Source organism: Deferrivibrio sp., from assembly GCF_055117995.1.
Genome location: NZ_JBSQOT010000008.1, coordinates 1 through 57,671, shown reverse-complemented (window position 1 = coordinate 57,671; position 57,671 = coordinate 1). Strand labels below are relative to the sequence as shown.

Below are 57,671 nucleotides of genomic sequence, written 5' to 3'. Positions count from 1 at the left end.
AGCATTTTCAGAAGATTTATAATGTTTGCCTGGACGGTAACATCCAGCGCTGTGGTAGGCTCGTCAGCTATCAATATTTCAGGATTGGAAGCAAGAGCAAGGGCAATCATCACCCTCTGATTCATACCTCCACTTAGATTGTGCGGATAATTTTTTAATCTGTGCAAAGGATTGTCAATTTCAACCTTCTTAAGCAAATTGACAGCTCTTTCTTTTGCTTCAGAATATGTTATGCCTCGAGCTGAGTTTTTAATAGTTTCTATCAATTGGTTTTCAATAGTAAAAACCGGATTAAGAGAAGCAGTGGGGTTTTGAAAAATCATTGAAATTTTTTTACCCCGAATATTTTTTATATTTTCTTCATTGATTTTTTCCTCTTTAAAGTAAATTTCTCCTGAAATCTTTCTCAGCGGGCTTTTAATTAGTCCAAGGATTGTCTTACCCAAAATAGTCTTACCACTACCTGACTCACCGACTAAACCCAGGATTTCCTTTTTTTCCAAAGAAAAAGAAATATCCCTTAAGATATAAAATCTTTTGTTGATATTTTCTAAAATTACATTTAAATTTCTAATTTCCAGCATAGTGTAAAAATAATATTTGAAAAAATAAAGAATGTCCATAGATTAGCTTACATGAATAAATTTTTGTTTTTTGAAGACGTTTTTATTAAAAAAAATAAAATCAAGGAAGCGCTTTCCCCCTTTATGGACATTGAATTTCACAAAGATACAAAAATCGAAAATTATGAATGTCTTATAGGATTTGGCAGCGGATGCTTCAAACTTTTTGAATTGATTGAAAATAGTTCTTATTTAAAAGATGTATTTTTAATTTCTTGTTATCTTGATTTTGACAGATTTTTAGCATGGACAGCAAGTGCTTGTTTAAAGGAAATAGCCGAAAAGATTGGGATTGATGTCAAAGATTTAAATGAAAACATAGATTTTAGTAAATTAAAAGGGAAAAAGTACTTCCTGAAAAAAGAAAAATTTAAATGCAAATTTCATCTAATCTATGGAATTGACAACAAACTTTTCAGTACAGATGATGCACTAAAAATAGTAGATCTGCTCGATTTTCCAAGGGTTCACCTCTTTGAAGAGGGTGGATTTGCACCTTTTCTTAAATTCCCTGAATACTTTGCAAATCTGATAACTGAGGAGATTAATAAATGATTCCTGACAGCGTTAGGGAAGAAATTTTAGAGCGTGTTAATATAGTTGAGCTTATATCTCAGTATGTGGACTTAAAGAGAAGCGGAAGAAATCATATGGGGCTTTGCCCTTTTCATCACGAAAAAACACCTTCGTTTAGCGTAAGCGAAGATAAAGGCCTGTTTCACTGCTTCGGATGCGGCGCTTCCGGAAACTCAATAGGTTTTATAATGAAAATACATAACTTTGACTTTGTAGAAGCAGTTGAATTTTTAGGAGAAAAATACGGTATCGAAGTAAAAAAAGAAGAGATTAAAGGGAAAAAAGAGTTTTTGTCCATCAATGAATATATTATAAAAGAAGCAAAAAAGGCCCTTTTTTCATCTGCCAATAAATTTGCAATGGAATACCTTTTAAAAAGGAATTTTAACACGGATACAATTGACGAATTTGATATAGGTTATGTCCCATCGCACTTTGATATCTCCTATCTCCTTAAGAATTTTTCGCTTGGTGAATTATATGACAGTGGGAATTTTTACAAGAAGGAAGGCAGGCTTTTTTTCAGATTTGCAGGAAGACTGATAATCCCTATAAAAAATGAGTCGGGCAAAGTAATAGCCTTTTCAGGAAGAAGCCTTGACGGGTCAATGCCAAAGTACGTAAATTCCCCTGAATCAAAATTTTTTAAAAAAAGAGAAACTTTATATAATCTTAACCTTGCAAAAAAATACATAAAAGAAAACAAGTTTTCCTTTATTGTTGAGGGCTTTTTTGACGCAATAAGACTTTATAGTGAAGGTTATAAAAACGTTGTGTCTCCGATGGGTACTTCATTCACAAAAGAGCAAACTGCAATTTTGAAAAGGTTTTCCGACGAAGGTGTTATAATTTTTGATGGGGACAATGCAGGCTTGAATGCCACTTTCAGGGCTGTAGATAACTGCATAGCATCAAATTTTTTCCCCAATGTGGTGTTTTTGCCAAAAGGTGAAGATCCGGACACATTTGTAAGTAAAAATCCGGAAAATTTCAAAAAACTATTGCAAAAAAAACAAGATATCCTAATTTTTCTCTTTACGCAAATGTATAAGAATTCGGAAAATAACCTGCAAAAAAAACAAAATATAAAAACACTTTTCGGCAAAGTACAAAAAATACAGGACCCTTTTAGCAAGAACTACTACGAAGAACAATTAACGAAAATATTTAATATTGACAAAGAAATACTTTATGCAGAATTTAATTCTCAAAAGACTTATGAAAAAAAGAGAAAAGCAACAGATATTTCCTATTTATGTGAAGAGTTTTTTTTGGTTGCTCTTTTAAATCTCCCGGAAGACATAGCCGACTCGCTACTGGTAGATATTAACGAAAACATGTTTTTGAATGAAAGAAATAAAAATATTTTTAAAAAAATTGTTGAAATTTTAAATAATGATGGTAATATCGTTGCTCTTTTCAATGACACAGATTACGGGGAAGCTATATCCAATATGACAGCTAAGTTTGTTGATATAAAGGACTACTATAAAGTTGCACTCGTAAATAAATATAAAATAGTTGACAATTTTCTTGACCAGGAAAGGAGAAAGCTAATCAACTTTCTGTCAGCCAAGAATTTATCACCATCGCAGTCAATGGAAACATTAAAAAAAATACAAGATATATTAAACAGACAAAAAGAAATCAGTGTCAGGCTTTCGGAGGTTTAATTTATGGCTAAGAAAATTAAAATCCCTGAAGTAAAACAATTAATAGCTTTAGGGAAAGAGAACGGTTTTGTTACTTTCGATGAAATCAATGATATCCTCCCTGAGGATGTGCTAACCTCTGAACTTTTGGATGAAGTGATGATGTTGCTTGCTCAACTCAAAATCGATGTAATTGACAACAAAAACAAAAAAAGCACTATTTTCACACCGCCTGACGAAGATGATATAGAAGATTCTGACTCAGAGCTTGTAAGCGATGATGAAGAGATAGAAAAAGAATCCCTTGCAACGGATGACCCGGTAAGATTGTACTTGCGGGAGATGGGTAATATCCCTCTTTTGAGCCGTGAAGAAGAGGTTGAGGTAGCCAAAGAAATTGAAGAAGGGCAAAGAAAGGTTATAAAAAGTGTCCTCTCCTTTCCCATGACAGCCCAGGAAATTATGGAAATATCTGAAAATATCAAAAATGGTGAATTAAGATTAAAGGATATTATAAATCTTGATGATGATCTCGATCTTGACGATTCAGATATAGATTTTGAAGAGATGGAAGAGGAAGAGATAAAAAACTTTAAGGACGAAAAAGAGGCTCAAATAAGAGAACAATATGCTGCCATTTTTGAAGAGATAGTTGAAAAACTTAAAAACAATATAGCCAAAATCAAAAAGATGAAATCTACCGGCACCAGCATAGACAACATTCTCACTTTAAAACAGGAAGTTCAGGAAACAATTGAGGAAATAGCCAATAAGCTTTTGTCAATAAAAGTTAATTACAATAAGATATGCGAAATTGCAAACCAGATTAAGTTTACCTATGAAGAAATTAAAGATGCTGAAGCATCCGCATTGAGAGTTTTTAATATTTTGAAGATAAACCCTGATACAGATATATTTGAAATTGCCAATAATGAAATTTATGAAAAGGCAAAAAGCGTGCATCTTGGTAAAAAAGATTCAGAGCTTTTAATAAAAAAGCTCGAAGAATCAAAAAATATAATCGAAAAGAAACTTAAAAGTCTTGGTTTTGATAAAACTGAGCTTGAAGTTATCTACGAAAGTCTTATTGAAGGTGAAAGAGAGGCATCAGAAGCAAAATCCAAATTAATAGAAGCAAACTTGAGACTGGTGGTAAGTATTGCCAAAAAATATACAAACAGAGGGTTACAATTCCTGGATCTTATTCAGGAAGGCAATATCGGCCTGATGAAAGCTGTTGAAAAATTTGAATACCAGAGGGGCTACAAGTTTTCAACTTATGCCACATGGTGGATAAGACAGGCCATCACAAGGGCAATTGCCGACCAGGCCAGGACAATACGAATACCTGTCCACATGATTGAAACCATAAATAAAATGCTTAAGATACAAAGACAGCTTCATATCGAAACAGGAAAAGAGCCTACACCGGAAGAGATTGCTGAAAAAATGGAAATACCTGTTGATAAAGTTAAAAAAGTGCTCAAAATAGCCAAGGAGCCCGTTTCCCTTGAAACTCCCATTGGTGAGGATGAGGATAGCAATCTGGGAGATTTTATAGAAGACAAGAAGGCCAAAAACCCACTTGATGAAGTAACCTATTTAAAATTAAAAGAAAATACAAAACACATTCTTGATACTCTATCTCCGAGAGAAGCCAGCGTACTTAGACTAAGGTTTGGAATTGACTGCTCATCTGATCATACGCTTGAGGAGGTAGGTAAAAGGTTCAATGTTACAAGGGAGCGTATCAGACAGATTGAAGCCAAAGCCTTAAGAAAGCTTAGACACCCTACAAGAAGCAGAATTTTAAAAACATTTTTTGAATAAAATTTTGTTGACAAATGGAAAAAAAATATTAATATAACAGTCCGTTTTGGGAATAAGGGCCAATAGCTCAGTTGGCTAGAGCCACCGGCTCATAACCGGTAGGTCCCAGGTTCGACTCCTGGTTGGCCCATTTTTTTAAGGCACTTTGTGCCAACATTGGAATGGTATGTCAGTTGAAATTATAAATATATTAAAATTCTTTGAAAACGAATTCTCGGATCTATCAAGACAATATGAATGGGACAACAGTAACCGACAAATAATAGTTGGTTATGATAAGGTCAGTAAAGTTGCCCTGGCTTTAGATCCTACTAAAAAGGTAATCCAGGAAGCAATCGATAAGGGGTGTGAGTTACTGATAACTCATCACCCCCTTTTTTTTGGAAAGGTAAAAAATATAATAAAAGGGGATTTGCTTTCTGACAAAATTCTTATTGCAATACAAAACAGGCTGAATATCGTTTCATATCATACAAATTTTGACCTGGCTAATTACAGTTTAAACGATTTTCTGGCAGAAAAGCTAAATGCAATCATTGTTGATAATTTTATAGATGAAGGCAAAGAAAAATATTATAAATTTGCAGTTTATGTGCCTGTTGGCTATGAAAATAAAATTATTGAAGCAATAGATATTTCCGGTGCCGGCCAGATTGGAAATTACAAAAAATGCACATTTCGCAGCACAGGGAAAGGCACATTTGAGCCAGGAGAAAACACAAACCCATTTATAGGAAAAATGGGGAAACTTGAAGAAGTTAAAGAATCAAGACTTGAAACGATTGTAAGTGAAAAAAATCTCGAAAAACTGATTAAAAATGTTGTAGATACACACCCTTATGAAGAAGTTGCTTATGATGTTTACCCTCTGGAAATTGGTAAAAATTATGGCCTTGGAAGAATCTGTAAATTAAAAAATCGAACAGACGTAAAAACGTTTATGAAAGAAGTTTCTAAAAAGCTAAATTGTGAAATCAGATATAACTTCATAGACGACACCCTATACTTTGACACATTTGCGGTAGTAACGGGAAGCGGGGCATCTTTGTGGAAAAACTGCAAAAAGAAAAATATAAAAATACTGCTTACCGGCGACATGAAACATCATGACGCAATTGACGCTGAAGAAGCAGGGGTAACTATTATAGATGCAGGGCACTATGCCACTGAAAAAGTTTTTATGGAATACTTGAAGAAAGTCATAGAAAGCAAATTCAACATAGAAGCTATAATAATTAATGAAGAAAATAGTATAAAAAACTGGAGGTAGTTATGCTGCAAGAGCTTGAAAACTTAAGAGTATTACAGAAAATTGACAACCAAATCTTTGATATAGAAAACTTTTTGGCCGTTGTCCCCGGTAATATTTTAAAACTTCAAGAAGAGTTCGACACTAAAAATCAAAAATTTGAAGAATTAAGCACTCTTTTAGTTCAAACTAAAGAAGAGAAGTTAAAATCTGAAAAAGAATATGAAGAAAAGAAAAAACTTCTTACAAATGCCCAGAAGAAGCTTTCCACAGTAAAAAACAATAAGGAATATGAGGCCGTACTTAAAGAGCTTGATACGTTGAAAAAAGAGATTAACACTCTCGAATACAAAGTACTTGAGTTGTCAGACAATCTTGAGAATCTAACCAAACAAACAGAAGATTTAAAAGGGGAGCTTGCAAAAATTGAAGAAGAGCTTAATAAACTCAAACAAGAAAAAAACGAGGCAGACAAAGATAAAATTGAACAACTCACAAAGCTTAAGGAAGAAAGGCAGATTGCTGCTTCCAATATTAAAAGACAGTACCTGTCAAAATATGAAACCATACGAAAAGTGAGAAACAACCTGGCTATCGTAAGAGTTGAACAGGAAACCTGCACAGGATGTTATATGAAAATACCACCGCAACTTTATGTGGAGGTAAAAAAGAATACAAGCATTCAACAATGTCCCAACTGCCAGAGATTTTTATACTTTCTTGAAGAAAGTGAATAACCGTGAAATATAAAATTTTTGCAGACGGGGCATCAAGCGGCAACCCGGGCCCTGCAGGATATGGTTTTGTAATTTTTGATGAAAACGGCAATTTGGTTGCCGAAGCATCAAAATCAATCGGAGTTGCAACAAACAATGTAGCCGAATACTCAGGTGTTTTATTTGCTTTGAAAAAAATTCAAACATTAAAACCTGAATTTGTAGAAATACTTCTTGACTCTGAACTTATTGTAAAACAGATAAAAGGAGAATACAAGGTAAGAAATGAGGCTTTGAAAAAGATTTATGATGAAGTAATCTTAATTTTAAAGGATTTAAAATATGAAATCAAACATATCCCGAGAAATTTGAATACACATGCCGACAAACTTGCCAAAAAAGCATCAGAGGGTAGCAAAGTCAAATGATTCCGGTATTATTATTATCTGATGAAATAAGTGAAATAAAGGTTGTTTCTGAAATATGCAAAAAAAACAACCTGATGTTTATATTTGTAAGTGATCTAATTCAGTTTAAGAATATATTAATTAAAGAAAAGATAGTTGTGGCAATATTAAATTCCAAACTGTTAAACAGCCCAATTGAGACAATAGACGACTTAAGAAGCAAAGGTTGCAATACTTCATTTATCTACATAGGCGACAAAGAATTTGACAGGGCAAGAGCTCTTCTAAGGTCAGGTTTTTATGATTATCTCCCCATAGGATATTTAGAAAGCGAATTTGAAGAATCAATAATGGGCGCAATAGATAATGTATATACCTTTGAAAAGATTAAAGGCTTAAGTGAAGATCTGGAAAAAACCAATAAAAGTCTCTTAAGAAAAACAGAAGAGCTGGAAAAAGAAAAGAAAAACCTTAATGAGCATATCAGGACGCTTAAAACAATTCAAAAATTTGTAAAAGAGATAAGCCTCAGGCGAAATCTTGATGAAATAGTTGATATTACATTGAAATATCTGAGTGAAAAATTTCATGACAGAATAATAGTATTGACACTCATTGATGATTTTAAGGAAACCGTATTCGGAACATACAACATCAGCTATGACACATTAAAAAATTTGACTTTCGATTTAAAAGACTTAAAAGATGCTCCCTGGGCCAACACTCTTCTTGAACAAAAGGTTCCAGTATATGTTGAAAACCCTCTTGAAGATGACTGGTATAGAGATTCAAAAGTAACTCCTTATTTTCCTTACGGCTTTGCAAAATTCCCATTAATATCAAGGAATAAGGTCTCTGGCACTATCACGATATCCCTTAAGACAGGTGATAAGAGTGAAATTGCCCAACACGAATCATATATCTTTTTCATCTCTGAACACACTGCTATTGCTATAGATAATCTCAAGCTTCATGAAGAGCTTCTAAAATCCATTGAAAACCTGAAAAAAACTCAACAGCAGCTTATTGAACATGAAAAGGTTTCTACTCTTGCAAAACTTGCCGTAAGTGTGAATCACGAAATAAATAATCCGCTTTGTTCAATCTCCCTTAATGTCGAGCTACTTAAAAGAAATTTTTTAAAAGACAATAATGAACAATTAAAAAAAATATTTGAAGCATTGGAGAAAAATATAGAAAAGATAAGTGAGATAACAAACAAGATAAACAATATGAAAAAAATTGTCACAAAAGAGTATCTCCCCGGAATCGAAATGATTGACCTTGAAAATAATTAACTAAATTTTTTGGTTTTTTTGCCGATAAAACTTACATGAAAAAAACTATAATTATAGCTTTGTCAATTTTGGTGCTTTCTGTTGCCTGCTCTGATAAAAAAAAGGAAATTTCAAAAGACAATATCTCTGAACAAAAGCCAATAGAATCGGTTGTTGTCGCAAAAACACCTGAGTTATCAAAGGGTAACTCTCTTTTTTTGAACGGAAAATTTGATGAAGCAATAAGTTACTACGAAAAAGGGCTTAATGAAAACAAGGCCGCGGCATTTTATAACATCGGCGTAAGCTATTTTTTACTGGAAAATTATGAAGAAAGTAAAAAATATTTCCAGATGGCCTATGAGCTTGATAACACATTCACTGAGGCGTACGTAAATCTTGCAGCATCACTTATCCAGCTTAATGAGCTTGATAAGGCTGAGAAAATAATACACGAGATAGAAGATAAATATAACTCTTCAAAGCTTTTGATAAATGCTGCCAATATTTATCTAAAAAAAGGGAATACAGCAAAAGCGTTTTATTATCTGGAAAGGTCAAAAGATAAAGCACAAGACACAGATTTTTATAAAAGTTCATTTGGAACATACCTTTTAAGCATTGGTGAGTATGACAAAGCAATAGATACGCTCGAATCAGTAAAAAACAAAGGCTACAATGAGTATTACAACCTGTCATTGAGCTACTACAACACAAGAGATTATAAAAAGTCTATTTTTTATGCAAAAAACGCCCTTAATGAAAAAAATACTGTTGAAGCATATGAGATTCTTGCAAAAAACTTTGAATCAATGAATGATTTTATTCTTGCCGCAGAAACTTACAGAAACCTTCTCAAAATTGAGGATACTGAATTTTACAAATTGAAATATGCCAGTGCTTTATACAAAAGCGGTGATTACGACAGAGCAATCAGTGTACTTGCAGCCCTGATAAAAGGGAATCCTTTGTTAAAAGAAGCATATCTACTTAAATATAAAATACATGATGAACTAAATGATATAGAAGAAGGAACGAAAACAATTAATGATGCATACAAAAATATTTATGATAATGAAATTATATATAAGTATGTCTGGCATTATCTTGTTAGACTAAATAAAGTTAATTTTGCAAAAAATGTGATATTTGGTGGGAATTTTAATGCTGACCTGTCAAATCTCTTAAAAAGTCTTTACTATCTAAAAAACAAAAACTATCAGGAAGCAAAGAATTATCTTGATAAAGTTAAAGAACTTAAAAACAGTGATTATTATCTGCTTGTATCCTATTACTTTATAAAAATGAAAAAATACAAAAATGCCCTTGAATACACAAAATATATAGACAATGATGCTCCTGAAAAGCTCTGGTATGAATTTGTAGCTTACTGGAATTTAAAAGAACAAAACAAGATAATTGAGATTGCAGATGCATTTCAGGCAAATATAAAAATTTTCAAGAAAAAGCCTGAGATAAGTATAAACATAAAGCCCGTCCTGAATGATTTTGACCTATCATTTCCATTTTATGGAAATTTTGAAGATACCTTAAGACTTTCTCTTACACCCATAATTATTAATCCCGATGAAATGCTTGATTTTTTGGCTCTTGGCTACAAGCTACTACAGGAAAAAGAAAGCAGAAAAGCCCTTGAAGAACTAAAAAAATCAGTTCAATTTGCAACAGCAATAGATGAAAATAACAAAGGGGTTATGGCCTTTATTGATTACGACTATGTCAAAGCTTTACAACATTTCAAAAATGCAGACGAAAATCTGAAAAACAACTCAATAATTCTTTATAATATCGGTCTTTCATACTTGAATCTTGGGGAAAAAAATTTAGCATATGAATATTTTGACAGAGCAACAATATTTAACAGGTTTACACTTCAGGCCTATCTTGGCAAAGCAATCATCCTCAAAATAAACGGTGACACTACAAGAAGCTTGAATCAATATGGTCTTGCCATCTCAAACTATGAAATAATGCTCGCAAACAACGAAAAATTTCTCCCATATTTTGAAGTTGCAAAATATTATGCTGAAATTGGGCTTGGCAGATACTCAAAAGTGCTTGACGAGTTGATAACTAAAGCTGATGAGACCGAGTTTTACAGGTATATTGTAAACCTTGCATATTATCTTAAAGATAATGACAAAAAATACCTCAGCGAAATTCAAAATCTCAATATTTTCAGAAACAAAGAAATTTATAACCTTATAACGATAATTCAAAAAGATGAAACAAAAATTATCGACTCAAAAGATTTAAGCTACAACACTATGATAGCCAATATTATGGCTTCAAACGGCCTGAAATATCCCTTTAATTATCTTGAAAATGCACCTTCGCTGAAAGAAGATATTTATAGAAATATCTTGTCAGGAAATTATGACAATGCCTTTAGGTTGCTTCAAACATTCTCGAGAAAGTATTTTAAAAGCGGTGACTTATACAAGACCTCAATGTATTATTTTATGGTGGTAAATGACAAAATCAATGCGGAAGCATCAATGACTGCACTTGAAAAGGTTAAAACAAAAGACATTTACACGGAGTACTACAAAATTCTTTACTTTCTTAAATATTTTAATGAAAAAAGGTTAATACGACAGGTAAACAGTTTTATCGAAAGCTATCCTTATGATTTTAGAGGGATTGCGGCCAATGCAATTTTGTCATTTAAAAATTCAAACTTTAAAAATCTTAAAAATGATATTATAAATATGCTTACGATGGATAAAGATTTTTTAAATAAATTATCACTGGAGATAATCATTGAAGATTTATAAAATTGAAAAAGTGTATATCTCACTGCTTGTTATTCTCCTGGCAGCCTCATTTATTTTTGCTTTTTCCCATGTATTAATCGGCGGCAATAATATAAAGTTTATAATCATAGGTTTTCTCATACTTTTTATAATTTTTAATATAGTTAATTTGCTGGGGAAAAAAGTTGAAATTGATGAAAACAGCATCACAATCAAATCGTTAACCGGTAAAAGGAAAATTGAGTTTGATAAGATTGAAGATATTACTCCGCTAAAATTAAAAGGGAGATACATATTTATAATCTCAGATAATGAAAAGTATGGATTTTTATCATCAATGTTTGAAAAATTTGACGAAATTTTGGAAGCTTTGAAGAAAAATGCACCTGATAGCAACAATGAAAAAATATCAGAAATTACAATAAAGGATATCAACTCCAGAAAAAAAATATTTATTGCTTTCTTGATTGCTGCCACTATTTTTCTTATTGCGGCATCTGTTTTAAATTTTGCTACTCTTTAAAGTCAGTTAATAAGGGATATATTTCATTTCTTTTAAAACCAAGCACCTTCATCAATGACAAAATATCTTTATTGGAAAATTTTTCCTGTTTTAATTTTTCTATCAATTTTAGTGGATTATATTTGGTGGTTTCTGTTTCCTCTTTATAATTGTTGTCAATGACTATTACAAACTCCCCCTTTAAAATAATATTTTCAATATCTTCTTCACTATTTATGTAAATTTTTTCTTCATAAATCTTTGTAAGCTCTCTTAAAACACATATTTTGTCAAAATTCTTAAACAGAAGAAAAAGGGTTTCTTTTATCCTGTGTGGCGATTCATAAACAATAATTGTGGAATTGATACTTTTCAAATACTCAATCTCATTTAATTTATCGTTTTTTTTATGGCTTAAAAAGCCTTTAAAATAAAAGTTGTTTGTAGGAAAACCTGATTTTAGCAGTGCTACTGTCAAAGCTGTCGCACCTGGCAACACCTGAAAATCAATTTTTTCTTCACTGAGCCTATTTGTAAGTACACTGCCAGGGTCTGAAATACAGGGCATACCAGCCTCACTTACAATGGCCACACTTTTGCCATCTTTAATGTACTGCAAAACAGTATCAATGGTTTTTAGCTCATTGTCTTTGTGGAAAGATTTGATCGGCTTTTTGATGTTGTAATGGTTGAAAAGTTTTAAAGTAGACCTCGTGTCTTCAGAAAAAACTATATCCACATTTTTAAGTACTTCAAGGGCCCTTAATGTTATATCACCAAGATTGCCGATGGGTGTCGGCACAAAAAATATTTTTTCTCTATATTCCAAGCTGTTACTTTACCGTAAAACTTTTTGAGCCAATAAGTTTGCCATCTTCAGCATAAACTTCTACTTTCCATTCACCTTCCCAGTTAGGCAAAATCCTTTTGGAGCTATATGTCCTCCACTTATTGCTGTTAACCTGGAGAGGGACTTCAGCAATTATATTATTGTCATAAAGCCATATGTGCACAACCTTTGTAGGATATTTATCTGTAACAATTTCAGTAAAGCAATAAATTTTCCCCACATTTGCAGAAAATGTTTCTGAAACCCCTGCAGGTTCCCTGTCAACTATGTCGGTAGCAATAGCAATTCTGTTTACAGAAGTATCCGCAAATACCCCCGAAACAAAAACAAAGGTTGTAATAAGTATAAAAAATAACAGTTTTTTCATAACCACTCTCCCTCTTTTAAAAATTCTCTTCAATATATTTTTCAGCTGATTTTGCAGCAATAGCACCATCTGCAACAGCAGTCACAACCTGTCTTAGCTCTTTCAGCCTGTTATCACCGGCAGCAAAAATTCCAGGTATTTTTGTTGCCATATGCTCGTCAGTTTTTATAAACCCCGAATCATCCATATCCACCATACCTTTAAGAAGCTCAGTATCAGCTGTCCATCCTATAAAAACAAACACTCCGTCCACTGGCAAATCAAAATCTTTTTCCTCAACTCGATTGTGCAATGTAATAGCATTAATTTTCTCTTCCCCTTTTACTTCTTTGACTACACAATTGTAAATAAATTCTATTTTAGGATTTTTAAATGCCCTATCCTGTAATATTTTTGCAGCCCTCAGCTTATCTCTTCTGTGAACAATATATACTTTTTTTGCAAACTTTGTAAGATAATTACCTTCCTCAACAGCCGAGTCACCACCGCCAATAACTGCCACAACTTTATCCTTATAAAATGCCCCGTCGCAGGTGGCACAAAAAGAGATACCTCTTCCAAGAAATTTATTTTCTCCGGGCACTTCAAGGTGCAAAGGTTTGGCACCTGTTGCGAAAATTATACTTTTGGCTTTTATCTTATGTACACTGTGTTCAAGATGAATAATTTTATATTTTCCGTCAATTTCTATTTTCCCGCATATCCCGTTTTTAACCTGTACACCAAATTTTCTCGCATGTAAAAACATCTTTTCAGCCAGGTCCCCACCCATTATTCCATCAGGAAACCCCGGATAATTTTCAATAATCTCTGTAATTCCAACCTGTCCACCAGGGAAATTTTTCTCCAGAATAATCGTATCCAGATTATCTCTTGCGGCATAAATCCCTGCAGTAAGACCAGCAGGGCCTCCACCGATAATAGCTATATCGTACAAATCTTTTAAATCATCGTAGTTAAAAAACTGCTCCATCAATATCTCCTTAAAATATCATTAATTGCTCTGACCGATGGAAGCTTAGCCTGGTAAACAACCTTGTTATCAGAGTTAATCATATAAAAATGAGGCCAGCTCCTTATTCCATAATCATCAGCAAGTTTACTTATATTAGCACTATAAGTTATATTTTCAAGCAGTTTGTATTTATTTTTCTGCAAAATTTTTTTCAGTAATTCAACATCAACAGGTTTCTTAAAAATAAGGAAAATGTCAATATTAAAGCTTTCAGCAATCAGTTTTAAATCAGGAATAACCTTTAAGTAATAAGGGGAATAGACACTTGCTTTATCAAAAAATATAAGAAACTTGTTACTCCTGTAGTCATTAAGCAAAAATTTCTCGCCGTTGAGCGTATACAAAATGGTATCAGGTATCCTGGAAGAAACCGGCAGCGGTGAGTTTAAACGATATGAATACAAAAAATAAAAAAGATAGGCTACAATTAAATATACCAGTAAGTTTTTCGGGCCAAAAAGCTTCGGTTTTGACATCTTACCAGATATCTGACCGAATATCCTTGCTGTATTTTGCTACAATAATATCATTGATAGTCATGTCAAAAATTTTTTCTTTAATAACGGAAGTATCTACCTTTTCAAGAAAAAGCTTTCTACCTTCTTTTATCTCCTCATCAATCACTTCAAAAAGGTTATCATTCTTTATCCCTTCTTCAACCTTATCCTTGTTGTAGAGAAAAATATCAGTTGCAATGGTACGGGCCAATCTCTTCGCTCTTTCAATGTCATTAATTTTCATATTTACCCCCGTATTTTAGGCTTATATCTACACTTTTAATACCGTGAGTAAGACTGCCTACAGAAATATAATCAATATCAAACTCCTTATAAGTCTCAATATTTTTCAAGTTGACTCCGCCTGATACTTCCAATTTTATCTTTTTACCTGCTATTTCCCTTGCTTTAGGAATATCCTTGATTTCAAAGTTATCCAGCATAATAATATCCGCCTCTGCAGCAGCAGCTTCGGCTACTTCTTTAAGGTTTCTTGTTTCAACTTCAATTTTTATAGTGGAAGCTATATTTTCTCTTACAGTTGCTACTGCATTTTTAATACCACCGGCTGCATCAATATGGTTATCCTTTAACATTACTCCGTCAAAAAGGCCAAACCTGTGATTATTGCCTCCACCAACCTTTACAGCGTATTTTTCAAGCATTCTGTGCCCCGGCGTGGTTTTTCTCGTGTCAAGAATTTTGATGTTTGTCCCTTCAAGCTTTTTTACATATCTGTTGGTCTCAGTAGCTATTGCTGAAAGTCTTTGAAGAAAATTTAAGGATACCCTTTCAGCAGAAAGAATATACTTAGAATCACCCCTTACAAACCCAAATTTCTCCCCTTTTTTGACCATTTCTCCATCTTTCTTTTTAAACTCCACCTCAATATTCTGATTCATATGCCAGAAAACCCGCTTTACAATATCAATCCCACAAAGAATAAAATTTTCCTTGGCAAGAAAATAGTATTCACCCCCTTTCAAAAAAGGTGAAATTGCCTCAGTGGTAATATCCCCATGCCCTATATCTTCTTTCAGAGCAAGTTTTATCAGGTCATCCAGTATCAGAAAATTCAGCATATCTTTTTAAGCCTCTCGATGCTATTTTCAATCTCTTTTAATTTTACCACAATTTCCTCAAATTTCAGCTTATCTTTTTCCACTACTTCTTTTGGCGCCTTATTGAGATAATTTTCATTCTGCAATTTGCCCCCGTAAACTTTGTAATCCTTCTCAAGGGATATTTTCTCTTTTTCAAGTCTCTTAATCTCAGATTCTATATCGATAAGACCACCAAGAGGGACAAAAACAGAATAATCTTTGGCAACATTAACTGCAGCATTATCCACATCGACTGCTGTAAAATCTACTCTGTCGACTCTTGCAATTCTCTTAATCAGGTTTTCTTTTTCACTAAAAGTCGACTTCACATTTTCATCATCAGTTTTGATTGTAATGTTCAAAACCTTTGAAGGGGAAACATTATATTCACCCCTTATATTTCTGACTTTCGATATCAATTTAATTACTTTTTCTATATTTTCATACTCTTTTTCATATCCCAAAATAGGCTCAGGATATGCCTCAAGCATAATACTTTCCAGGTCACCAACAAATTTGTAAATATATTCAGTGATGAATGGCATAAAAGGATGAAGAATAATAAGAGATTTTTTCAATACAAATCTTGCAACAGCGATTGCACACTCTTTGTTGTTATCGTTAAAAATCCTGTCTTTTATAAATTCAATATACCAGTCACAAAATTTGTTCCAGAAGAAATGGTATATACTGGTTGCAGCTTCATTGAAATCATATGATTTTATGTATTTTTCTACACTGGCAGTAACATTTCCAAGCTGTTGCAATATCCATTTATCTTCGTCTTCAAGTGTGTACTCTGAAATATCCCTATAAGTCTCTTTTTCCGAATTAATCAGAATAAATCTCGATGCATTCCATATTTTATTTATAAAGTTGTAATACCCTTCTATCCTGTCTTCAGAAAGTTTTATATCCCTCCCCTGTGCAGCAAATGCAGCCAGAGTAAATCTGAAGGCGTCCGCACCATACTTGTCAATTATAACAAGAGGGTCAATAACATTACCTTTTGATTTGCTCATTTTTTGACCATACTGGTCCCTTACAAGGGCATGAATATAAACATGTTCAAAAGGTACTTCATCCATAAATTTCATCCCCATCATAATCATCCTTGCTACCCAGAAAAAGAGAATATCAAATCCCGTCACAAGGCAAGATGTGGGATAAAATTTTTCAAGAGTTTTGGTTTTTTCAGGCCAACCCATCGTAGAAAAAGGCCATAGTGCCGATGAAAACCAAGTATCAAGAACATCCGTCTCCTGTGTAAGAGACATAGAGCCACAGCTTGAACATTCTGAAGGCTCTTCCATAGACACAGTAATATGCTCACAATCATTGCAATACCAGGCAGGAATACGATGCCCCCACCATATCTGTCTTGAAATACACCAATCACGGATATTGTACATCCATTCGAAATATGTTTTTTCCCAGCTTTCAGGAAAAATTTTTATCTTTTTATCCTTTACAACATCAATAGCTCTTTCTGCCAAAGGCTTTATTTTAACAAACCACTGCATGGAAATTCTCGGCTCAACCACGGATTTGCATCTGTAACAGCTTCCAACACTATGCTTCAAAGGCTCCTGCTTATTAAAAAGCCCAAGTTTTTCAAGCTCTTCAATTATCTGCTTTCTTGCCTCAAATCTGTCAAGCCCCTTAAACTTGCCGCCATTTTCATTGATTATCCCCAAATCAGTCATTACATTTATCTCTTCAAGACCATGCTTTTTGCCGAGCTCAAAGTCGTTAGGGTCATGGGCAGGTGTAACCTTTAATGCACCAGTGCCAAAATCTTTTTCGACATATTCATCCGCTATGATCGGTATCTCTCTGTTAAGAATAGGCAATATTACCTTTTTGCCTATCAGATGCCTATATCTTTCATCTTCAGGGTGAACGGCAACAGCAGTGTCCCCCAGCATGGTTTCAGGCCTTGTAGTTGCAATACAAATTTTTTCATTTAAACCCTTTACAGGATAATAAATATAATACAAAAAGCTGTCTTTTTCTTCGTGCTCTACTTCAAGGTCGCTTAAAGCAGTCAAACATCTTGGGCACCAGTTTACAATGTAATTTGACCTGTATATAAGTCCCTCTTCATAAAGCTGGACAAACACCTTTCTCACTGCACGGGAAAGCCCTTCATCCATGGTAAATCTTTCTCTGTCCCAGTCACAGCTTGCCCCAAGTCTTTTTAACTGATTGATAATCTGACCACCAGACTCTTCTCTCCACTTCCATACCCTTTCAATAAATTTTTCTCTGCCAAGGTCATGTCTGCTTAAGCCCTCCTTTGCAAGCATCTTTTCTACAACGTTCTGCGTTGCAATACCGGCATGGTCAGTACCCGGAAGCCACAATACTTCAAAGCCCTTAAGTCTGTGGAATCTTGCAAGTATGTCCTGCAACGTGTTATTTAAAGCATGCCCCATATGAAGGGAGCCTGTAACATTTGGCGGAGGTATAACAATAGAATATTTTTGTTTTTTTGAATTTTCATCTGCATGAAAATACTTTTTCTCAAGCCAGGTTTCATAAATCTCTTTTTCAAAAACCTTTGTATCAATTCGTGTTGGAATCTCTTTAGTGCACATCAAAACTCACCTCATTTTAAGAAATTGAATTTTTATTAATATCTTCAATATTTAAAGTTGCATTTAAAATTCTGTTTATGTCTGCCATCTTATACTCCAGAACCTGAAGTTTATACTGAAGCATAAAATATGTTTCATCATCAACATCTTCTGTCAACTTTTCTATGGTATGCTCAAGCTCAGCAAGAAATAGATTGATATCCTCAAGGCTTTCCTTGACAATAACTGCTTTGAACTTCTCGCTGTTATCTATATTCATACTAACTCCAGAGACCTTCTTCATTATCTTCAAAATCATTTACATCTACATCTTTTAAAAGTACCCTGTCAAACATTTCCGAGCATTCTTTGCATTCATAGTGTAAAATGTACCAAACGTCATTATCCACCATAAGCTCAGTAGGCTCAAGCTCTTCAAGACTCTTTTTGCCGCAATAAGGGCAGAAAATAGGCTCCATATGTTTCACCATCATCCTTTTATATTAAAAATTCTTTCAGTATTGCTCTTGACAATTTCTATCTCTATAACTTCGTCGAAATACTCTTTTAAGTCAAGTTTATTCGACCATTCAATGATAACAAATGCTTCGTCTTCAATATATTCAAAAAAACCTGTTTGCTCCAGCTCCTGCAAACTATCAATTCTGTAAAGGTCAAAATGCAAAAGTTTTATATTTTCTGACTCATAGGTATTTAAAATGGTGAATGTCGGGCTTGCGGATTGATCTTTTAAGCCTATTGCAGCTGCGAAATATTTTGTAAAAGTTGTTTTGCCTGCACCCATTTCCCCATTCAATAAAATTACCCTTTTATCATTTTTTATACAATAATCGGCTACCTTATTTGCGATGCTTTTTGTATCGGCAAGGGTTGATGACTTTTTAGAGCAATTCATTCATCACCACCCACAAGTTATCACAAATATCTGATGCTTTTGGATAAAATTCATTATATCTACTATGGAGAAAAGCTCCTGTACGGCCATGAATATACACTCCCAGCTTACAAGCATCTTCAATCTGATATCCCTGAGATATAAAAGATGCTATCATGCCGGTCAAGACATCGCCGCTTCCCCCCTTTGCAAGGGAAGGGCTTCCTTCATTAAATACAAAAGCTCTACCATCAGGTAAACTTATTATTGTATCGGCACTTTTTAACACAAGGGATACCGAATGTTTTAGTGCAAAATTTTTGCATATATTTAGTCTGTCCTTAGCCAAATCATCCTTTGTAATTTTGCACAATCTGCAAAATTCACCCACATGTGGGGTTAAAACAGTCCGAAAAGCAAGTTTTTCAAAGGTAGATTCATCAAGCAAATTTATACCATCCGCATCTATCACAAGTTTGTTTGAACTGTTTTCAATTATCCCCTTCACAAGCTCCTTAGTACTTTCAGCTGTACCAAGACCTGGTCCTATTGCAACACACCCCTTGTCCTTAACAAAATCCACAACTCTCTGCAGGTCTTTAACTTCAAGAACATCTTCTGAGTCCACATCAAGGCACATGCTTTCAGAAACCGCGGAATGAAAAGAGTTAATAAAATTTTTTGGAGTCACCACTGTGGTAAGACCGCTACCTGTGGAAATACAGGCCCTTGCGGTAAGGATACCGGCACCAACTTTACCTTTTGAACCAGCAATTATTGCTGTATGTCCGAAATGACCTTTGTGAGTATTTACACCCCTTCTTATGATACGTGGTACATTATGCCCTGAAAGTAGAAAATTATCCGGTCTGGTTGAATTAACAGCACTGTCCGGGATAGATATATTTTTCACAACTATATCTCCGCAGGCAGCCTTTGCAGGGTAAAGCACATGCACAATTTTTGGTCTGCAAAAGGTAACAGTTTTTTGTGCTCTAATATGCTCACCAAAAATCTCCCCCGTGCTTCCGCTTAACCCACTTGGAATATCAATACTGTATACTTTTATTGCTTCGGTGTTTATCTTCAAGATGAGCTTTTCAAGGTCACCTTCTACTTTTCTGTTTAAGCCGGTACCAAATATTGCATCTACTACCAGGTCATAATTGCCATAGTTTACATGTAAAAAATCATCTATGATTCTGACCGGCAAATTTTTCAAGATCTCAAAATTAACTTTTGCGTCACCCTTTAATTTCTCAGGATTAATTGATACAACATCTACAAAATAACCTCTATTTACAAGATGTCTTGCAACGGCATACCCATCTCCTCCATTGTTTCCAGCTCCACAAACAATACAAACTTTGGACAGAGCATTTAAATCCTTTTCAATCTCATCTGCAAAGGCGATTGCAGCATTTTCCATCAACAAAATGGAAGGAATCTTTAATTCATTAATGGCATAACTGTCAGCTTGCTCCATTTGACTTGAAGTTAAAATCTCCACTTAACTCTCCATTTTAAGAACAAGATTTAGATTATTTATTAACTCTTCCGGGCTGACTGTAGCTGTGCCCATCTTCCCTACAACAATCGAACCTGCAAGATTGGATAATTTCACTGCATCAATATAAGAAGCTTTTGCGGCAATACATGAGGTAAAAACCGATATTACAGTATCTCCGGCACCGGTAACATCAAAAACCTCTTTTGCAAGTGCAGGTACTTTTATAATTTCACCCTTAGAATCAAAAAGGGCCATACCCTTGCTGCCCCTTGTAATCAGAAGTGTTTCGGGATTTAACATTTTAATTATTTTCCTGGCAGCTTTAACAACCGCTTCATAATCTTTGATTTTTATTCCAGAGCCCTCAGAGGCTTCTTTAGTGTTGGGCGTAATGCACGTTACCCCTTTATAAAACCTGAAATTCTCTATTTTCGGATCAACTGTAAGCGGTATTTTACGATGCCTTGTTATTTCACTGACCTTTTCAATAAGTTTTTTAGTTATAACCCCTTTTCCATAGTCTGATATAATAACAGCATCAAACCCATTAATTTTATCCTCTAAAAATTTTTCAATATATCCAACATATTTTGACGAAAGCTTTTTATTTTCTTCAACATCAAACCTCACAACCTGCTGATTTGAAGCAACCACTCTTGTTTTTATACTTGTCTTTCTCCCATCATCGATAAAAAATGTATTAATCCCCTGATTATCAATAATCTGCCTAAACTTTCTGCCGGTTTCATCTCCCCCTACAACACCGCAAAGTGTAACATCTACACCCAATGATTTGAGGTTTGAAGAAACATTAGCTGCTCCTCCGGGAAGATGCATAATATTTAAAACCCTGACAACAGGGACAGGGGCTTCAGGAGATATTCTCTCAACATCACCATAGAGAAAAACATCCAGCATCAAATCGCCAATTACAAGTATTTTGAGATTTTTAAAACTTTCAATGATTTTAATATAATTGTCCATGCTAATACTCAAGGCTGTTTTCTACCTCTTTTGCTTCGTCGATAAGCATAACCGGGATATCTTCCTTTATCTCATAAAGCAACTTGCATGAATCACAGACAATATTTTTCTCGTCTTTTGAAAGCCTGACATCCCCTTTACACTTTGGGCAAGCCAAAATATCAAGCAACTCTTTATTTACAGACATAATACACCCCTTTTGATTAATGAGCCTAAAATATATATTTTTTTATTATAAGTCAAATGTATACTTGAAATTTAATACATACGATTTTCAGCTTGACTTTTTGTGCACGTTTTTATATGTAAGTGCTTACTTACACTATGGAGGTATATTTGAGCACAAAGGAAAAAATAGTCGATGCGGCATTTGGTCTTTTTTCACAAAAAGGCTACCTCGGCACAACAACAAAAAAGATTGCCCTTCACGCAGGTGTCTCTGAAGTCACACTTTTCAGGCATTTTGGTTCAAAGGAGAGCATTTTTGAAGAGGTTATACAGAGTAAATCCTTTTTGCCGGATTTAAAAAACTTGATTCCAAAACTCGAGAATCTCAGTTTAAAAGATACCCTTCTTGAGATAGCAACTGAAAATATAAAAAAACTCATTATGAAAAAAGGTGCAATAAAAATTTTCTTCTCGGAAGTAGACAGATATCCGCAGAAAGTTAAAGAAAGTCACAACAATATGTGCAACGCCCTTGATAATACACTAATTACGTTTCTTAAATCCAAGAAAGAGTTATCAAACTTTTCCGAAGAGGATTTGATCATCATTACAAAAACAATCTGGTATCTGATTTTCGGTTATTTTCTTGATACTGTCATTATAAAGAATGATGATATAAATTTAAGCAATTTCAGAAAAATGTTTTCAAAAAAAATAGATTTTTTAATCAACGGAATTAAATAACCCGGAGGATATATGTTAAAAAAATTATTCATCACAAGCTTTTTACTACTTTTTTTAGTGGCTGCAAACGCACAAGAGATGCCAGCACCACACGTGGATGTCTTTGAAATCAGCGGGTTTAAGCCATATGTTTTTGAGGCTACTTACCCCGCAAAAGTCAAAGCATATAATGTGGCAACAGTCGTTGCAAAAGTATCAGGCACTATTTTAAATCAATCCTTCAAAGAGGGTGAATTTGTTGAAAAGGGTGCACCCCTTTTTAAAATCGACGATGAAATTTACAAAAGTGATGTGGAAATTATCAAATCACAACTTGATGTTGCAAAAGTTCAGCTTGAAAAAGCAAAAGCAGATTTTGAAAGGGTAAGTCAATCTTTCAAAGAAAACGTTGTAAGTAAACAAGATTTTGACAATGCCAAATTTGCTCTTGAGCAGGCAAAATCAAATATAGCACTAATAAACAGCCAGCTTAAAAAAGCTCAAATTAACCTTGATTATACCAACATATTGGCTACCGAAAAAGGATATTTGGGGCTGAAAATGGTAAATATAGGCGACTTTGTCACACCGGGGACACCTGTAGTAACCATTACGGACAGCACAAAGGTATATGTGGAATTTTCATTACCCGACAAAGATTTTTCCAACCTTAAAAATGACCTTGGGGATTTTTCTAATGTTAATCTAACATTATCCGGGTTTGAAAACTTAAACGGTAAAATTACCTTTGTGGATTCAAAAGTCGATGAAGCTACATCTACGGTAAAATTCAGAGGTTTGATTGACAACAAAGACAAATTATTAACTCCGGGTATATTTGTAAGGGTAAACTTTAAAAGTGTCACTTCCAAAAATCTTGTCAAAATCCCTCAAAAAGCAGTTTTGCAAAATCCTATGGGGACAATCTGCTTTGTGGTTGAAAATGATGTCGTAGGGGTAAGGCCGCTTCAAATTATAGAAAGTAAAGATGATTTTTATTTCGTGCAAGGTCCTTTCAAACCGAATGACAAGGTAATTACAAATAACTTTTTCAAGGTAAAACCCGGAACAAAAGTCGTAATTGACAAAGTAATTAAAGAGGTTAACTAACTATGTTTTCTAAATTTTTTATAGAAAGGCCAAGGTTTTCAACTGTTATTGCAATAACAATAATTTTGTTAGGGCTTATAGCTTTGAAAAATCTACCGGTTAAAGAATATCCCACCCTAACCCCGCCACTGATAGATATTTCAGCAATTTACCCGGGAGCAGATGCCGATACTATTTCAAAAACAGTTGCTGCCCCCCTTGAAGAGGCTATAAACGGTGTTAATGATTTAATTTATATGACAAGTACGGCTTCTTCAGGTATTTTAAGCATCAGTGCTTATTTTGAAATAGGGACTGACCCTGAAATTGCAAAGGTAGATATAAATAACAGAATCCAGACTGCACTCAACCTGCTTCCTGAAGCGGTCAGAAGACAGGGGATTCAGGTTAGAGAAAGGACGCCTGACCTTTTGAAAGCATATGCTTTTGTGTCAGAAGGGGGAAAAAGGTCAGATACAGAAATCAGCAATTATATCCAGATGAATGTTCTTGATGATATCAAAAGGATTAAAGGTGTCGGCGATGCGGTAATATTTGGTGAAAAAAAATATGCCGTAAGGGTTTGGATAAAGCCTGATAAACTTGCATCTTATAACCTGACACCATTAGAAGTATATCAAGCAATTTCATCCCAAAATGAAGAAAATCCAGGAGGAGGTATATCTCAAGAGCCTTTATCCAAAGAATCATCATTTAGCTACACAGTAAAAGGGGAAGGCAGACTTAAAACAATAAAAGATTTTGAAAATATCATCATCCGCTCAAACCCTGACGGCTCATCTATCAGGTTAAAAGATTTGGCAGATATAAAGCTTGAGTCTGAAAACTATTATGTAAATGCATACTACAACAATCAGCCAGCTATCCCGATGGGGATATTTCTTGCTCCAGGAGCCAATGCTCTTGAGGTTGCAAAAGCGGTAGATGAAAAAATTAATGAGCTGTCAAAATCATTCCCAGCAGATATAAAATTTCATGTGCCTTACGATCCTACGGTTTTTATAAATGAATCCATACATGAAGTAATTTTGACACTTTTGATAGCTGTAGTATTGGTAGTATTTGTAATTTACATTTTCCTTGGTAGTTTCAGAGCTACATTTATTCCTCTGCTTGCAATCCCTGTTTCCGTAATCGGTACATTTGCAGGACTTTACGCATTAGGATTTTCAATCAACCTGCTCACCCTTTTCGGACTTATACTTGCTATTGGGCTTGTGGTGGATGATGCTATTGTTGTTATCGAAAACGTAGAGCGAGTTATGCGTGAAGAAAAATTGGGCAGAAAAGAGGCTACAATTAAGGCAATGGAAGAAATCACTACACCAATAATTGCAATTGTGCTCGTATTATCTGCTGTTTTTATCCCTGCTTCCTTCATACAAGGGTTTAGCGGTGAGATGTTTAAACAGTTTGCCGTCACTATATCAATATCAATGATATTAAGCGGTATTGTCGCCTTGACACTTACCCCTGCACTTTGTGCAATGTTTTTGAGGGAAACAGAAAAAAAACCGATTTTACCTATCAGGCTGTTTCAAGCATTTTTCCAAAAAGCTACAAATGGATTTACTAAAGGTGTAAAACTCATCATAAAGATGGCAATAATAAACGTACTTGTTTTTGGAATTGTTATTTTTGCCTCATATAAAATATACAAACTCCTGCCAACAGGTCTTGTCCCTATAGAAGACAAAGGCTCAATATTTACATTAACTTATCTTATGCCGGGCTCCTCTCTAAAAAGGACAAGTGATGTAATTAACAATGAGGTAGAAAAACAGCTTTTGGCAAACAAATATGTAAAAGAAGAATTATCTATTGTAGGTCTTGATTTATCCTCCTTCTCATACAAGACAGATGCAGCCATTACTTTTTCCCAATTGACAGATTGGAGCGAAAGGAAAAATAAAGATGAATCGTCAATGGCACTTGCAGCAAATTTTATGAGGCAGTTTTCTGCAAGTAAAGAAGCTTTAATCTTTACAGTAAACCCTCCCCCGATAATAGGGATGAGTATGACAGGTGGGTTTGAGCTTTATGTCCAGGATAGAACAGGTGCTGACATACAAGTATTAAATAAATATGTTCAGGAAATTGTTGCAAAAGCCAATCAGCGAAAAGAGTTAATGGGGGTACGTTCTACGCTAAATACTAATGTACCTCAATACAAGATAGAAGTAGACAGAGAAAAGGCAAAAGCACTCGGTGTTTCTATTTCTGACATTTACTCTACAATACAGCTGACTTTTGCAAAAGGGTATGTAAATGACTACAACCTTTTTGGAAAGACATACCACGTTAATATTCAAGCAAGCGAAGAGTTTAGAGATAATATTGACGATTACAGAAATATTTTTGTAAGATCAAACACAGGTAAACTTGTCCCTCTAAGCTCACTCATATCGTTAAAAAGAATAGTCTCTGCATCAGTAGTGGAAAGATTTAATATGTTTCCCGCTGCAAAAATTTTAGGTGACCCAAAGCCTGGATTTTCCTCCGGGGATGCAATGAACGCAATCATGGAGGTTTCAAAAGAGGTCTTGCCTGAAGGCTATACCACAGCCTGGGCTGGCACATCATTCCAGGAGGTACGGGTAAAACAATCAGGAAGCACTGCCTACATTTTCTCAGTGATTTTTGTGCTTCTTATCCTTGTGGCTCTTTATGAGAGCTGGATGGCACCCATATCCATTATTTTATCAATCCCATTTGCAGTTTTTGGAGCGATATTAGGAGTATTTTTATTCAGGTTGGAAAATGATATTTATCTTCAGGTTGGAATTATTACATTGATTGGTCTTGCAGCAAAAAATGCAATTCTAATTGTAGAGTTTGCCGAAGAAAGATACAAAAAGATGGGAATGAATATTTTAGATGCAGTTATTGAGGCATCAAAAATCAGATTCAGACCTATTGTGATGACATCATTTGCATTTATTGCAGGGACTGTACCGCTCATTTTAAGCAGTGGCGCCGGTGCCAACAGCAGACACATTATCGGTCATACAGTAGTGTGGGGGATGGTAGCAGCAACATTCATTGGCACATTTTTTATCCCTTGGCTTTACTACATGGTAATTAGAATAAAAATGATATTTAAAAGGAAGTAATATGATGAAAAGAATCTCAATTATAATATTATCACTTACAATAATATCCTGTTCTTTTGCGCCGAAATATTCAAGGCCCGTAATAAATCTGCCTGAAGCAGACAACAAAACGAATACAATGATTAATAAAAAATGGTGGGAAGATTTTAAAGATAAAAATCTTGAAAAACTTGTAGAAGAATCGCTGAAAAATAATGATAATCTTTTAATTGCCTATGAAAAGATAAATGAGCTTGAAGCAGCCTTTAATCTATCAAAAGCAAATCTCTACCCGTCAATAAATGGCAGTGGCTCCGTAAGCAGATTTCAGACAAGTGATGAGGCATCCGTGACCGGAAAAGGATTAAACACAAACGATTACAAACTTTCAGCATCTGCTGTCTTTGAAGTAGACATATTTGGAAAGCTAAAAAATAAAAGCAAATCTCAGTTATCACTGCTTCTTGCTCAAAAAAGTTATGCTGATACAGTAAAACTTAAACTTATTTCCGATACCATCTCCACGTATCTTGAAATATGTGCATTAAACCTGCAGATAAACAAACTTAACAGTATAGTTGATAATTACAAAAAAAGTTATGAATACAGACAAAAACAGTTTAGAAATGGAATTGTAAGCAACCTCATTCTCAAGCAGGAAGAAGCAAAATTAAATAGCTCCTACCTCACACTTGAAAATATTCTCGGAAGCAAAAAAGTGCTTGAAAACACCATCTCATTTATTACAGGCAAACAGCCTGATGAAATATTCAATTCAAAGGAAATAAGCTGTTCAAATTTACCTTCCCCGATACAACTTCCACCAATGTTGCCATCGGAAATCATTCAAAACAGACCTGATATTATCAGCGCTGAGGAAAATTTGAAGTCAACAAACTTTGAAATAGGTGTGGCAAAAGCAGCATATTTCCCCTCAATTTCTCTCACCGGCTCTTTAGGTCTTGAAAGTTACGAACTTTCAAATCTCATGCAGTCCTCGGCAAAATTCTGGAATATTGGAGGCAGTCTAACAGCTCCAATATTTGACTTTGGCAGAATAAAGGCAAATGTCAAGGTAGCAAACTCCAGGCAAAAACAGGCATTAATAAACTACATTTATACGGTAAAAAATGCATTTAAGGAAATCCATGAAGCATTTATACAGCTTGAAAATATAAGCAAAAAAATTCAGATACAAAAAAGATTGCTTCAGGATTACTACGAAATTTTAAATATTGCAAAAAGTCAATATGAAAACGGCCTTATTGATTACATAAATGTAATTGATGCCGAAAGAAATATTGAGAACTTAAATATTGAGATAATAAACTTGAATAAAGAATATCTCAAACAGCAGGTCTTTTTATATAAAGCTATGGGGATAAACTAAGTATGATTATAGACTTCCACACTCATATTTTCCCTGATCATTTGGCTGAAAGTGCTCTTAACTTCCTGTCTGAAAAAGGAAAGATATCTCCTTTCACCGACGGGACATTAAATGGTCTTTTGGAATCAATGGAAAAATCAGGCGTGGATGTCTCAGTAATTTGCAACATTGCTACAAGCCCAAAACAATCTGACAACATTTTTAATTTTTGTAAAAAAATCAGGTCGGACAAAATACTGCCGCTTGGAAGTATTCACCCAGAGTCTGAAAATATCGAAGAATACTTAAAGAAATATAAATCTGAAGGGGTAAAAGGGCTAAAACTTCACCCTGACTATCAAAATTTTTATATAGATGATAAAGCTGTTTTTGATATTTATGATTTATGTGAATCCTTTAATCTTTTTATAGTATTTCATTGCGGAATTGATATTGGCTATCCTCCCCCATATCATGCAACACCTGAAAGGATTAAAAAGATCAGAGAAAATTTTAAAAATTTAAAAATAGTCGCTGCACATATGGGAAGTTTTGAAATGTATGATGAGGTTGAAGAATACCTGCTTGGAGAAGATATATATTTTGACACTGCATATTGTCTTGATAAAATGCCACAAGAAGATATAAAAAAATTTTTTGGCAAACACCCCATCGAAAGATTTCTATTTGCCACCGATTCCCCCTGGTGCAACCAGAAAAACTATGTTGAAATACTTTCATCTTTCAAATTTTTGACAGATGATGACAAAGAGAAAATTTTCTCAGAAAATGCAAAAAAGTTATTAAATATTACCTGACAACCTTATCAAGCCTGACAGGAGTAAAACCTCTGTTTTTAATTATGTTGTATATCTCAGGCAATGCTTTGTGAGTATTGTAACCCCTGCCATTTATATGAAATATCAATATATCACCCGGGCGTAAATTATGCCCTATATATTTGCTCATTTTTTCAGCAGTGATATTTTTGTCGGGGTCACCACTTATAAGATTTGCATGGATAATTTTATATTTTAGCGATTCTACTACTTCAACAGCCCTTCTGTCATAATTAAATCCGGGAAATCTGAAAAATTTTGTTTTTATACCCAAATTTTTGTACAAAAACTTCTCGTTTGCCAAAACTTCCTCAACAATTGTTTCATTATCAAGTTTTTGCATGTACTGGTAGTGATTTGCCGAATGGTTTTCTATCTCTATAAAATCAAATTTACCAATCTTTTTTAACATGTTCAAATTTCTCAAGGCAAACTTTTCATTCACAAAGATTGTTACAGGAATTTGTTTTTCTACAATAAAATGCAAAATCTTCTCATCAAAATAGGCAGGAGTTTTTGTTTCGCAGGCATCAAATGTAATTGCAATTTCATTTTTACTCTCAAACTTGCTGATTACTTCTCCATTGACAGTTTGCTTAAAGAAAACAAATATTAAGAAAAAGCAAACCTTAAAATAAAGGCTACAATTACACCGGTAATGATGCCATCTACAAACGCCCATATCGCACCTTTTAAAATACCCCTGGCATTATAATAACTGAAACCTTTATAAACAATAGAAACATATCTCAAGACTTTTCTGTATTTGCTGTTTCTAAGAGCAATAGTCAAAATTACAAAAAACACACTATAACATAATGCAAAAATAAATATGAAAAAATTGTAGTCAATCTGCACAATTACCTCAGAAAAAACTTTATATGAAGCAGATTAAACATTTGTTTCTTTTAAAGCAAGCAAAAATTAGTCTTGAATAATTTAATTGAATTTCATTCTGTTTAGTGTTAAACGTTTTGTATGTTGGAACTTTTAGGTTTTTTGTCACTGGGATTCTTTGGAGGGTTTGGGCACTGTATTTTTATGTGCAACCCTTTTGTGCTGTTTATTTCAAGCAAATTTGCCCCCAACTCACCTGGCTACCTGAAATTCTTAATCCCTCAAATAAAATACAACATAGGCAGAACAATTACTTACTCAATACTTGGAGCTGTTTTCGGACTTACCACAAATATAACCACCCTTTTCTCAGATATTGTTATCTTTCAAAAAGCGTTGTCTATCATAGCAGGATTATTTCTTATTTTTTATGGGATATTTGACATTCTCGGCATGAAAGTCATTTCAAGGCTTGAAGACAATTCTATCACCAGAAAAATCAGCACAATAATTTCAAAAGTAAAATTTAATTCACCATTTATAATGGGATTAATTTTGGGATTTCTTCCATGTGGGCTGCTTTATGGGGCATTGATTGGCGTAACTTCGCTTTCAAATGTCTATAAATCGGCACTTTCAATGGCGCTTTTTGGAATTGGCACTACATTTTCAATGCTTTTAGTTTCTATATTCGGGAATATTATTCTTAAAGTTAGGTTTCTTTTCAGGATATTGAGCTTTTTAATAATGCTGACACTTGGAATATTTTTTATTATTTCAGGGATAAGGTTTTAATCCTTAGTGAGTTAAATACCACCAGAAGAGAACTTATGCTCATAAAAATTGCAGAAAATACCGGGTGAATTTTTCCGCTGACTGCCAGTGGTATGGCAATAAAGTTATAGGAAAAAGCCCAGAAAAGATTTTCCATTATAATTTTTCTTGCTTTTGAGGCAATTTTAAAAAAATCTTTTAAAAGTAAAATATTGCTGTTTAAAAATACCGCATCAGCACTTTCAAGGGCTATTTCAGTACCTTTACCCATCCCAATTCCGATAAAAGCCTGCTTTAAGGCTGGTGCATCATTTATCCCATCCCCTATCATTATTGGAAACTTATTCAGATTATTTTTAACATACTCAACCTTTTCTGAAGGGGTTAATGAACTTAAAATATTTAGCGCCGGATAATTTTTTAAAACTGCTTCTGCTGTGCTTTTTGTATCCCCGGTCAGTACAGTCATATCGATATTTTTCATCAACAAAAACTGATAAATTTCATCAAATTTATCCTTTACCCTATCAAACATCGATATTATTCCAATAACTTTCTTATCATAGACGACAAAGATATTTGTATAACCTTTGCGGGAAGATGTATTGAAATCATTCAAAATCTGCTTATCTGCTCTGATATTGAGATTGTCAAGGAGTGCCAAATTCCCGGCTGCAACAATTTTTTTGTCAGGAGTATAACCTACCATCCCTAGGCCTGGAATTTCTTTTACATTTTCAATCTCCAAAAAATCATCTTTATAAGCATTGACAATGGATTTTGCCAGAATATGTCTGGAAAAACGCTCAATAGAAGCTGCTACTTTGAGAACATCTGAAAAATCATATGCCCTTATTTCTACAATAGAAGGAATACCTTCCGTTATTGTGCCTGTCTTATCAAAAAAGACACTTTTAACCTTTGAAATATTTTCAAGGATAGAGCCTTCCTTAATAAGAATACCTTTTTTAAAGGCAGTTGAAGTGGCTATCAATATTGCAAGAGGGGTTGCAAGCCCCATAGCACATGGGCAGGCAATTACAAGGACAGATACGGAATTTAAAAAAGCATCCACAAATTTAGCGCCTGAATAATACCAGTATAAAAATGTGATGCACGAGATTGCAATTACAGAAGGCACAAAAAAAGAGGTAATCCTATCTGCAAGTTTTTGAAAATAAAACTTGCTCTCCTGTGCCTTTTTTATTGCTTCTGCAATTTTATTGAGAGATGATTTTCCAGGCTCCTCAAGAACCTTAAAAATAAGTGTTCCATTTAAATTAAAAGTACCGGAAATCACATAATCTCCTGACCTTTTATGCACAGGTACACTTTCTCCGGTAAACATAGACTCATCTATTTCAGATGTCCCATAAACCACAACACCGTCCACCGGAATATTTTCTCCAGGCAAAACCTCAACATAATCACCTTTTTTCACCGAAGAAGTTTTAACTATTACAGGTTTTAATTTCCCCGTTTTGTAATTTTCTTCATCAAAATTTTTAATTATCTTTGTCTGCCTTGGCTGAAGATTGAACAAAAGGGATATCTCCTTTGATGCTCTTATCTTGGCCTCTGTTTCAATATATCTGCCAAGCAGAATAAGGGTAATTATCATTGCCGATGTGTCAAAGTATATCTCCCCACCCGTAAATATTCCGTAAAGACTGTAAAAGTATGCTGAATATGAGCCGAGAAATACCAGCACATCCATATTTAAAGTTCGATTTTTCAGAGAATTTATTGAGTTTACTGCAAAAGGCAAGCCGGAATAAAACACAACAGGCGTAGCAAGAATCATTGCAATAATTCTAAACATTAATTTAAGATTGTTATCTATTCCCTGAAAATACCCCGCATATAAAGCAACCGAATAAATCATTATCTGCATTGTAAAAAATGCACCGATAGCGAATTTATAAAAGTATGACTTTTTCAAACTTACAAAGTAATCTGAAGATGACATGGCAGAAACCGGCATTGGGGTGTATCCCAATTCAGCAATACCATTAAGGATTTTGTCTAATGATATTTTATTGAAATCCCAATGGACCTTCACTTTGTGAGTAGCATAATTTGCTCTCACGTATTTTATACCCTCGAGTTTTGAAAGATAATTTTCTATAAGCCAGATGCAGGCTGCGCACCTGATATTGGTGGCAATAAATTCCAATTCATAATAATCATCATGCTTTAATACATCATCAATAAACAGATCATCGCTTACAACAGAAAGCTCAGGTGGTCCTGGTTTGTAATCTCTCCTCTTTTTATAAAAACCGCCAAAACCACCATCCTTTATCAAATGATAAACACTTTGACAGCCCGGGCAGCAAAAGTGAAGTTCCTCCTCACCTTCTTTTTCTACTATTGCAGTATTTTTGTTAAATTTTAACAAACAGTGACTGCACTGGGTCAAATTATTCGTCGTCGTCATCTAACATTCTGTATTTAGGCCCTTCTACATCGTCAAACTGTTTATTTTTCACCGCCCAGAAAAACAAAATAAGCACAATAATACCGAGCAAAAGACTAAGCGGTACCAAAAAAAAGAGTGAACCCATAATTATTTTATACTTAACGCAATCAATAAAGGTATAACCAACATTGCTATAATTGACAGAATCATAATAATTGTCCCTTTCTTCATAACTGCCTCCTACTTTATTGAAATTGTCTTCTCAAGACTTACAATCTCTTTCATCCTTAAAAATACCTTCAAAATATAGTAGCCCTGACTTAAAGGCACATTGACACTGCAGATTTTTTCTCTGACTCTTATGTCAGGCCTTATTACATCTTTGCCTGCCGGCCTGAGTATTTCCACACCCTCAATGGGGAATGGTCTTTCAATATTTCCGTTTATGGTAAAACAAATCTTATACTTATTGTCCAATTTTTCGATATTCAATATTTCAAGGCTCAAATGATTTTTTTCCACAATTTCCCTTTTCATGTCGTATAAACTTGCCTCTTCATAAGGTTTTTCTTCAACCTTCCCATCAAAGTATTTAATTCCAAAATAAAACGATGAGCCAAGCAGCAATAACCCCAGTAAGACAAGCCCCAGCATCATTCTCATTGTTTTTTCCCCTTTGAATCAAATGGTCTTCTAAAGCTCAAATCTTTAATCTCCTCTTTGTTATCTGTAATATTCAAAATTCTCATTTTGAGATTCAAAATCGGCTTGCCTTCAACAATATTCTTTTTAATCTTTATAAAAAACGTAAAATCCTTCTTCGAATCTGCACCAACCTCAAACATGCTGTCGGGGGTAATTTCATATTCTGTCATATCTCTTAATTCAATTTTTATTTTTTTATTTACATTATCGCTGTTTTCAACTACCAGAATAAACCCGTTTGCAGCAAAATCACCAACATATCTCGGAAGAAACTTTTTGTAAGGAATAACTTCTACCTGCACATTTTTTGTATTAAAAGCCACCAATATAAAAACTACAAAAGAAACTATTGCCAGAAACATTGAAACAATCGATGAAAATCTTGTAAAATTCTTTATGTTGTTCTCACCAAATCTATATGCAAAAAGCGACTTTTTCCCTTTTTTTGCCATAACATCGGCACAGGCATCGATACATTTGGCACAATTAATACAAGCAGAATTTTGCCCCTGCCTTATATCTATACCCGTTGAACAAACTTTTACACAGGCCATACATTTAATACATTCATCACGCGTCTCCGGAATCATCCATACGGCAAGGGTATGTTTATCAAAAAGCATCGATTGAAGCATAGAATATGGACAAACGGTCGCACAAAATCTGTACCTGACAAGCCAGAAATTTAAAAAAAGTAAAGTACCAAGTACCATCAAAGATATAAAAATACCTCTACTGAAATGCTCACCGGTTAAACTTTTAAAAAATATTTCATATGGAATAAAATACAGCAAAATGTTTGCTGCAATAAGCAGAGATATGAAATAAACTAAAATTAATTTTAACACCTTAATAGATATGGCATTTTTTGAAAATTTATCCATAAATGATGTAACTTCCATTGAAACAGACTGAGGACAAAGCCAGCCACACCATATTCTGCCAAAAGTTACTGTTATATATAAAAATAAAAAAGTAATAAACAACGCCAGTGCCAGAAGAGGCAAAAACTGATTTATCTGCAAAACAAGCCCGAATATATGAAACTCAAATGTGTAAATATCAAATATAAGTAAGTGATTGCCGTTTATCTTTATAAAAGGCAAAACTATCGCAGTAACTATCAGAAAAATTCTGACAACTCGCCTGTATGACTGAAAGTTACTCATCATCATCCTGTAAAATTTTGTATTTTATAGATTCCACTTTCTCATGCCTTTTTTTTGAATAGTAGTGAAAAATTATCCACACAAAAAGCGCTACCAGTGAAAATCCGAAAATAAGATATGCAAGCAAGTCTTTCGGCATATTTTACTCCGCTTAGCAGTAAGAAGGGGCAAATTTTTAGCCCCTTCAAACTTTATTATTTTTTCATTGACTCTTCAAAAACTTTACTCTGTGACCAACCTGTAAATGCAGGTGTGTACATATAAGTATAAAAGATACCAAATACTATAAGTCCAATAAATAGGATTAACCATCCTAAAGGTAACTTATGCTTTGTATCTTCCCTTTCAAATTTTTCAAGATCATCAAATTCTTCTTTGTACATTTAAGCCTCCTACTTTTTTAAACTCTTAATGTACTCCACCAGCGACCAGATTTCTTTTTTGTCATAGATAGCCGCAAAGCCCGGCATTGCACCTTCAAACGCGGATATGTAACAAAGAAGTTTGATTTGCAAGCTGCCGCAAAGCCCGGCATTGCACCTTCAAACCCATTTGCAATTGTCAGATAAATGTCTCTGTCAGGATTTTCGGCAGCGGCATAATCCACGAGTGAGCCGCCAATATTGCCTTCGGCATTTTGACCATGGCATCCTGCACATTCCGCTTTGTAAAGTCTTTCCCCTTTTAAAACAGCATCTTTGTTGCCTGCAAAAGGGCTAACCTCTTCAACCATTGATTCATCAATTTGAAGTATCGCTTTTTTGGCAACTGCTGCTCCAATTGACTGCAGGTAGGCAACTATCGCATCCATTTCTGTGCTGTTTTTTAGCTGTTCAATATCTGCATCTGTATATGGGAATCCAAGTGCTTTCATATGAGAAATTGTTTTTTCAACTGCAACTTTTCTATCATTTAAAAAGGCATACTTTGGCATATTAGATTTTTCATAAAATGCCTGTGGATTGGTCATATGCTGATAATGCCAGTCATCAGGATATTTGCCCCCAATTCTTGCAAGATCTGGACCTGTCCTTTTGGAACCCCATAAAAATGGCCTGTCGTAAGCAAATTCACCGGCTTTTGAATAATCTCCATACATCAGTACATCAGACTTTAATGGCCTGACTGTCTGTGTATGACAATTTACGCACCCTTCTCTTTGATAAATATCACGTCCTGCAAGCTGCAAGGCAGTATATGGTTTTAATTCTTTCAGTTTCGGATGCATCCCTTCGGTAAACATCGGCAAAAACATCGTAACAATTGTTCCAATCAGAACCGTAATCGCCGCAGCAAGAGAAAATATTAATGCATTGCTGTAAAGTTTTTTATTCTCAGACATATTTTCCCCCTTTAAGCAGTTGCGGTAGCAGGCTCAACTTTTGCTTCAAGCTCAGCCTTACCTTTTTTAATTGTCATCATAACATTGTAAATAAAAAGAAGCATCCCCACTACAAATACTACACCAGCCAGTGTTCTCATTTGCCAGTAAGGATAGTTTCTAAGAAGCCCTTCCATAAAAGTATACTTCAATGTTCCATCAGGATTAGTCATCTTCCACATTGCGCCCTGCTGAACACCGGTAATCCACATTGTAATGGAAAAAGCAAGCTGTCCAATAAGAACAATCCAGAAATGAGCATTTGCAAGTTTTTCACTGTAAATTGTAGTTTTATAAATATGAGGAATTATATAGTAAACCGAAGCACATATCACCATTGTAACCCAGCCCATTGTCCCCATATGCACATGGCCTGGAACCCAATCTGTATAGTGAATTAAAGAACTTATAACCCTAATACCCTGAGATGGGCCCTGAATGGTCTGCAATCCGTAAAAAGTAATACCTGCTATAAAAAACTTTGTAAGATAATTGTTTTTCATAACAGACCAGTCTGACTCAACAGTAAAATATCCATTTACAACACTCCCCCAGGAAGGAGCAATTAAAAAGAGTGTAAATGCTATACCAAGTGTCTGTATCCAGTCTGGAAGCGGAGTATAGACAAGATGGTGTGCACCGGTCCAGAGATAAGCAAATATCAATGACCAAAACGAAATGATTGATAGTCTATGACTGTATATCGGCAATCCGGTTGACTTTGGCAAGAAATAGTAAAACATTGCAAGAATCGGAGTAGTAAATAGGAAGCCAACGGCATTATGACCATACCACCACTGTACATTGGCACTATTGACACCTGCAAACAGGTGATAGGATTTATCAAGCCCCGCCGGAATAGATAGGTTATTCACAATGTAAAGAATTGCAACAGTTATAATTGTAGCAATAATATACCACAATGAAATATACATCTGCTGCTCTTTGCGCTTGAAAATTGTGCCCATAATATTGATAGCAAAAATTACCCATAGAATCACGATTGCAATATCAATTGGCCACTCAAATTCTGCGTATTCCAATGACTGTGTCCAGCCAAGCAAAAGCGTAATACCCGCAATTGCAACCCCTATGTTAAACAGCCACAAATGAAATCTCGCCAACTTTGGGAACAAAAGCGGTCTTTTTGTAAGCCTTATAACAAGATAGTAAAACACACCAAATTCAGCACCAATTCCAAGCCCATATACCAACACATTGGTATGAAATGTCCTGAGCCTTCCAAAACTGAAATATGGCGGAAGATTCAAAGCAGCATCCCACATCTGGGCTGAAATCCAGAGACCAGCAACAAGTCCTATTACACCCCAGAAAATGGCGGACAAAATAAAACCTTTCACCGTTTCGTAATCTTAACGGTACTGTTCCATAAACTACCTCCTACAAAATATTTAAACTTTCCTCACTAAAAACAAAATCTTTCAGTTTTGCTGATTTCAACCTTTCTTCAACATCATCCTGAATCTTTTTAAAAAATACAGTGATATTACAAATAGGATTAAGCTGACACTTTTCAGGTTGGTCAACACAAATATTAATCGAGTTCACAAATCCCATACACTTTAAAATATCCAATAAACTCAAATCAACGCAATCAGGATTCAAGGAAACACCGCCATATTTACCTGTCTCAGTTACTATTATACCACATTTTGAAAGTTGATGTATGATTTTTATAACAATAGGCTTATTTAAAAATAATTTTTCACAGATATGGTCAATTTTGACCTTTTTGTTTTGGCCCGCAAGAAAGGCAGCAACTCTGATTGCATAGTCAGCTTCTCTCTTTATAAAAGACATTGTTTACCTCTCAGGTAAACAATACAATTGCAAAAAATTTTTGTCAATAATTTTTAATAAATCTATTCCTCCACGCAGATTTCTCCCTTTAGGAAGCTTTTAAACGACTTAACCAACACAATAAGCACAACTGCCAGCGTAAGCATAAATGCAAGTAGCGCAAAATACTTGAAAAACACAAAATGTGTCAGATGAAAATATAGCACTATACTGATGGTAAATGCAGCCATAGGGAATGTATAGGCCCACCAGGACAGAAAAAATTGAAGTCTTGAAAATCTTCCGTAAAAAGTTAAAAGGAGCATAAAAACAAAAACGCCAAAATAAAACAAAACCCTCGAAAAATTATCAAGCTGCTGGCTCAGTTTAATATAGGAAATAAAACCAACAGCAGGAGGAGCAATCATAATAAAAAGTGTAGGTAATAGCTTTGGAGGTAAAGGATCATTAAAAATTACTCTGTAAAGAAGTATTGAAAAAATTGGAAGCCACAAAACTATACCTATACTATAAAAAAACCAGGAAGCCTCAATAGAAAAAGCAGCTCCGCTTATAGGAGCAAGAATTGGCCCCACAACAGGTATAAACCACGCCGGATTTTTTACATTTATCTTAAAATCATGAAAAAACCATTTATTTATAATATAAAAAAGCAAGAGCATATGGATAATAACACCTGATATCCAGTATATAAGCGAAACTGTTTTACTTATCTCAAAATAACCAATGGAAAACAGTATCAAGCTTATGGAAAATGTTGGTATAAAATTGAGCTTAACAGGATGAGAAAAATCTTTTCTGACTTCTTCAGGAAATTTCAGAAATTTTAAAAGATACGTTCCGCTCAAAAACAAAAACCATATATTAACAATTACTAACAATAAAACATAGACACTATGAACATTCAGGTGAAAAATTTTTCCCACCCTCTCAAATGCAAGAGTAACTCCCATAAGCCCCATTACTGTTGCAAAAACCGAAACAGGTAAAAATTTAACGCAAGAATTTTCAGACATAAAACACCTTATATCCTCATAACTATATATATGGAAATATACATATTTAAGAAAAAATGCAACATTTTTTTGCTTATTTACCCCAAAAAATTTGTAAGATTATCTGAGTTCTTTTGATAAAAGCAATACTGACAATGCATAATTATCACTTGGATTATATTTTTTGAGTACGTCAAAGTTTTTAAATGTCGCCCAATAACTGACGTCAAACTTAACAATCTTCACTTCACCTTTTTTGATATTAAAAGGGAAAATAACACCTTTTTTCCGCAACGTCTGCACCTTTACAAAATTATCCTGCTGTCTGTCAGCATTTTTCACCATCACCGCGGTAGCTTCCCCACTTTTCCAGCCGTTTTTATTTAAATAATTTGCCACACTACCTATCGCATCAGCTATGCTGTTTTCCAAATCTATTCTGCCATCCCCATTAAAATCGACTGCATATTTTAAGATATTTGATGGCATAAATTGCGGTATCCCTATTGCACCGGCGTATGATGATTTTATATTTTCGGCTTTTAATTTATAAACGTATGAGTATTTGATAAAGTTACCCAGTTCGTCTGTAAAATATTCGCTTCTTCTGTTAAACTTTGTGGCAAGAGTGTAGAGGGAATCAAGGGCCCTAAATTTTGGCACATACTTTCCGAAATCACTCTCCACACCAATAATAGCTGCAATTATCTCAGCCGGAATATTGTATCTTCTTTTGGCCTTTAGCAATAACTTCCTATATTTTTTATAAAAATATTTTCCTTTCCTGATTTTATCAGAATTTAAGAATATCTTCCTGTATTCGTCCCATTCTTTTTGCTCAGTTTGATTATTTATCTTATCAAGGACAGATTCATCTATTTTTGCCTTTCCTAAAACTTCTTTAACATAAAAGGGAGGAATTTTGTATGTACTGGCAATATATTCAGGGATAATCTCATTTGCGCCGGCAAACTGTATTACGGCAAAAAAAATAACAGCAAAGAGAGCAGCCTTTTTCATAAATTTCCTTGCTGTTATTATACATTGATTTATAACTATTTCCAATCAGTTTTAATGGCAGCTATCCCCACCTGAACAAAATGCGTCAGATTTTTCCACTTTACCAGCAAGATAGGTATTGATAGCATCAATCGGATTATTTTCGGTCACCCCTGGGAACACTTCAACATTTTTTGAATTCAAAATCTCAACAGCCTTGTGTCCTAACCCTTTACAAAGCAGGACATTGACATTCATCGAAATAAGCCACACAGGAAATGAGCCAAATTCATGTTTTGGTGCATCATAGTAATTTACGTTTACAATCTTATCCCCTTCAGTTTCCGCTATCAAAAACATCTTACTGTGTCCAAAATGGTCACTGACCAAATCTTTACTTAACAATGGCAAAGCAATCTTCATATCAAACCACCTCTTTAATTTATTTGCTCTTCTAAAATATTCTTCTCAAAATCTTTCAAATTTTCAATTACACTTTTTTCAGGATTACCGCGATATACTTTAATCCCCTTGTTCTTAATAATATTGAAAGCTTTCGGTCCTACTGAGCCTGTTATTATTACATCCACCCCTTCATCTATAACATTTGCTGCAGCCTGCATTCCAGCACCATGTTCAAAATTTTCACTCCGGCTGTTGTCTATGAAATACGACTCATTTTTCTCAGTATCGAAAATATACCAATACAAAGCTCTGCCAAATCTTACATCCATGAGTCTGTTTTCATTTTTCTCCAGAGCTGTTACCAATATCTTCATCCTACTGCCTCCATAAGCCTATTGTATAAACCTTCAAATAATTTTTTATATCCATCAATATGTTCAGGCAAATTAACTCTCTTTTTTAAATATTGAGGAATATTCTGCGAATAAGTCAAGTATCCCACAATTTCTATTTCTTTACTTTCAAACAAATTAACAAGTTTTTCGTCAATACTGTGATTCAGTCCAAATTTATTTATAAACCCCTTTCTTTTAACCTTAAAATTTTTTGTCAATTCAATTAATCTTTCCATATCATGAAGACCTGAAATAGTCGACTCAGCCACCAAAAGTAGTATATCGCTCCCGGAAATAGCTGATATTGTACTACAACCAATACCAGGAGGCCCATCTACAATTATTGTAGAAGAGTTTTGCTCTTTTGCCAGATTCTTTGCAATCTTTTTAATTTCAGCAACCAGCTTACCAGAATTCTCCTCTGACGGATTAAGCAGGGCATGCACCATGTTAAAGCCGTATTTGGTCTTCGAAACATACTTTTTACCGGTTAATTTATCGCTAACCGAAATCGCATTTACAGGACATAAAAATTGACATAAACCACACCCCTCACAAGCTACATCGTCAATGACGTAGTTTAAATTTACTATTTCTATCGCCTCAAAACTGCATTCCTGATAACATCTACCGCACATAATACAAAAATCTTGCTCTATCTTAAATTGTTTTCCCGAATAAAAGTCTTCTTCTCTTATTAATTCAGGCTCAAGCAGTATTTTTAAGTTTGGTGCATCCACATCCGCATCCACAAGTATATCATTTTCTTTCAGAAAATATGACAATCCAGCAGTTATCGTAGATTTACCAGCACCACCTTTGCCGCTTACCACAACTATCTCTTTCAATGTCATCCCTCCAACAATGTATTGTAAATATTATCAAAATCAATGGTGTCGATATCTTCTACATCACCAAAAGAATAATTCTTTGCCAGATTTATATCATAAGGAATTTTGCCAAGTACTTTAACATTATTTTTACTGGCAAATTCCGAATACCCTTCACCATCAATATATTTGTTTATTACAAGGTAATAATCTTTACCTATTTCTTTTAGCATATCGCTTAAAACAACAAAGTCACTAAACCCAAACGGTGTATCCTCAGCAACTACGATTATTTTATCAGCATCTTTTGAAGCTTGAATCACAGGACAGGATGTCCCAGGTGGCGAATCCATAATTATGACATCATAATTATCTTTTATTTTTAAAGATTTACCTATAACCTGTTTTATCAAAGCCGTTGTTAGAGATTCACCTATATTTAATCTGCCTTCCAGCAAATGAAGCATTTTATCAAAAGATTGCCCTATTTTACCTATAACCCTTTTGCTGCCCTTAATAGCCGAATATTTGCACACATATTCACAGAGCTTACAAGAGTGACATAATTCAGGCAAAACAAGCCAAAAATCCTTTGCTACTACCAATGCATTAAATAAACATTTTTCCGCACACTCTTTACAGGAGATACAATTTTCTTTAATATGCTCAGGGATATAGATATATACTTCATCGTAATCCAATTTTTTATTTAGAAATAGATTTACATTTGGCTCTTCAACGTCCAAATCATTAATCAAAACCTTTTTCCCTTTACTTACCAAATATTTCGCAAACAAAATGGTAAAGGTGGTCTTTCCTGCACCACCTTTACCACTAACAATAGAGATATTCATCTTACTACCTTAAACGTGCCTGCATGTGCCTCTACCACGCCCTCTTCCCTGATGAGGCAAGTCGCAGTTAGCATCTCTTAACCTTCTTCTCATAGGTCTTTCAGCACCAAAATTTTCATTTATCTGTACATTACCACCACATTTACCAAGCCCTCTGCCTGTTTTTGGACCTTCACCGTCTGGCCCTCTTCTGTCAAATCCTGGCATAACTACCTCCTTTTATTAATATATATTCGTTAAATTATGAATATATATTAAATTGTCAAGGATTATTTTAAGGTTTTTATTCAAAAAAATATGTTGTTCGACTTAAAATCAGGATATCTGTTTGATGTTCTTATTATAAATTCTTTAATTTCTTTACTTAATATTGACTTATTTTTATGTTGCACATCAATGTATCTTTTGAAATTAATATTTAAGGGTTTTTCATAAAATACTGTGATATTGTCACAGATGGTCAAAGCTTCTTCAATATCGTGAGTAATATAAATAAAAGATGTTTCTAACTCATTGAGGTGAAATTTTATTTTTGAAGCCAGATTTATTTTAGTGAGCAAATCCAGATTACCAAACGGCTCATCCATTACGACAAGTTCAGGATATATACAAAGTGCCCTTGCTATTTCTACCCTCTTTTTCATACCTTTACTTAAATGTTTTGCCTTAAAATGTGTAAAATCATTTAAACCAACCATTTGAAGAAACTTCATGGCGCTCCTCTTATCGTTTGTAACATAAAGCATATTTTTTAAAACAGATAAATTCTCAATCAATGTATCAGCCTGAAACATTACACCTGTTCTCTTAAAATTTCTTACAATCTCCCCTTTATCCTGCTTTAGCATCCCTAAGATCAGCTTTATTAATGTTGTTTTTCCGATACCACTCTGGCCTAATATCCCTTCGAATCTATTTTTAGAAAATTTTATAGAAAGGTTATCTATTATGTTATATTCGCTATATTTGAAAGAAACGTTTTTAAATTCTACTATGCACATCTTTTATCTTCAAATAAATGACTTCTAACAATTTTTGAAAGAAAATTCCAGTAAAAGTCATTATTACAACGTAACCAAAGAGCTCATCTATATTAAATGAAATCTTTTTCTCGACAAGTTTATAGCCAAGCCCATCCATACCAGCTATAAATTCTGCCATAACCATAACTTTAAATCCAAGCGAAAAACTCATCTGAAATACAGGATAAAAACTTTCAAATATCATCGGTAGATACAAATAAAAAACTCTTTTGAAATAAATAACTTCAAAGATTTCTGTCACTTCCAGGATATTTTCATCCAATTGTTTTAAAATTGCAATAAATGCAAGTGTTGTTGCGGGGATAATCGTAATCGCAATGGTAGCCATTACTGTATAACTTCCAACCCCTATAATTAGCATAAAAATAGTAAGATAGGCAATATTTGGAACCTTTATAATTGATGACATTACTGTTTCTATCAATGCACCAATATTTTTTGAAAATTGCGAAAAAACAGAGAAGAAAATAGATATCATAACAGATAAAACATAAGCTAAAAATAGTCTGAAAAATGATACAAACACTGCATTGAAAAGGTTGTAGTCTATCATTCTAAAAATGGCCAATAAAGTCGTGTAAGGGGATGGTAAAACATAGTTTTCAAAAAACAGAGATAAAATCTGCCACAAACATAAAAATAACGCCAGAAATGTTATTTTTAATTTCATTTAGAATATTCGAATTTTAGTCTCCCCGATTCTATAGCATTATTAAAAGCTTCAAAAGGGAAATTCAGTTCAAAATAATTTCTAAAATATCTTTCAAAAATCTTAGTTGCCTCTGCCTGATTTTGATTTACGAAATAAACACTTTTTATTAGCGCTTCTTTCAAAGCTTTATCCGTTTCTTTATCTTGCATAAAAGTGCGTTGATAGGGAATCTGAAATCTTTACCAATAAAATCAATGATATCATATACATAATAATTTTTCTGCAGCTTACTCAGTTTTAAAAGAAGGTTACTGACGTGCGGCTCAGGTAAAACTATTGTATCAAAATTTCCCTTTAAAAAAAGCTGAACGGCGATTTGCATATCTGTATATGTAGGTTGATTTTTTAGATTTAATTTTTGAAATAATATATCAGGAGAACCTCCTCTAAACGATGATACTATTTTCCTATTTTCTAAAACATCTTTATTGTCAATCGATTTATTTGTGATAATATAAACTGCTCTGCTGATAGTCGAGCCTGAATAAATCCAGCCGGTTAACTTTGATATTTTTTCCGCTGCTTCATAATTTACCGCTATCACATCGACTTTGTTCGACTTTATAAGGCCCACAAGAGAAGAGATATCTCCTGTAACCGGAACAAACTCAGCGTTTATATACCCCTTTTCAATCATTACAGCCATAGAAATCACATTAGGGTTTGCCAGTGAAGCCATTTTATAGGCATACAGGTTGATTGATAAGATTATAAAAAAAACAAAAGAAAATAATTTCATAATATAACCCTCATAATATATTCATAACAAAAAATTTTCCAATATCTATCGTATATAACATGCTCCCATACAATATATGCTCCAGCGTAACCAAAAACAAACTTTTTGTCTTTAAATATGTGTAAGAAAATATGTATCCACCGATTAAAGCCAGAGTAAAGGAAATAATATTTTGATAAATAATATGCCCAAACCCGAAGACCAAACTACTTATATGAAATATTGTTTTTTCACTGAAAACCAGGGCATACCTTTCAAACATAAATTTTCTATATATGATTTCCTGAGGTAAAACAGCTGCAAGAGAATAAATTCCCACTAAACTAACCCAAAAATAAAAACCTTTATTTATGAACAAGAAAAGGTCATCTTTCCAAAAAATAAATGTAGTGATCAATGATAATATCGAAAGCAAGAAAAAGCGATAAAGCATCTCAGGTAAATACTTTTTGACATTTAAAAAACTAAACTTACTCACACGAAAAGAACGCTTTTTGCACAAATAGATAGAAGACAAAATACCTCCGATAATTATATAAGGTAGAGGGTAAATTTTCTTAAAGCTAAATACTCCTATAAGAGGAAATAAAACAAAAAAGATTATCAGTTCAATATAAAGCAGTAACTGTTTTTGTTCTATGAAATATACCTTTATTTTTTCCATGATTACTTATAAAAGCTGGCTTAAAATTTTGCAATATTTAAAAAAAAATTAACATTTTTTTACAAAAAAGTGTTTTAATTAAAATATTGCTCCCCGAAAATGGTGAAACAGCAGCCGGATATTTCAACGGTTAAAACAAGTAGCTCTTTTTTCAAATATTTAACATAATTTTAATGTTTTTATAACATAAATTGTCTACCTCATTCCCATGACAAAATTTGACAACAAGCTTTTTGGGTGCAATCAGATGTTTTCCCCTGGAGATTTTACCGCAGGTGCTGAAACAGAACTTCAGGCTGGCGTCAAGGGGAAATGGGATAATATCGACCTTGTAAACAAAATCTTAAGTTCTACTTTTTATAAAAACTTATCAAGGAGATATGAAACAGGTGAAATAGATTTTAATAGGATCAAACAATTGGATAATCTTATAAAAAATACAAATAAGCATTTTTGGGAAAACAGCTGGGTTTTGTTGGACGAAAATGTTTTGTCAGATTATGCAAAAGATCAAATAAAAAAGGATTTTTTGGAAAATAAGTCTGATGTTAATTCTGAATTAAGAGATGATTATGCAGACTGTTATGTTAATTTTAAAGGGGTTGAAAAGTTAAGGTTACCTGTAAGCTATCTGTTAAATCTTGCTCTTATTGATGTGGTAAGCAATCTGAGCGATCTTCCCGAGGCAATTTTTGAAGAAGCAAAAAAGATCAGTTCGAAATATATAAATGATAATACATCTCCAGAAACTTTATCATTTTACATAAGTGACGACGATGATAATCTTGGTGAGAATATTGCAAACGAAACATCCATCAGATTTCTGATGACTCAGTTTCTATGCTATTATTCAAACGAAAAATTTGAACTGTCAAAATCAGGGCAGGAAGTTGTAATTTTCAAATCACCTCTGACTCCTACTTTCCAGAAAGACCTTAACTCATTAGTATCGGATACTTTTTATAGGGAACTTTTTATAAGCCCCTGCCTTTCAGGGTGGAATGAGGGGAGAAAGAAAAAAGAGTATATGATAAAATGCCATAAAGTATTATCCAGAAGCAGGCTAAACATTTTGAGTTCGTTAAAAGATGCCGGAATTATCAGAAATAACCTCATTATACTGCCTGATACCTCAAACACAGCACTTTCAAACAACGGAATACACCTTTCTATTGGAAGCAAATTATTAACAGAAAGTTTTAAGGCCCATTTTAATTTCTCAATGGAAAAGACTGAAAAATACTATATAGATCTTGCCATTAAAATAATGGAACACTTTTTGCCACTTTTTATAGGTATATATTCCGCATCACCTTACAGAGCTCCTTATAAAGATTTTCACCCTGAAAAAATATTGGGCTTTCTACCTCACGAACTTGATTATACTCACCTTAGAATGCTCTGGAGAAGATGGAAAAAGAAAGGAATAAGAAAAACCATATTTTTCAATAGAATTCAGCCTAAAGGCCCTTATTTCGTTGACCTTATTCTTGAAAAGCTTTTCTTTCAAAGAGGGGATTTTATTCCGGACTATAGATTAATAGATTATTTTGTTGCACTACTTAGTACGGAAAACGAATCAGGATTTAATGGAAATTTAGAAAATCAAAAAAAGCTAAAGCTGGCACTGGAAGAAATGGGGATTTTTGACTCTGATATGTCTTTTTATGCACCCATAAAAGGTAGATACTTTAAAGAAGCCGGATTTTGCGGATTTGAACTTAGAATTTTCAGTAACTTCTATTCATTAAAACATGACTTAAAACATGCAGCTAACCTCTTTGCCTTACTTATTTCTCTTGCCTTTAAATATATAAGAGAAGACAATATAACCCATGCATCAATACCTGATGAAAGGGCTGTTGAAAGCGAAAGAAGACAATTATTATATGCGTCGGCAATAGGAATTCCAACGGTATATATAAAGGAAAACACACCTAACAGGTTTCTGTTATCAATACTTAAACATTGTAAAGAGATCAGAAAAAGTAACAGATATAAAGGCTATATAAGAGTTAAGTTGGAAGATTACCGTTTAGCCCTTTTTAAAAAAATAGAAGCTGACTTTAAAGATAATTATATTAACATTTATTTCGAAGAAACATTAAAAGATCTTTATTTAAGGCTTATTAACCCTGAAAAACAAGGGGTAAATAAAATTATAAAAGAAGTACTGAAAAAAAATAAAAAAACAAATCCTGTAGATATTGTGGCAGAAAAGTTTAACAAAGATATGGAAATATTTTACAGGGAAGAACTTAGAATTAGACACATAAAAGAAGGCTTTTTCTCTTTGACGGAAGAGATATTAAAAATAGATTTTTCAAATAAAGAAATAAGAACACTTTTCAATCAGGTTTTCAAAGATACTGTGGTTATAAAAAAAATAGTCGATATCAGGGAAAAATTTGAAAAATCCAGACTAACATTGAAAGAAATTAAATTTGTAATAAAAACTATTCTGTTGGTTTCATATATAAAAAACAATAAGGAAAATTTATGCAAAAGCACTGCTACATCGAAAGGAAAAATAATAGCGTAGTTGAAGAAAAACTTTTTGCAGACAGACTCATCAAAAAAATTTATTCAGAAAATAGGGAGAAAAGTTCATATATCTTAAACCAGGCCACAAAGAAATGGGTTACAGATTTTTTAGGTTTTATAAAATACGATATTCCTCTTCCCGAATTTAGAATAAACAAAATAATCAAAGAACTTAATATAAATTTAAACGAATGTATCGATTCTCTTTCCAGCTTTAAAACTGTAAGGGATATTTTTGAAAGAAAAATCGACTTTAAAAATTTCAGATACATGGACAATGATTATCGAGCAATAGTAAGCCCATGCGATGCAAAGGTTTTGATTGGATCACTGAGTGAAACATCTATCTTTTACATAAAAAATAAGTTTTTTTGTTTTGAAGAACTTTTGCAAAACGAAAATTACGAAAAAATTTTTAATGGTGGAGACTTTACCATTTTCAGACTCACTCCGGATGAATATCATTACAATCATATGCCTGTTTCGGGAATTCTGGAAGATATTTATCAAATAGATGGGCTATATCACTCATGTAACCCTCATGTTGTAAACATAATAGCCACTCCTTATTCAAAAAATAAAAGGGTTATTACTATTATCAACACTGATATTGAAAATGGTAGCAAAATAGGTAAAATCGCAATGGTAGAAGTTGCGGCAATGATGATAGGTGAAATAGCTCAGTGTTATAGTGAAGAAAACTATGATAATCCAGTAATTCCTACTAAAGGAATGTTTCTGAAAAAGGGACAACCAAAAAGTTTATACAGACCGGGTAGCAGCACTACAATTTTACTATTTGAAAAGGATAAAATCGATCTCTGTGAAGATTTAATTACTAACTCAAAAAGAGCCGATGTGCCATCAAGATACAGTTTAAATTTAAAAGATGTAAAAGTGGAAACAAGGGTAGAGGTGAGAAGTACAATAGCTTACAGGAGAGGTTAAAATGTCTTTTTTGCTATTAATTATTTATATTTTTTTTACAGGCATATTACTATATTTTGGAATAAAAAATTTTCCAGGAGAAAAATACCAGTTTTTAGCCATAATACCGTTTAAAAAATCTCGAACAGGTGAATGGTATGGAATAAATATCACATATTATGGTTTATTAAATGCAATATCTTATTCCTTTTCTACCGCTTTATTTTTAACACTAACAATGAGTTACAATATTTCTTTCAAAACAGTTCTCTTTTCTGTTTTGATAATTTTAAGCATCTGTATGCCTGCCTCAAAACTTATGGCAAGACTTGTTGAAAACAAAAAGAATACTTTCACAGTTTCCGGAGCTTCATTTGTGGGAAGTATTACGGCACCATTTGTTGTTTTGATTACATCATATCTTATCACAAAAAATATTGATATTGCTCTGAATGAATCTTTTGTTGTTTTATCTTCACTTGCAATAAGTTACATAACAGGAGAAGGTATAGGCAGGCTTGCTTGCTTAAGCTTTGGCTGTTGTTACGGAAAAAAAGTTTCGGATTTCAAAGGTCCTATCAAAAAAATATTTGAAAAGTTTTATACTGTTTTTGAGGGTAAAACCAAAAAGATTTCATATGAAAGTGGTTGTGAAAATGTAAAAACAATTCCGGTTCAATCGGTTGCATCGATACTGTTTAATCTGACAGGAATATTGGCTATCATTTTTTACTCTCAGGGGTATATAAAGACAGCATTCTTAACATCAGTTATTGTTATTAATTTATTCAGATTTTTATCTGAATTTTTAAGAAATGACTTCAGAGGCAATAAAAAAGTATCAACTTATCAATATTTTTCAATAATTAATATAATTTACTCTATTATAATTTCACTTTTATTTAATACTTCAAATTCAGCAGACTTTAATATACTAAATGGTATTAATGAAGCATCTAAATTAAAATATTTGCTTATAGCAATATTTGTAATATCCTTTCTCTACACAGGTGTTAGTAAAGTAACATACTCAACTATAAAGTTTAAGGTTATGAAAAGTAATATTTAATGTTAATAAAAAGTTAAGTAATCGTACCTGAGCTTTATACCGTTCTTTTTTATGTATTCCAGAGTCTTATGGTTTGAATGAATCAAATATGCTTCTTTTGGCGAAATTTTATCGATAATTTTAGAAGCATCTATGAAATTCAGATGATTGCCTATACAATCCTCTGGGGATAAGCAGGCATCTATGTAACATATATCAATGTTGCTATTTCTCAAAAATGATAATGTTTTATGCTCAATTCTTGCACAATCAGTAAGATATGCGGTTTTTTTACCCTCAAATTCAATTAGATACCCTGTGGTATTCTTTGAGTGAACTAACGGAACTGGGGTAAAATGAATATTATTTACTTCTATCGGTTCAAAAGGTCTATTTTCAATATAAGTTATACTCTTCTTATGCTTGTATAAGTCAGCAAAACCTTCTTCATCATGAGGATGATAGCATACAATTTTATCTAAACTATGTCTTAATTTGAGCAAACCAAGAGCATGATCCGGATGAAAATGTGTAAGAAAAACAGCCTTTATCTTTCTTCCATCAAAAATGATGGAAATATTGTCTATTCCGCAATCAATAAGGATTATTTCTCCATTTTCTGTTTCTATATATGCACAAACCGAATTCTCAACTTTCTCAAGCTTGCGGTATAAACCACATATTTCACAGTTACAGTTATGAACAGGAATGCCACTACTGTCCGATGTACCAAGAAATCTGATATCCATCACAAACCCTCAATAAGTTTTAAAAATTTTTCTTTAGCTACATCAAATGAATCTTCATTCTTAAAAACTACCGTATTTTTTGCCTGATAATTTATCGTGTGTCTCATTAATCTTTGTTCAATCTGATTTTGATCTTCTCTTTTTCTCAAATTTAGCCTTTTTAATACGGTTTCTTTATCTGCAGTAACTAAAACAGTAATTACATCATTAAATCTCTTTTCAAAATCCTGAATTGCTGTCCGTGATACAGAGATAATGTTTTTTCCGTTCTTTAAAAAGTGAATAGGTATACCGTAAAAATTGCCATAAGCTTCCCATGTACTAACAAAAAAGCCCGATCTTGTCAGTACTTCAAATCCATGCATATCAACAAAGTAGTTGAATTCATTGTTATCCGGTTTTCTGGTTATGTATCTTTTGACTACATTAATATCTATTTTATCCGAAACATATTTTATCAGTGAATCTTTGCCGGAGCCACTTGGGCCTACAATTAAAATTATCTTTTTCATTTTTAAGTAATGGAAAAAATTTTTTTATAAGTACTTTTTAAATCGTAAGAATTATATATTATATTCCCTTTTTTCACAGTAAAAACTACCCTGGGGTAAAAAGATTCGTCAACAACGATTATATCTGCCAGCTTCGCTTTACTAATCGTTCCTCTGTCATTTAAACCAATTAATTTTGCAGGTATACTGGTAATCATCTCAAACCCCTTCTCAATTGGCAAATTAATTTCATCCCTTAATTTATAAGGGCTAAGCAGCATTGAACTTGGATGATAATCGCTACAAAGATAATCACAGACTCCTTCCTCGATAAGCAACCTTGCGGCTATATTGCCGCTTTGGCTTCCCCCTCTTACAACATTTGGAGCACCCATTCCGACACCCATACCCATATCTTTTGCATCTTTTGCAACATCAAGACTCAAAGGAAACTCAGAAATACTAACGCCTAATGCTCTTAAAGTATTTAACTTTTCTTTACAGTCATCATCATGGCTTAAAAGCACAATACCATAATCTTTTGCAAATTTTGTTAATTCCTCTACATACCCCATTTTTCTTCTGGAAAATTTTTCTTTTAAATATTTTCCGATTTCACTCTCTTTCAAATCATAAGTATTTAAATGATACTTCTTCCAGGATTCAAGGGTTTTAAACTGTCCCTGTCCGGGAGAGTGATCCATAATCGAAAGTATATTTATTTTTTTATCAGCAATTAGTTCTTTAATTAACGGTATCCCTTGATGGTTTGTTATTTCAAAGCGTAAATGAATAAAATTATCAACAAGAGTGGTGTTATTATTTTGCATAAAATGGATTCTTTCAACAATTTCCCTAGCATATTCATTAGTTCTAACCTTTTGTAACTCTTCATCCTCAAAACTTATTCCGTGAAAAATTGTTGTAACACCCTGCAATGCAAGTTTTTTGTCAAATTCTATTATTGCCATATCCAGCGGAAATAATGCTCCTGGGCGAGGCTCAATCTCTTTTTCAATACCATCACAATGTAAATCTACAATTCCAGGTAAAATTTTTCTATTTTCAAAGTCAATTACTTTATCATAAGAACCATATTTTGAAACTTCAATAATAATACTTCCCTCTATTAATAAATCTGCAGGGATAAATTTTCCATCAACAAATACACTTTTACTCCTTAGAGCATACATTATGGCCTCCAATTTTACAGATATCTGTTATTTTTAACATCAAAAATCCTATCAGAAAGCTCTTTTTTCAATTTTTCGTCATGAAAAATGCCTATTAAAGTTCCACCATTTTCTTTGTACTGTTTTATTTTTTTGATTACTCTTTCTTTGTTTTTTACATCTAGTGAAGCTGTAGGTTCATCTAGTAAAAGTAGTGGTTTATTTTCAATCAATCCTCTTGCAATATTTACTCTTTGTTGCTCACCACCGCTAAAGCTCAAAGGTGAAAGATTAAATAATTTTTTCTTAATATTAAAAAAACTAAGCATCTCTTTAGCTTTTTCTTCAGCTTCCTTTTTGTCTGCTCCTTTTTCTAACAATGGTGCTGAAACGTACTGTAAAGCTGTTGTCCTTGGAAGAATCTGAAGAAACTGCGAAATATAACTTATGTATTTCTTTCTTATCTCCAAAATTTCATAGATTTGACAATCCGAAATATTATATTTCTCCCCATTTATTTTAAGATATATATTACCCTTAGTTACTCTATAAGCCCCATATATCATTTTTAAAATTGTTGACTTTCCCGTCCCACTTTGGCCTGTAAGACAAAATATTTCATTTCGCTTCACCTCAAATGTAATATCTTTAATAGGAGTAATCTTTATACCGCCTTGATTATGTATAACAAAATCTTTTGATACGTTTTTCATACTTAACATGTTTCCACCTCTACAGCATACTAGAAATCAAAGATTGGGTGTATGGATGTTGTGGATCTTGAAGTATTTGATCCGTAAGACCAAATTCTACAATGCTGCCATTTTTCATAACAATACAAATATCTGTTAAATGTTTAATAATACCAAGATCATGAGAAACAACTACCATAGTAAATCCGTATTCTTCATACAGAGCTTTTAAAAGGTCTAAAATGACCGCCTGTATTGTCAAATCAAGCCCTGTTGTTGGCTCGTCTAAAAGTATAATCTGAGGGTTACTTGCAAGAGCTTTAGCAATTTGTATCCTTTGTTGTTGACCACCACTAAACTGTGAAGGTAAGTCATAAAATCTGTTTTTTAAAATTCCGGTTTTTGACAGAAAACTATTGGAAATCTCTCTAACACTGTTAAAATTTTGATTCCCTTTAGCAATCACTCTTTCGGCGACATTACCGCTGGCTGTAAAATTAAAATTTAGCCCTTGATAAGGGTTTTGCCTGATAAAAGACATTATATTATTTTGAAAGTAATTAACTTGATTAATACTGATATTTGACATATGTCTTGGGGCGGAATTATCATAAATTATAACATCTCCTGTTGTAGGAGTTTCAAGCAGATATAATATTTTTAATAAGGTAGATTTTCCGCTACCACTTTCTCCTACTATCCCAAACCTATCTCCCTTTTTTATACTAAAGCTTATGTCTTTAAGTGCTAAGACACTATTGCATTCCGGGCAGATACTCTCTTCACTCTTTTCATAAATAATTTTATTGCAATAACTACAACCTTTCCCATATATCTTTGACAGTGAATTAATCTCTAAAATTTTCGGCATTTACTCCTCCGACTTTCTATTCAAAATCAAATCGCAATAACTTGTATCGTTACAGTAGTACTTTTTTTCTCCTATCTCATTGACTATTTCATCCATAAATACACCTGTAGCACCACACCTATGGCATGAAATATTGTTAAAAGTTTCCACTTCAAAACCCAAATCTTCAAAAACCAAAGGCTCTACTTTAGTATATGGAGGAACAGCATAGATCATCTTTTCACGACCTGCCCCAAATAAGATTAATCCTCTATTTTTATTCAATTTAGGGATGTCAAACTTAGGGATAGGACTTGGATCCATAATGTAATAGTCGTTAACAACTACTGGATAACTGCTTGCAAATCTGCTAATGCTATATTTTACTATATCTTCATACAACAAGACCCATAGTTTTGAGTAATCTCTGTAAGCATGCATAACTTTTCTTTTCCCATAATCTGGTTCAACATTTACAAGTACATCAGGATATGGAACCTGTAAGACCAATATCTGATTTTCCTTTAAGGGTATTTCAGGAATTCTGTGTCTGCTTTGAATCAGAGTGCTTTTATCAGTTTCAAATGTAGTTTTTACTATAGTAGTCGATTTTATAAAATTTCGTAAAGTTACAGCATTGACACTTCCATCACAACCCTGGTCAATTATTTTAAAAATATCATCTTCCTTAATTATGCTTAGGGTTATCTGAATGCCACCGGTCCCCCAACCTCTTGCAACCGGCATCTCCCTGGAAGCAAAAGGGACAAGATAGCCTGGAATAGATATCGCTTTCAAAATTGCCCGTCTTATTTCTTTTTTTGAATCTTCGTTTAAAAAAGCATATGTCATAACAATCAGTTACCTCCCTTTAAAACGTTTTCAAAGACTTTTAAGTCAGATAAAAAAGTAACATAATGAGGTAATTTGTAGTGATTAGCAAATCCTACTGATTCTATAGAGTCTATATGATTCATAATAATATCAAAGTTACTTGCAATGTCCTGAGAATTATTCGTATAACTTGAATTGTACAGAGCAGAATCAATTATAGCCATTGATATAGCTTTTGTTTCGTTAAATCCAAAACAAGCGCCAAACCCTGAAGTAAGTTTTACTCTACCATCCTCTTGCTTTTCAAACTTAGACAAAATTTCACATGAAGTTAAAAGTATCTCGCATACTTTTACTTCTTCACCAATAAAAGGATGTTCTAAATATATTTCAGCAAAGCCAACACGTAAATCACCTATTGTAGGATGAACATCACCGTATCCTCTCATAGATGTGTATGCGAATGCAAGCAGTGAACCTGTTTCACCTCGTGCCATCATCTGTAAAACTGCGCTTCTTTTGTAAGGTGGTTCTGGAAATATTTTCGTAATATCAAAAGGGTCTTCTTCTTTAGGTAAAGTTTTAACCAGATTTTTTTCTCTAAAACTTTCCAAAATTGAATCAGAAATAATGTCTGTATCAGGAAAGCTCTCTATGTTGAAATTATCTACGCTTTCAAGTGTACCCACTACCTTCACAAGATAATCAAGAGAAGGCCCTAAAATCTGACCTCCTGGAACATTTTTAAAAGCAGATGATATCTTTCTGATTATTCTCAATTTATTAACATCTATGGCTCTTTTCCCATTTATATTATTACAACTACTTCTAAAGGATCTCATAAAAAATGAGCTAGCAAATTTGTCTCCACCAATTTTATGAAATATATTTGTGGTGACATTAGTTGAATAGAGTGATGACTCACTTAGTATCTCTTGAATTACAAAAAAGTTTTTTTTGTCAATACCTTCATTTTCAAAAAAATCGAGAAATTTATCATAAAAAGATATTGCGTGCTTTATTGCTTTTTCGCCACCTTTGACAGCAACATATCCCATTTATACCTCCAATTTTGTGGTTCTTGTTAAAACAAAAAAGCTATTTTTATTGTCATAAATTATAAAATCTAACCCCAGCGGAAAATTCCCGTTTATTTTTCTGAAATTTTCAACGAATTTTTCTGTTAAAGGAAGATCAACAAACTTTTCATTTTCAATTCCAGGACCATTTAACTTTACATTTATTGTAGAGTTTGCTCCCATCATTATAACTGTAGTAGATTTTTCTGGATTTAAAATGTTACCTATTTTGCATTTAGTAAACTCTGTATCTGTAAATTCTGATAGAAACACATAATCAGCTTCATCCAGGCATACCTTTTCAGCATTGGTAATGCTTTTGATAACCTCAAATTTTTCATCATTCTCAATGTAATACGTAACATTTGAATATAAAAATAGCACTCCGAAGGTGAGCTGGATGTCATTCATAAAAAGCTCAATATCAGACTTAGTGGCTGGATATGAGAATCCTTTTAAAATCTTCCTGAAGTTTTCTCTATTTATTTTTTCAATATCAAACTTTATCATTTTAACCTCACATCAAATCAAATTCTACCTTAGTTGAATGAGCATATTGATTGATATATCTCTTCTTAAGGACGAAATTGTTCCTTCCTTCAGCAAGTAAGTTGTCGATCTTTTCTATAAAAAAACCGGCTCCGTAGGCAGCATCTAATATGGCAACATAATTAGCCATCTCATAGTTTTCATCATAAACCATAGCCCATCCCATATGTTTTTCATCTATCCTAACAATACACCTTGTGGTCAAAACTTCACCTACATAAAAACTACCACCTGAAATCGGATCTTTGACTGGGACTAAAACAGTGTATAAGTTTGGTTTCTCAACTATTTCAATTTTGTGAGAATTAGTTACTTCGTCGCATACTTTTTTTAATGATTTAAAACTACATTCTTGAAGTAAAAAATTTAAATCCTTTCTATTATTCATTCTACCTCCAGTTACGTAAGCATTTCATCAGCGTCATATACACCGTAAATCTCTATTAAATCTTTTTTTTTGATATCTTTTGGTGAGCCATCATATACAATCTCCCCTTTCTTCATAGCAATAATTCTATCAAACATCTTCTTTGCAACACTAAACTGATGTAAAGATACCAGAAGTGTTTTTTTATGTTTTTCATTAAGCTTTATCAAGTTTTTCATTACTCTTTCTGAGGATGCAGGATCGAGTGAAGCAATTGGTTCATCAGCAAGGACAATTTTAGCTTCCTGAGCAAGAACTCTTGCTATAGCCCCTCTTTGCTGCTGACCTCCGGACAAAGTTGAAGCTCTCTGGTGTGCAAACTCAAGCATACCCACATTATCAAGTGCTTCAAGAGCAATTAATTTATCTTTTTTGTCAAAAACATAAAAAAACGAATTTAAATTGGAAGTCTTGTTAAGTCTTCCAATTAAAACATTAGTTAACAATTTTAATCTTCCAACAAGATTAAATTGCTGAAATATTATACCTATTTCACTATTTATTTTTTTGGACTCAGGAAGCAATTTGCCATCTCTTTGCCTGTCAACCCCCATTATCTCTACTTTACTGTCTAGCCCCTTATCAATTTTCTCAAAACCACCTATAATCCTAATAAGAGTGGATTTTCCTGATCCTGAAGGTCCAATAAGAGCTACCCTTTCTCCCTCTTTTATACACAAATTGATCTTATTAAGCACTTTATTTCCTTTTACAAAGATCTTATTTACATCTTTAAGCTTGATTATATCCATAACTAAGATACCCCCTTTTGTCAAGACTTTTTTTCATAGATTTTAATTTTCCTTCATTCATGCTGTTTCACTCAGTAAAGTGTCTTCTTTTAACATACCCTG

65 protein-coding genes and 1 tRNA gene (1 of these 66 running past the window's edge) are annotated in these 57,671 nt (G+C 33.6%); 19 read left to right on the top strand and 47 right to left on the bottom strand.

Going from position 1 to position 57,671, the window contains the following annotated elements:
• Positions 1-584: the 5' portion of an ABC transporter ATP-binding protein gene (locus ACTCAF_RS04005; RefSeq protein ID WP_463062010.1), read on the bottom strand. The gene continues 361 nt to the left of window position 1, outside the view; the window shows 584 of its 945 coding nt (coding positions 1-584); the start codon lies at positions 582-584; its stop codon lies beyond the left edge, outside the window.
• A gap of 51 nt (positions 585-635) precedes the next feature.
• Here ACTCAF_RS04005 and ACTCAF_RS04000 point away from each other — a divergent pair, with 51 nt between their 5' ends.
• From ACTCAF_RS04000 to ACTCAF_RS03955, 10 genes are all read left to right on the top strand, one after another.
• On the top strand, positions 636-1,178 hold the full coding sequence (locus ACTCAF_RS04000) for a hypothetical protein (RefSeq protein ID WP_463062009.1): 543 nt from the start codon (positions 636-638) through the stop codon (positions 1,176-1,178).
• Positions 1,175-2,872: a DNA primase gene (gene dnaG / locus ACTCAF_RS03995; protein WP_463062008.1), complete on the top strand. Its 1,698-nt coding sequence runs from the start codon at positions 1,175-1,177 to the stop codon at positions 2,870-2,872. Before ACTCAF_RS04000 ends, dnaG begins: the two co-directional genes overlap by 4 nt.
• A 3-nt stretch (positions 2,873-2,875) precedes the next feature.
• Positions 2,876-4,681 (top strand): RNA polymerase sigma factor RpoD, encoded by a 1,806-nt coding sequence (gene rpoD / locus ACTCAF_RS03990; protein ID WP_463062007.1) that lies wholly within the window; start codon positions 2,876-2,878, stop codon positions 4,679-4,681.
• Between the two features lie 56 nt (positions 4,682-4,737).
• Positions 4,738-4,811 (top strand) — tRNA-Ile (locus ACTCAF_RS03985).
• Positions 4,812-4,847: 36 nt separating this feature from the next.
• Complete coding sequence (locus tag ACTCAF_RS03980; protein ID WP_463062006.1) at positions 4,848-5,951, top strand: Nif3-like dinuclear metal center hexameric protein; 1,104 nt, start codon at positions 4,848-4,850, stop codon at positions 5,949-5,951.
• Positions 5,952-5,953: 2 nt separating this feature from the next.
• Positions 5,954-6,667 carry a zinc ribbon domain-containing protein gene (locus ACTCAF_RS03975; RefSeq protein ID WP_463062005.1) on the top strand — a complete coding sequence of 238 codons (714 nt, stop codon included), beginning with the start codon at positions 5,954-5,956 and terminating at the stop codon, positions 6,665-6,667.
• A gap of 2 nt (positions 6,668-6,669) precedes the next feature.
• On the top strand, positions 6,670-7,074 hold the full coding sequence (locus ACTCAF_RS03970; protein WP_463062004.1) for a ribonuclease HI family protein: 405 nt from the start codon (positions 6,670-6,672) through the stop codon (positions 7,072-7,074).
• Entirely contained in the window at positions 7,071-8,351 is a 1,281-nt protein-coding gene (locus tag ACTCAF_RS03965; RefSeq protein ID WP_463062003.1) for a GAF domain-containing protein, read from the top strand. The genes ACTCAF_RS03970 and ACTCAF_RS03965 overlap by 4 nt, the downstream gene beginning before the upstream one ends.
• Before the next feature lie 35 nt (positions 8,352-8,386).
• A complete protein-coding gene (locus tag ACTCAF_RS03960; protein WP_463062002.1) occupies positions 8,387-11,128 on the top strand; it encodes a tetratricopeptide repeat protein in 2,742 nt (913 codons plus the stop codon).
• A complete protein-coding gene (locus ACTCAF_RS03955; protein WP_463062001.1) occupies positions 11,115-11,630 on the top strand; it encodes a hypothetical protein in 516 nt (171 codons plus the stop codon). The genes ACTCAF_RS03960 and ACTCAF_RS03955 overlap by 14 nt, the downstream gene beginning before the upstream one ends.
• On the opposite strand, the gene rsmI is transcribed toward ACTCAF_RS03955, so the two are convergent.
• The 13 genes from rsmI to ACTCAF_RS03890 are packed head-to-tail and all read right to left on the bottom strand — an operon-like array spanning position 11,620 to position 21,596.
• Positions 11,620-12,438 (bottom strand): 16S rRNA (cytidine(1402)-2'-O)-methyltransferase, encoded by an 819-nt coding sequence (gene rsmI / locus ACTCAF_RS03950; RefSeq protein ID WP_463062000.1) that lies wholly within the window; start codon positions 12,436-12,438, stop codon positions 11,620-11,622. The genes ACTCAF_RS03955 and rsmI overlap by 11 nt on opposite strands.
• 4 nt (positions 12,439-12,442) lie before the next feature.
• The gene (locus ACTCAF_RS03945; RefSeq protein WP_463061999.1) at positions 12,443-12,826 is read right to left on the bottom strand and encodes a DUF2914 domain-containing protein; all 384 of its coding nucleotides are present in this window, start codon (positions 12,824-12,826) and stop codon (positions 12,443-12,445) included.
• Positions 12,827-12,842: 16 nt separating this feature from the next.
• Positions 12,843-13,799, bottom strand: a complete 957-nt coding sequence (trxB, locus tag ACTCAF_RS03940) for a thioredoxin-disulfide reductase (protein ID WP_463061998.1) — start codon at positions 13,797-13,799, stop codon at positions 12,843-12,845.
• Positions 13,799-14,317 carry a peroxiredoxin family protein gene (locus tag ACTCAF_RS03935; protein ID WP_463061997.1) on the bottom strand — a complete coding sequence of 173 codons (519 nt, stop codon included), beginning with the start codon at positions 14,315-14,317 and terminating at the stop codon, positions 13,799-13,801. Before ACTCAF_RS03935 ends, trxB begins: the two co-directional genes overlap by 1 nt.
• A 1-nt stretch (position 14,318) precedes the next feature.
• Positions 14,319-14,582, bottom strand: a complete 264-nt coding sequence (locus ACTCAF_RS03930) for a hypothetical protein (protein ID WP_463061996.1) — start codon at positions 14,580-14,582, stop codon at positions 14,319-14,321.
• The gene (nadC, locus tag ACTCAF_RS03925; protein ID WP_463061995.1) at positions 14,572-15,420 is read right to left on the bottom strand and encodes a carboxylating nicotinate-nucleotide diphosphorylase; all 849 of its coding nucleotides are present in this window, start codon (positions 15,418-15,420) and stop codon (positions 14,572-14,574) included. Before nadC ends, ACTCAF_RS03930 begins: the two co-directional genes overlap by 11 nt.
• A complete protein-coding gene (locus ACTCAF_RS03920; RefSeq protein WP_463061994.1) occupies positions 15,414-18,041 on the bottom strand; it encodes a valine--tRNA ligase in 2,628 nt (875 codons plus the stop codon). Before ACTCAF_RS03920 ends, nadC begins: the two co-directional genes overlap by 7 nt.
• Positions 18,042-18,057: 16 nt before the next feature.
• Positions 18,058-18,300 (bottom strand): hypothetical protein, encoded by a 243-nt coding sequence (locus ACTCAF_RS03915; protein WP_463061993.1) that lies wholly within the window; start codon positions 18,298-18,300, stop codon positions 18,058-18,060.
• 1 nt (position 18,301) lies between these two features.
• Positions 18,302-18,499 (bottom strand): hypothetical protein, encoded by a 198-nt coding sequence (locus tag ACTCAF_RS03910; RefSeq protein ID WP_463061992.1) that lies wholly within the window; start codon positions 18,497-18,499, stop codon positions 18,302-18,304.
• An 11-nt stretch (positions 18,500-18,510) separates the two neighbouring features.
• Positions 18,511-18,936: a tRNA (adenosine(37)-N6)-threonylcarbamoyltransferase complex ATPase subunit type 1 TsaE gene (gene tsaE / locus ACTCAF_RS03905; RefSeq protein WP_463061991.1), complete on the bottom strand. Its 426-nt coding sequence runs from the start codon at positions 18,934-18,936 to the stop codon at positions 18,511-18,513.
• Positions 18,923-20,425 carry an NAD(P)H-hydrate dehydratase gene (locus ACTCAF_RS03900; RefSeq protein WP_463061990.1) on the bottom strand — a complete coding sequence of 501 codons (1,503 nt, stop codon included), beginning with the start codon at positions 20,423-20,425 and terminating at the stop codon, positions 18,923-18,925. The genes tsaE and ACTCAF_RS03900 overlap by 14 nt, the downstream gene beginning before the upstream one ends.
• A complete protein-coding gene (rfaE1, locus tag ACTCAF_RS03895; RefSeq protein WP_463061989.1) occupies positions 20,426-21,409 on the bottom strand; it encodes a D-glycero-beta-D-manno-heptose-7-phosphate kinase in 984 nt (327 codons plus the stop codon).
• Position 21,410: 1 nt separating this feature from the next.
• Positions 21,411-21,596: a Trm112 family protein gene (locus tag ACTCAF_RS03890; RefSeq protein ID WP_463061988.1), complete on the bottom strand. Its 186-nt coding sequence runs from the start codon at positions 21,594-21,596 to the stop codon at positions 21,411-21,413.
• A gap of 149 nt (positions 21,597-21,745) precedes the next feature.
• Between ACTCAF_RS03890 and ACTCAF_RS03885 the strand changes: the two genes are divergently transcribed.
• From ACTCAF_RS03885 to ACTCAF_RS03865, 5 genes are read left to right on the top strand one after another with little or no spacing between them, the layout of a single operon-like run.
• Positions 21,746-22,321, top strand: a complete 576-nt coding sequence (locus ACTCAF_RS03885; protein WP_463061987.1) for a TetR/AcrR family transcriptional regulator — start codon at positions 21,746-21,748, stop codon at positions 22,319-22,321.
• Positions 22,322-22,333: 12 nt separating this feature from the next.
• On the top strand, positions 22,334-23,410 hold the full coding sequence (locus ACTCAF_RS03880) for an efflux RND transporter periplasmic adaptor subunit (protein WP_242820763.1): 1,077 nt from the start codon (positions 22,334-22,336) through the stop codon (positions 23,408-23,410).
• A 2-nt stretch (positions 23,411-23,412) separates the two neighbouring features.
• Positions 23,413-26,523 carry an efflux RND transporter permease subunit gene (locus tag ACTCAF_RS03875; protein WP_463061986.1) on the top strand — a complete coding sequence of 1,037 codons (3,111 nt, stop codon included), beginning with the start codon at positions 23,413-23,415 and terminating at the stop codon, positions 26,521-26,523.
• A gap of 1 nt (position 26,524) precedes the next feature.
• A complete protein-coding gene (locus tag ACTCAF_RS03870) occupies positions 26,525-27,892 on the top strand; it encodes an efflux transporter outer membrane subunit (RefSeq protein WP_463061985.1) in 1,368 nt (455 codons plus the stop codon).
• A gap of 2 nt (positions 27,893-27,894) precedes the next feature.
• Complete coding sequence (locus ACTCAF_RS03865) at positions 27,895-28,689, top strand: amidohydrolase family protein (protein ID WP_463061984.1); 795 nt, start codon at positions 27,895-27,897, stop codon at positions 28,687-28,689.
• Here ACTCAF_RS03865 and ACTCAF_RS03860 read toward each other — a convergent pair.
• Both ACTCAF_RS03860 and ACTCAF_RS03855 read right to left on the bottom strand, forming a co-directional pair.
• On the bottom strand, positions 28,682-29,392 hold the full coding sequence (locus tag ACTCAF_RS03860; RefSeq protein WP_463061983.1) for a polysaccharide deacetylase family protein: 711 nt from the start codon (positions 29,390-29,392) through the stop codon (positions 28,682-28,684). The genes ACTCAF_RS03865 and ACTCAF_RS03860 overlap by 8 nt on opposite strands.
• Positions 29,323-29,517, bottom strand: coding sequence for a hypothetical protein (locus ACTCAF_RS03855; protein WP_463061982.1), 195 nt, complete (start codon positions 29,515-29,517; stop codon positions 29,323-29,325). The genes ACTCAF_RS03860 and ACTCAF_RS03855 overlap by 70 nt, the downstream gene beginning before the upstream one ends.
• Before the next feature lie 171 nt (positions 29,518-29,688).
• Between ACTCAF_RS03855 and ACTCAF_RS03850 the strand changes: the two genes are divergently transcribed.
• Entirely contained in the window at positions 29,689-30,342 is a 654-nt protein-coding gene (locus tag ACTCAF_RS03850; RefSeq protein ID WP_463061981.1) for a sulfite exporter TauE/SafE family protein, read from the top strand.
• On the opposite strand, the gene ACTCAF_RS03845 is transcribed toward ACTCAF_RS03850, so the two are convergent.
• The 21 genes from ACTCAF_RS03845 to ACTCAF_RS03745 form a co-directional block, all read right to left on the bottom strand.
• Positions 30,320-32,761, bottom strand: coding sequence for a heavy metal translocating P-type ATPase (locus ACTCAF_RS03845; RefSeq protein ID WP_463061980.1), 2,442 nt, complete (start codon positions 32,759-32,761; stop codon positions 30,320-30,322). The genes ACTCAF_RS03850 and ACTCAF_RS03845 overlap by 23 nt on opposite strands.
• Positions 32,745-32,888: a cbb3-type cytochrome oxidase assembly protein CcoS gene (gene ccoS, locus ACTCAF_RS03840; RefSeq protein WP_463061979.1), complete on the bottom strand. Its 144-nt coding sequence runs from the start codon at positions 32,886-32,888 to the stop codon at positions 32,745-32,747. Before ccoS ends, ACTCAF_RS03845 begins: the two co-directional genes overlap by 17 nt.
• Before the next feature lie 95 nt (positions 32,889-32,983).
• Entirely contained in the window at positions 32,984-33,406 is a 423-nt protein-coding gene (locus tag ACTCAF_RS03835; protein WP_463061978.1) for a hypothetical protein, read from the bottom strand.
• Positions 33,403-34,617: a 4Fe-4S dicluster domain-containing protein gene (locus tag ACTCAF_RS03830; protein WP_463061977.1), complete on the bottom strand. Its 1,215-nt coding sequence runs from the start codon at positions 34,615-34,617 to the stop codon at positions 33,403-33,405. Before ACTCAF_RS03830 ends, ACTCAF_RS03835 begins: the two co-directional genes overlap by 4 nt.
• The gene (locus tag ACTCAF_RS03825; RefSeq protein WP_463061976.1) at positions 34,610-34,756 is read right to left on the bottom strand and encodes a CcoQ/FixQ family Cbb3-type cytochrome c oxidase assembly chaperone; all 147 of its coding nucleotides are present in this window, start codon (positions 34,754-34,756) and stop codon (positions 34,610-34,612) included. The genes ACTCAF_RS03830 and ACTCAF_RS03825 overlap by 8 nt, the downstream gene beginning before the upstream one ends.
• Before the next feature lie 55 nt (positions 34,757-34,811).
• Entirely contained in the window at positions 34,812-35,000 is a 189-nt protein-coding gene (locus ACTCAF_RS03820) for a cbb3-type cytochrome c oxidase N-terminal domain-containing protein (RefSeq protein ID WP_463061975.1), read from the bottom strand.
• Between the two features lie 17 nt (positions 35,001-35,017).
• Positions 35,018-35,959, bottom strand: a complete 942-nt coding sequence (locus ACTCAF_RS03815) for a cbb3-type cytochrome c oxidase subunit II (protein WP_463061974.1) — start codon at positions 35,957-35,959, stop codon at positions 35,018-35,020.
• An 11-nt stretch (positions 35,960-35,970) separates the two neighbouring features.
• A complete protein-coding gene (locus ACTCAF_RS03810) occupies positions 35,971-37,359 on the bottom strand; it encodes a cbb3-type cytochrome c oxidase subunit I (RefSeq protein ID WP_463061973.1) in 1,389 nt (462 codons plus the stop codon).
• Positions 37,360-37,399: 40 nt separating this feature from the next.
• Positions 37,400-37,819, bottom strand: a complete 420-nt coding sequence (locus tag ACTCAF_RS03805; protein WP_463061972.1) for an RrF2 family transcriptional regulator — start codon at positions 37,817-37,819, stop codon at positions 37,400-37,402.
• Positions 37,820-37,881: 62 nt separating this feature from the next.
• The gene (locus ACTCAF_RS03800) at positions 37,882-38,835 is read right to left on the bottom strand and encodes an SLAC1 anion channel family protein (protein ID WP_463061971.1); all 954 of its coding nucleotides are present in this window, start codon (positions 38,833-38,835) and stop codon (positions 37,882-37,884) included.
• Between the two features lie 99 nt (positions 38,836-38,934).
• Positions 38,935-39,834, bottom strand: coding sequence for a lytic murein transglycosylase (locus ACTCAF_RS03795; protein WP_463061970.1), 900 nt, complete (start codon positions 39,832-39,834; stop codon positions 38,935-38,937).
• A gap of 51 nt (positions 39,835-39,885) precedes the next feature.
• Positions 39,886-40,236, bottom strand: coding sequence for a NifB/NifX family molybdenum-iron cluster-binding protein (locus tag ACTCAF_RS03790; protein ID WP_463061969.1), 351 nt, complete (start codon positions 40,234-40,236; stop codon positions 39,886-39,888).
• A 14-nt stretch (positions 40,237-40,250) separates the two neighbouring features.
• On the bottom strand, positions 40,251-40,592 hold the full coding sequence (locus ACTCAF_RS03785) for a NifB/NifX family molybdenum-iron cluster-binding protein (protein ID WP_463061968.1): 342 nt from the start codon (positions 40,590-40,592) through the stop codon (positions 40,251-40,253).
• Positions 40,589-41,461 carry an ATP-binding protein gene (locus ACTCAF_RS03780; protein WP_463061967.1) on the bottom strand — a complete coding sequence of 291 codons (873 nt, stop codon included), beginning with the start codon at positions 41,459-41,461 and terminating at the stop codon, positions 40,589-40,591. Before ACTCAF_RS03780 ends, ACTCAF_RS03785 begins: the two co-directional genes overlap by 4 nt.
• Before the next feature lie 2 nt (positions 41,462-41,463).
• Entirely contained in the window at positions 41,464-42,297 is an 834-nt protein-coding gene (locus ACTCAF_RS03775) for an AAA family ATPase (protein WP_463061966.1), read from the bottom strand.
• Positions 42,298-42,306: 9 nt separating this feature from the next.
• Positions 42,307-42,504, bottom strand: a complete 198-nt coding sequence (locus ACTCAF_RS03770) for a DUF5320 domain-containing protein (protein ID WP_463061965.1) — start codon at positions 42,502-42,504, stop codon at positions 42,307-42,309.
• Between the two features lie 80 nt (positions 42,505-42,584).
• Entirely contained in the window at positions 42,585-43,298 is a 714-nt protein-coding gene (locus ACTCAF_RS03765; RefSeq protein ID WP_463061964.1) for an ATP-binding cassette domain-containing protein, read from the bottom strand.
• The gene (locus ACTCAF_RS03760; protein ID WP_463061963.1) at positions 43,279-43,893 is read right to left on the bottom strand and encodes an ABC transporter permease; all 615 of its coding nucleotides are present in this window, start codon (positions 43,891-43,893) and stop codon (positions 43,279-43,281) included. Before ACTCAF_RS03760 ends, ACTCAF_RS03765 begins: the two co-directional genes overlap by 20 nt.
• Positions 43,894-44,006: 113 nt before the next feature.
• Complete coding sequence (locus tag ACTCAF_RS03755; protein ID WP_463061962.1) at positions 44,007-44,201, bottom strand: hypothetical protein; 195 nt, start codon at positions 44,199-44,201, stop codon at positions 44,007-44,009.
• The gene (locus tag ACTCAF_RS03750) at positions 44,171-44,791 is read right to left on the bottom strand and encodes a hypothetical protein (protein ID WP_463061961.1); all 621 of its coding nucleotides are present in this window, start codon (positions 44,789-44,791) and stop codon (positions 44,171-44,173) included. The genes ACTCAF_RS03755 and ACTCAF_RS03750 overlap by 31 nt, the downstream gene beginning before the upstream one ends.
• A gap of 10 nt (positions 44,792-44,801) precedes the next feature.
• Complete coding sequence (locus ACTCAF_RS03745) at positions 44,802-45,455, bottom strand: CPBP family intramembrane glutamic endopeptidase (protein WP_463061960.1); 654 nt, start codon at positions 45,453-45,455, stop codon at positions 44,802-44,804.
• Positions 45,456-45,663: 208 nt separating this feature from the next.
• Here ACTCAF_RS03745 and ACTCAF_RS03740 point away from each other — a divergent pair, with 208 nt between their 5' ends.
• The 3 genes from ACTCAF_RS03740 to ACTCAF_RS03730 are packed head-to-tail and all read left to right on the top strand — an operon-like array spanning position 45,664 to position 49,995.
• Entirely contained in the window at positions 45,664-47,997 is a 2,334-nt protein-coding gene (locus tag ACTCAF_RS03740) for a hypothetical protein (protein WP_463061959.1), read from the top strand.
• On the top strand, positions 47,955-48,947 hold the full coding sequence (locus tag ACTCAF_RS03735) for a phosphatidylserine decarboxylase (RefSeq protein WP_463061958.1): 993 nt from the start codon (positions 47,955-47,957) through the stop codon (positions 48,945-48,947). Before ACTCAF_RS03740 ends, ACTCAF_RS03735 begins: the two co-directional genes overlap by 43 nt.
• A gap of 1 nt (position 48,948) precedes the next feature.
• Positions 48,949-49,995, top strand: coding sequence for a prolipoprotein diacylglyceryl transferase family protein (locus ACTCAF_RS03730; RefSeq protein ID WP_463061957.1), 1,047 nt, complete (start codon positions 48,949-48,951; stop codon positions 49,993-49,995).
• Positions 49,996-49,997: 2 nt separating this feature from the next.
• Here ACTCAF_RS03730 and ACTCAF_RS03725 read toward each other — a convergent pair whose 3' ends face one another.
• The 10 genes from ACTCAF_RS03725 to phnC are packed head-to-tail and all read right to left on the bottom strand — an operon-like array spanning position 49,998 to position 57,569.
• Complete coding sequence (locus ACTCAF_RS03725) at positions 49,998-50,723, bottom strand: MBL fold metallo-hydrolase (protein ID WP_463061956.1); 726 nt, start codon at positions 50,721-50,723, stop codon at positions 49,998-50,000.
• Positions 50,723-51,235 carry a hypothetical protein gene (locus ACTCAF_RS03720; RefSeq protein WP_463061955.1) on the bottom strand — a complete coding sequence of 171 codons (513 nt, stop codon included), beginning with the start codon at positions 51,233-51,235 and terminating at the stop codon, positions 50,723-50,725. The genes ACTCAF_RS03725 and ACTCAF_RS03720 overlap by 1 nt, the downstream gene beginning before the upstream one ends.
• Before the next feature lie 2 nt (positions 51,236-51,237).
• On the bottom strand, positions 51,238-52,407 hold the full coding sequence (locus tag ACTCAF_RS03715) for an alpha-D-ribose 1-methylphosphonate 5-triphosphate diphosphatase (RefSeq protein ID WP_463061954.1): 1,170 nt from the start codon (positions 52,405-52,407) through the stop codon (positions 51,238-51,240).
• Positions 52,408-52,421: 14 nt separating this feature from the next.
• The gene (phnL, locus tag ACTCAF_RS03710) at positions 52,422-53,108 is read right to left on the bottom strand and encodes a phosphonate C-P lyase system protein PhnL (protein WP_463061953.1); all 687 of its coding nucleotides are present in this window, start codon (positions 53,106-53,108) and stop codon (positions 52,422-52,424) included.
• Between the two features lie 10 nt (positions 53,109-53,118).
• Positions 53,119-53,949: an ATP-binding cassette domain-containing protein gene (locus ACTCAF_RS03705; protein ID WP_463061952.1), complete on the bottom strand. Its 831-nt coding sequence runs from the start codon at positions 53,947-53,949 to the stop codon at positions 53,119-53,121.
• A complete protein-coding gene (locus tag ACTCAF_RS03700; RefSeq protein ID WP_463061951.1) occupies positions 53,950-54,780 on the bottom strand; it encodes an alpha-D-ribose 1-methylphosphonate 5-phosphate C-P-lyase PhnJ in 831 nt (276 codons plus the stop codon).
• 5 nt (positions 54,781-54,785) lie between these two features.
• On the bottom strand, positions 54,786-55,820 hold the full coding sequence (locus ACTCAF_RS03695) for a carbon-phosphorus lyase complex subunit PhnI (RefSeq protein ID WP_463061950.1): 1,035 nt from the start codon (positions 55,818-55,820) through the stop codon (positions 54,786-54,788).
• Positions 55,821-56,351: a phosphonate C-P lyase system protein PhnH gene (locus ACTCAF_RS03690; RefSeq protein ID WP_463061949.1), complete on the bottom strand. Its 531-nt coding sequence runs from the start codon at positions 56,349-56,351 to the stop codon at positions 55,821-55,823. It lies immediately after the preceding gene.
• A 7-nt stretch (positions 56,352-56,358) separates the two neighbouring features.
• The gene (locus tag ACTCAF_RS03685) at positions 56,359-56,778 is read right to left on the bottom strand and encodes a phosphonate C-P lyase system protein PhnG (protein WP_463061948.1); all 420 of its coding nucleotides are present in this window, start codon (positions 56,776-56,778) and stop codon (positions 56,359-56,361) included.
• An 11-nt stretch (positions 56,779-56,789) separates the two neighbouring features.
• Complete coding sequence (phnC, locus tag ACTCAF_RS03680) at positions 56,790-57,569, bottom strand: phosphonate ABC transporter ATP-binding protein (protein ID WP_463061947.1); 780 nt, start codon at positions 57,567-57,569, stop codon at positions 56,790-56,792.
• Positions 57,570-57,671 lie beyond the last annotated feature (102 nt).

Bases quoted from the DNA above. Each gene is read 5' to 3' on its own strand.
- phnL (WP_463061953.1), bottom strand. From the start codon at position 53,108: ATGTTAAGTATGAAAAACGTATCAAAAGATTTTGTTATACATAATCAA.
- ACTCAF_RS03745 (WP_463061960.1), bottom strand. From the start codon at position 45,455: ATGGAAAAAATAAAGGTATATTTCATAGAACAAAAACAGTTACTGCTT.
- ACTCAF_RS03790 (WP_463061969.1), bottom strand. From the start codon at position 40,236: ATGAAGATTGCTTTGCCATTGTTAAGTAAAGATTTGGTCAGTGACCAT.
- ACTCAF_RS03730 (WP_463061957.1), top strand. From the start codon at position 48,949: ATGTCTTTTTTGCTATTAATTATTTATATTTTTTTTACAGGCATATTA.
- ACTCAF_RS03800 (WP_463061971.1), bottom strand. From the start codon at position 38,835: ATGTCTGAAAATTCTTGCGTTAAATTTTTACCTGTTTCGGTTTTTGCA.
- ACTCAF_RS03785 (WP_463061968.1), bottom strand. From the start codon at position 40,592: ATGAAGATATTGGTAACAGCTCTGGAGAAAAATGAAAACAGACTCATG.
- ACTCAF_RS03700 (WP_463061951.1), bottom strand. From the start codon at position 54,780: ATGACATATGCTTTTTTAAACGAAGATTCAAAAAAAGAAATAAGACGG.
- ACTCAF_RS03920 (WP_463061994.1), bottom strand. From the start codon at position 18,041: ATGTGCACTAAAGAGATTCCAACACGAATTGATACAAAGGTTTTTGAA.
- ACTCAF_RS03755 (WP_463061962.1), bottom strand. From the start codon at position 44,201: ATGCAAGATAAAGAAACGGATAAAGCTTTGAAAGAAGCGCTAATAAAA.
- ACTCAF_RS03690 (WP_463061949.1), bottom strand. From the start codon at position 56,351: ATGATAAAGTTTGATATTGAAAAAATAAATAGAGAAAACTTCAGGAAG.
- ACTCAF_RS03945 (WP_463061999.1), bottom strand. From the start codon at position 12,826: ATGAAAAAACTGTTATTTTTTATACTTATTACAACCTTTGTTTTTGTT.
- ACTCAF_RS03915 (WP_463061993.1), bottom strand. From the start codon at position 18,300: ATGAATATAGATAACAGCGAGAAGTTCAAAGCAGTTATTGTCAAGGAA.
- ACTCAF_RS03825 (WP_463061976.1), bottom strand. From the start codon at position 34,756: ATGCCGAAAGACTTGCTTGCATATCTTATTTTCGGATTTTCACTGGTA.
- ACTCAF_RS03835 (WP_463061978.1), bottom strand. From the start codon at position 33,406: ATGAGAATGATGCTGGGGCTTGTCTTACTGGGGTTATTGCTGCTTGGC.
- ACTCAF_RS03715 (WP_463061954.1), bottom strand. From the start codon at position 52,407: ATGTATGCTCTAAGGAGTAAAAGTGTATTTGTTGATGGAAAATTTATC.
- ACTCAF_RS03795 (WP_463061970.1), bottom strand. From the start codon at position 39,834: ATGAAAAAGGCTGCTCTCTTTGCTGTTATTTTTTTTGCCGTAATACAG.
- ACTCAF_RS03910 (WP_463061992.1), bottom strand. From the start codon at position 18,499: ATGGAGCCTATTTTCTGCCCTTATTGCGGCAAAAAGAGTCTTGAAGAG.
- ACTCAF_RS03850 (WP_463061981.1), top strand. From the start codon at position 29,689: ATGTTGGAACTTTTAGGTTTTTTGTCACTGGGATTCTTTGGAGGGTTT.
- ACTCAF_RS03750 (WP_463061961.1), bottom strand. From the start codon at position 44,791: ATGAAATTATTTTCTTTTGTTTTTTTTATAATCTTATCAATCAACCTG.
- rpoD (WP_463062007.1), top strand. From the start codon at position 2,876: ATGGCTAAGAAAATTAAAATCCCTGAAGTAAAACAATTAATAGCTTTA.
- ACTCAF_RS03805 (WP_463061972.1), bottom strand. From the start codon at position 37,819: ATGTCTTTTATAAAGAGAGAAGCTGACTATGCAATCAGAGTTGCTGCC.
- phnC (WP_463061947.1), bottom strand. From the start codon at position 57,569: ATGGATATAATCAAGCTTAAAGATGTAAATAAGATCTTTGTAAAAGGA.
- dnaG (WP_463062008.1), top strand. From the start codon at position 1,175: ATGATTCCTGACAGCGTTAGGGAAGAAATTTTAGAGCGTGTTAATATA.
- ACTCAF_RS03695 (WP_463061950.1), bottom strand. From the start codon at position 55,820: ATGGGATATGTTGCTGTCAAAGGTGGCGAAAAAGCAATAAAGCACGCA.
- ACTCAF_RS03980 (WP_463062006.1), top strand. From the start codon at position 4,848: ATGTCAGTTGAAATTATAAATATATTAAAATTCTTTGAAAACGAATTC.
- ACTCAF_RS03765 (WP_463061964.1), bottom strand. From the start codon at position 43,298: ATGTGCATAGTAGAATTTAAAAACGTTTCTTTCAAATATAGCGAATAT.
- ACTCAF_RS03960 (WP_463062002.1), top strand. From the start codon at position 8,387: ATGAAAAAAACTATAATTATAGCTTTGTCAATTTTGGTGCTTTCTGTT.
- rfaE1 (WP_463061989.1), bottom strand. From the start codon at position 21,409: ATGGACAATTATATTAAAATCATTGAAAGTTTTAAAAATCTCAAAATA.
- ACTCAF_RS03965 (WP_463062003.1), top strand. From the start codon at position 7,071: ATGATTCCGGTATTATTATTATCTGATGAAATAAGTGAAATAAAGGTT.
- ACTCAF_RS04000 (WP_463062009.1), top strand. From the start codon at position 636: ATGAATAAATTTTTGTTTTTTGAAGACGTTTTTATTAAAAAAAATAAA.
- tsaE (WP_463061991.1), bottom strand. From the start codon at position 18,936: ATGAATTGCTCTAAAAAGTCATCAACCCTTGCCGATACAAAAAGCATC.
- trxB (WP_463061998.1), bottom strand. From the start codon at position 13,799: ATGGAGCAGTTTTTTAACTACGATGATTTAAAAGATTTGTACGATATA.
- ACTCAF_RS03820 (WP_463061975.1), bottom strand. From the start codon at position 35,000: ATGTACAAAGAAGAATTTGATGATCTTGAAAAATTTGAAAGGGAAGAT.
- ACTCAF_RS03735 (WP_463061958.1), top strand. From the start codon at position 47,955: ATGCAAAAGCACTGCTACATCGAAAGGAAAAATAATAGCGTAGTTGAA.
- ACTCAF_RS03880 (WP_242820763.1), top strand. From the start codon at position 22,334: ATGTTAAAAAAATTATTCATCACAAGCTTTTTACTACTTTTTTTAGTG.
- ACTCAF_RS03935 (WP_463061997.1), bottom strand. From the start codon at position 14,317: ATGTCAAAACCGAAGCTTTTTGGCCCGAAAAACTTACTGGTATATTTA.
- ACTCAF_RS03720 (WP_463061955.1), bottom strand. From the start codon at position 51,235: ATGAAAAAGATAATTTTAATTGTAGGCCCAAGTGGCTCCGGCAAAGAT.
- ACTCAF_RS03865 (WP_463061984.1), top strand. From the start codon at position 27,895: ATGATTATAGACTTCCACACTCATATTTTCCCTGATCATTTGGCTGAA.
- ACTCAF_RS03875 (WP_463061986.1), top strand. From the start codon at position 23,413: ATGTTTTCTAAATTTTTTATAGAAAGGCCAAGGTTTTCAACTGTTATT.
- ACTCAF_RS03725 (WP_463061956.1), bottom strand. From the start codon at position 50,723: ATGGATATCAGATTTCTTGGTACATCGGACAGTAGTGGCATTCCTGTT.
- ACTCAF_RS03870 (WP_463061985.1), top strand. From the start codon at position 26,525: ATGATGAAAAGAATCTCAATTATAATATTATCACTTACAATAATATCC.
- ACTCAF_RS03685 (WP_463061948.1), bottom strand. From the start codon at position 56,778: ATGAATAATAGAAAGGATTTAAATTTTTTACTTCAAGAATGTAGTTTT.
- ACTCAF_RS03830 (WP_463061977.1), bottom strand. From the start codon at position 34,617: ATGAGTAACTTTCAGTCATACAGGCGAGTTGTCAGAATTTTTCTGATA.
- nadC (WP_463061995.1), bottom strand. From the start codon at position 15,420: ATGCTGAATTTTCTGATACTGGATGACCTGATAAAACTTGCTCTGAAA.
- ACTCAF_RS03815 (WP_463061974.1), bottom strand. From the start codon at position 35,959: ATGTCTGAGAATAAAAAACTTTACAGCAATGCATTAATATTTTCTCTT.
- ACTCAF_RS03705 (WP_463061952.1), bottom strand. From the start codon at position 53,949: ATGCCGAAAATTTTAGAGATTAATTCACTGTCAAAGATATATGGGAAA.
- ACTCAF_RS03775 (WP_463061966.1), bottom strand. From the start codon at position 42,297: ATGAATATCTCTATTGTTAGTGGTAAAGGTGGTGCAGGAAAGACCACC.
- ACTCAF_RS03760 (WP_463061963.1), bottom strand. From the start codon at position 43,893: ATGATAGACTACAACCTTTTCAATGCAGTGTTTGTATCATTTTTCAGA.
- ACTCAF_RS03890 (WP_463061988.1), bottom strand. From the start codon at position 21,596: ATGTCTGTAAATAAAGAGTTGCTTGATATTTTGGCTTGCCCAAAGTGT.
- ACTCAF_RS03975 (WP_463062005.1), top strand. From the start codon at position 5,954: ATGCTGCAAGAGCTTGAAAACTTAAGAGTATTACAGAAAATTGACAAC.
- ACTCAF_RS03860 (WP_463061983.1), bottom strand. From the start codon at position 29,392: ATGGGCGTTTGTAGATGGCATCATTACCGGTGTAATTGTAGCCTTTAT.
- ccoS (WP_463061979.1), bottom strand. From the start codon at position 32,888: ATGGGTTCACTCTTTTTTTTGGTACCGCTTAGTCTTTTGCTCGGTATT.
- ACTCAF_RS03930 (WP_463061996.1), bottom strand. From the start codon at position 14,582: ATGAAAATTAATGACATTGAAAGAGCGAAGAGATTGGCCCGTACCATT.
- ACTCAF_RS03845 (WP_463061980.1), bottom strand. From the start codon at position 32,761: ATGACGACGACGAATAATTTGACCCAGTGCAGTCACTGTTTGTTAAAA.
- ACTCAF_RS03740 (WP_463061959.1), top strand. From the start codon at position 45,664: ATGACAAAATTTGACAACAAGCTTTTTGGGTGCAATCAGATGTTTTCC.
- ACTCAF_RS03770 (WP_463061965.1), bottom strand. From the start codon at position 42,504: ATGCCAGGATTTGACAGAAGAGGGCCAGACGGTGAAGGTCCAAAAACA.